This is a genomic window from Kaistella sp. PBT33-4 (assembly GCF_029194425.1).
Classification (GTDB): Bacteria; Bacteroidota; Bacteroidia; order Flavobacteriales; family Weeksellaceae; genus Marnyiella.
This window is the reverse complement of record NZ_JARFYL010000005.1, coordinates 115,344-173,014: the sequence shown is the minus strand read 5'-3', so window position 1 is coordinate 173,014 and position 57,671 is coordinate 115,344. Positions and strand designations below refer to the sequence as shown.

Below are 57,671 nucleotides of genomic sequence, written 5' to 3'. Positions count from 1 at the left end.
AGAAAGAAAACAGCTGGCCCTCCTGGTTACAGGCCGCGAAAAAGCGGAGAACTGGCTGGTGCAGAAATCTGCTACCGACTTCTATTATCTTAAAGGCTATGTAAATCTTTTGCTGAGTCATTTGGGCATTGTTCTGGAAGAAAAGCCGCTCAGCGATGATCGCTTCTCCGAAGCACTGGAGATTGTTTCCGCCGGCAGGACTGTTGCGCGTTTAGGGAAAGTAAGTCCCTGGCTGCTGAAGGACGCCGATGTGGAACAGGAATGTTACTATGCAGAAATTGAACTTGATACTGCGCAGGAGCTCCGTCACACAGGGACCTTTAAATTCGCTGACCTGCCAAGATTCAATAAGATCCGGAGGGACCTGGCACTGCTGGTTGATAAATCGGTATCTTATGGTGACCTGCATACACTTGCACTTAGAAATAAGTCAGCACTTTTGCGGAATGTCAGCCTTTTTGATGTGTATGAAGGAAAAAATCTTCCTGACGGTAAAAAATCATACGCGATGAGTTTTGAATTACTTAGTGAGGAAAAAACGCTGGAGGAAAAAGAAATTACAGCGGTAATGAATTCGCTGATTAAGAGTTTTCAGAAAGAATTTAACGCGGAGTTACGGGGATAGCCGGTAAGTGACCACAAGAAGCTGTCTGCGAACTTTCTAAGTTTAATTTAAAAAAAAAAGAGAATAAAATGAAAAAATATATAGTTACCGGTCTTATTTCTGCCGCACTGATATCCTGCGGCACAGCAAATACACTGCTGAGTACGGCCAACCAACCCTCGCTGAATGAAACACACTGGCAACTTGCCGATAATGTGAAAGGTAAAATTCCTACGCTGAATGTGCAGGAGGGCAGAATCACGGGCACGGGTGGCTGCAACAATTATTTTGGTGAGCTTGCGACTGAACCGGGCACAGGAACCTTTGCCGCTACAAAAATTGGATCTACAAAGATGGCTTGTGAAGCTATGGAAACAGAAACATCATTTTTCAACATGCTTTCGAAGGTAAATAAATACAGGGTCTCAGGAAATACCCTGGAACTCTACCAGAACGGTTTACTGCTGCTTAAATTCAACAGGATGCAATAAAAAAATGGAACTCAGCTGAGTTCCATTTTTTTATTATTCTTCGTCTTCCTCGTCATCATACTTAGCGAGTTCCTCATCGCACCATGTAAAGGCCTGCTCAACCACCTTGGTGGCCTCCTCCGCCATAGATTCCTCATCGTCGCCTTCCAGATCGTCCAACCACTCCACTTCTTCTTCCTCCACATTCAGGATAAATCTCGGATATTCTGTGTGAACTACAAAAAGGTCTTCCGGCATTTCGGAATTATCTGCTAATAAAAACTTAGGTAATTTCATTTTCTTAATGTTTTAAACTTCTCAAAGATAATAAATTTATTGATAGCCGTTCTCGTCTAATTTAATTTTTGACAGTACGCGGTGTGGTGTCAGTGTTTCCTTTTTCAGCGTATCTGCGGCGTTCTTTGTATAGCGTACTTTCGGGTTCACGCTGCTTATGAGTTCTGCGACCTGCAACTGCCGGCTGCTCATGCTGTCATTGATGTAATAATAAATATCTGTCTCAAGCTTTTGCTCACTTTTCAGGTACTCGCGTATTTCTTTACGGTTTTCCAGATAATTGGCTTCCGACAGAAAAATGAATGCAGCGCCTGTACCTATACTGAGAACCGGCACGGAATACGCAAAAAGCCCAGCAATCCTGTAGAGTTTTTTGAAATACAGCATCCATAACGGCAATGCGAACGGAGCCAGCAGCCTGTAATCAAGGGGTGTAATTCCGTAGAAATACTGGATGAAGAATGAACAGGCAATTCCTGTGATGCCACATACAAGCAGGAATTTTTCAGTTTCAGATATTCCCATTTTTATAAGCAGCACAACAAGCAGTAAAAGGTTTGCGGTGCCAATGCCATAGATCAAATAATTAAGCAGTCCTCCACCCGGGCTGGCAATATGAATAAACGGATTGAAGGTGGTGGCAAGCCCCTGATAAAGTTCCACCAAAAGTTTCGGAGTAGGGTGCAGACCGATTTCAAGAAAGGTATCTACATATTTTTCATTAAAATAGTCAATGAAAGTAAACTTGTAAACTACCACAAAAATTATTGCAGCAATTGCAGAGGCGATAAACAACTTACCATATGTCTTCCGGATACTGGCCAGTCCGAAAAGAAAAAACGCCCCCATAAAGAAAAGAGCCGGATACCGGACATTGAAAACCAGGATAAGCATCACACTTAACCAAAAGAAAGCTTTCCAACCCTGCAGTTGCCCGATTATTACCTGCCGTCCTGTATAAAACAGCATAAAAACCACTGGCAGCATCATGGCCTCGCTCATTGTAAAAGAGAAAATGGAAACCAAACTGAAGAGGGCGCCTATACTTAACGCCTCCCGGAAGTAGTACCGCTTTATCCAGGCAAACCAGATCATCATACCAAATGCCAGTACCCCCAGCAATTTACTGGCCCAGAATTCATCTAAACCGAAATATGTGAAAAACCTGATGCCCAGAGGATAGCCCATTGGAGTGGTTGTGTTATCAATTTCGGGGAACAGATGTGCTGTGCGAAGAAAGCGGACCGAATCATAATTCATCCTACCTTTTTCGTTCAGCAGGAAACGCAGAAAGATCATCACCAGGCTGGTGATGATCAAAAATATCTGTATTCTGTATTCCAGAATCCGCTTTCGCATGAGATTTCAAGTTATTTCATAAACGCCCGTGCTACTTTTTCTGCTTTTTTCGATTCTGAATAATCGTAGAAGCCTTCACCGGACTTTATTCCCATCTTCCCGGCAGTCACCATGTTTACAAGCAATGGACACGGGGCATATTTTGGATTTTTAAAACCGTCGTGCATTACATTCAGGATAGCCAGGCATACGTCCAACCCGATGAAATCTGCGAGCTGCAGCGGGCCCATAGGATGCGCCATACCCAGTTTCATCACCGTGTCTATTTCCTTTACACCGGCCACACCATTATATAAGGTTTCAATGGCTTCGTTAATCATAGGCATCAAAATCCTGTTCGCCACAAAACCGGGATAGTCATTAACCTCTACAGGCACCTTTCCCAAAGCTTTGCTGAGTTCATATACTTCGTCAAACGTCTCTTTTGAGGTGGAGTAGCCTTTTATGATTTCCACCAGTTTCATAATCGGTACGGGATTCATGAAATGCATTCCGATTACCTTTTGAGGTCTTGAAGTTACTGAGGCAATTTTTGTTATAGAGATGGACGAGGTATTGGTAGCAAGGATACAGTTTTCGGGTGAAAGTTCATCCATCTGCTTGAAGATCTTCAGTTTGAGGTCAATATTCTCGGTTGCTGCCTCGACAATGAGGTCGGCCTCTTTTGCTGCATCTTCCAGCTGCGTGAAGGTGCTTATCCTGTTCAGTGTCGCTGATTTCTGTTCTTCGGTAAGGTTTCCTTTGGCAATGATCCTGTCCAGGTTTGAAGTGATTGTTTTCAGTCCGCGGTCCAGTGCTTCCTGGGAAACATCAACCAGACTTACCTGGTATCCGGTCTGTGCAAATGTATGTGCAATACCGTTTCCCATAGTTCCGGCGCCAATGATTACGATTTTCTTGTTCATAGGTTTTTTTATCTTGAATTAATAATTTTTGTGGTAACTCTTTTTTTCCTCCAGTATTTCAGCTTCCTGTCCGGTAGTGCGGAACCGTGTTTTGATATACTTCCTTTTTCCGTCTATCATGTTATGGAAAACTGAAAAATGAAGATGCGGTCCATTGGAAAAACCAGTGTTGCCGCTGTATCCGATATGTTGCCCGCGTGTCACTTTTTGGCCAGGCTTTACAACACTTCCGTATTGCTTCAGGTGAGAATAATCTGCAAAACTGCCGTCGCTGTGCAGAATGAGTATGTTATTATTGAAGCGGGCGCAGCTGATGTCGGGGCAATTGCGGTTATTACTTTGTTCTACAGCCACCACCATACCGTCTCTTGCTGCAGATACCTTATCGCCCATCTCCAGCGAGAAATCCAGTGCTGCCGCACCCTGGTGTGAGAATTTGCCGTTGTACCCCTGAAAGATGAGCTTGGTCTTGCCGGTTTCAAAGGGCAGCCAGTAAATATAGCTGTCGTCATGTGCAGATGCTGTTACATCACCAAAGTTATAGGTATTTGTATAACTGAAACTGTTTCCGGAGTTGGGTTTGTTCACTGTAACTCTGGAGACAAGGAATTTCTTCGTAAGCGGAGGGATAACCACCGTATGTCCGTTTGCCAATGAGGAAGTCATATTGCTAAGGGTAAATTCAAACACCGCAGACATGGGCATAAATTCATTATTGTCTGCATATATTTCAACCTCGCGACCGTTAATTTCGTTATAGAATTTAATATCCCATTTCTGCTGCGCAAATCCCTGGAAGGCAGCAAGAATGAAAATTAAACTCAATAACCTCTTACTAAAGTTGAGGCAGAGCAGAGTAGATCGCTTGTTTAGAGTGATATTCATAAGGTTAATTGCCGCTAAAATGCTGCCACACTTTTTTTGACAGGTCCGAGATCAGTCTGCAGTTCACAGTATCGCTTTCCATGGAATCGGAAACAAATACGCTTAGGGTATACTGTTCTCCGCTGGGTAAAGTGATAATTCCGGCGTCGTTTTCAGCGCCGGTAAGTCCTGCGGCGTTTTTGCCGGATGAGCCCGTCTTGTGGGCTACCGGAGTACCAGGCGGGAGTTGTTCCTTAATTTTATTTAGTCCGGTTTGGGTGTTCAGCATCACATTCATCAGGAAATGTGTGGATTCGGGGGAGATCATCTTACCCAGAGCGAATTTCTTCAGCACCTGGTTCATGGAGCGGGCAGTGGTGTAGTTGGAATATTGCACATTCCAGTCCCTATGCATTTCCTCTTCATTGGCTTTTATGGAAAAATCCGTAATTCCTTTATCGTCCATAAATCGCTGCACAACGTCCGTTCCGCCAATGAGACGTAACAATAGATCGCACCCATTGTTGTCACTTTCGGCCACGGTGTAGCGAATAATCTCCATAAGTGGAAGTGAAATGTTCCCATGCGGATATTTATTGCGTATAGGACTCCAGGTGTTCTTTAATAAATCTTTTTCAGCAATGATAATTTCCTGATCCAGTTCTAAATTTCCTTTGTCCACCGCATCCAGAACCGCCAGTGCGATATGAAATTTAAAGACACTCTGCATGGGTTGCCTCGTTTTTCCGTTAATCTCCATATTGAAGGAGCCGTCCAGTTTATGCACAGCAACACCTACGGTAGCCTTCTTGCCCCTGATGATATTTTCAAGCTCAGTCCTCAGACTTTGAGCCTGGCTGAAAATGCCGGTCAGCAATAAACTGAGGAATATAGTAGCTTTAATCATTTCCTGTACTGATGAGTCTTACAATTTCCAAAGCCACCCGGAGTGCTTCTGTCCCGTCTTCAAGCGACACCTCCACGGGTCGGTCGGCTGTAACAGCATTTGCAAAACTTTCCAGTTCGTCCAGGATGGCATTATTGGTCTGGATATTCGGATACTCAAAAATAATCTGGTTTCGTTCGCCTTCCGCATTTTCAATGATCATGTCAAAATCATTCGGAACAGCCGGTGCGGGTTTCATACGAATTACCTCCGCTTTCTTTTCAAGGAAATCCACTGAGATGTAGGCATCTTTCTGGAAGAAACGGGATTTTCTCATAGACTTCATTGAAATCCGGGAAGTGGTGAGGTTGGCCACACAGCCATTTTCAAATTCAATACGTGCATTGGTGATATCGGGCGACTTAGAAACCACGCACACACCTGACGCATAAATATTCTTAACCGGAGATTTTACGATGCTCAGAAGGATGTCCAGGTCATGGATCATAAGGTCCAGAACTACAGAGACATCAGTGCCGCGTGGGTTAAATTCAGCCAACCGGTGAATTTCTATAAACATGGGGTCCACAATATAATTTCGGGCACCTGTAAATGCGGGATTATATCTTTCCACGTGGCCCACCTGTGCCTTTATGTTTTTTTCACGGCAGAGCTGCACTATCTCTTCGGCCTGCTCAAGTGTTTGGGTCACAGGTTTCTCAATGAAGAAATGAAGGCCGTTTTCAATGGCTTTCTTTGCATAACTGTAATGAAAAAGGGTAGGGGTAACAATATCAAGCATCTGAACCTGCCCAAGCAATTCATCCAGGTTGCTGAAATAGCGGTAACCGAATTCCTTCTCCAGTTTCAGGCCGTTTTCCGGGTCGGCGTCGTAAAAACCTATCAAATCGTATTTTGGTGACTGTTGAAGTAGTCTGAGATGAATTTTCCCAAGATGTCCGGCGCCCACTAAACCCGCTTTCAGCATAGAAATAAATTTCGGTAAAGATAAGGAATGTGTCCGGACTGCTAAAACGGCAAATGATGTTCTGTAAAGTGATGAGAGAGTGGTAAACATTAGCAAAATTCGCTATTTTTGTCTCATGCAGGACTCATTTGTACACAAGGGTAAAAGGAAAATATTGGTAAGTTATCTGAAGGAAAAAATCGGCATCAGTGACCAAAACGTCCTTACAGCGATGAATTCCGTACCGAGGCACCTTTTTCTGGAAAGTATTTTTGAGGATTTCGCTTATGAAGACCGTGCATTCCCAATCTTAGCCAAGCAAACTATTTCGCATCCTTCCACCGTAGCAGAGCAGACTGAACTGCTTGAGCTTTCCGAACGCGAGAAAGTTCTTGAGATAGGCACAGGTTGTGGTTATCAGACTGCCGTGCTGGTATCTATGGGAGCTTTGGTTTACTCCATTGAAAGACAAAAAGACCTGTATGAATTTTCTACGCGCAAACTGCGGGAGCTGCACTTACGTCCAAGTTTCCAGACTTTTGGCGACGGATTTGCCGGGTTGCCCTCTTTCGCGCCTTTTGATAAAATCCTGGTGACCTGCGGTGCTGAACTCCTTCCCACACAACTTCTGCATCAGCTTAAAGTAGGTGGAAAAATGGTCATCCCGTTAGGTAAAACCGAAGAGCAGATCCTGACACGCTTTACAAAAAGATCCGAGAAGGAGTTCGAAAAAGAAGAATTCGGCGCCTATAAGTTCGTACCGATGCTGAGCAATACCAATCAGTGATTTTTATTCTGTAATTTTTTTTGGGTAGGCTGTAATACGTCCGATAACTGATGCATTAACTTTGAGCTATAATATAGAATTATGGCAAAAGAAAGTAAATCGGAACAGGAGCAAAATCTGGAACAGCTGAATTATCCGCCTAAGGAAGATATTTTCGAAAACGAAGAACATATTCCTATCGATGGAGACGGAAATCCTGTGGAAGAAAGCGAGCTTATAGCCGGACTTGCAGCAGATGATCCGGCTTCTGACCTGGATGTTCCCGGTTCAGAGCTGGACGATGATCAGCAGGAACTTGGCTCCGAAGATGAAGAAAATAATTACTGGAGTCTGGGCGGCGACAATCATGACCAAACGTAATACATTAACACTAATCACAAAATATATTGTATGGATTCTAATAATTTTAAGAAATCACAGGATGTGAACAATGCCGACCGTAACATAGACAAAAGGCCGGAAAATCTGGACAACTACGACGACTATGTACGCGAATACAAACGCGAAATGAGAGATACCAAACAGAATGCTACACAGGAAGGATTTATGGCAAGAGCAAAAAATGACTGTCCACCGGACGCGTGGGATGACAAAAAGAAAGCCTACAATGATGCGTGGGAAAACAATATGCACAGTTCCCAGGCCGAAGATGATATTTAAGACTTCTTTATTAAAAACCCTGACCTGAAGTTGGGGTTTTTGTTTTCTTTGATTATATTGATGAAAATCTATCTTTATGACGAAGTTCACCTATAAAAGCCGAAAAATTGACAAAGTTTTTATGATGGTTTATGCAGGCATAGGCCTCCTGTTTTTGGGTTTTGGCATTTATGGCTGGACCGAAGGTGATCTGATGGTATTAATGGTTATGGGATTTATGCTGATGCTTTTGGCAATGCTGCTAACTGCTGCCATTTTCAAGCTTAGGATTATATTACAAGGATCTCTGCTGAAAGTGTACTGCTTCGTAAAACTCTACGAGACTGATGTAAGCAATATCACTAAAATAAGAAAGGGCGAAACGATGTGGAGCGGGCTTCATAAATACGGCACTACCCGGCATGGCCTGATTATTTTCGCATCTTACAGAAACGACCTGTACATAACTCCCGAAGATGAAGGGCATTTCATTCAGAAAATAGCAGAAATGAATCCCAAAGTGGTGTTTGAAGAGGTGCAGAAATCATGAGTTCATTTTTTGCTTTCTCCCCGATTTAACAATTTCCGCTTTTAGCGGACTTTTTTATTTTGTATTTTTGAAAAAATCAAAAATTAATGACTTTTCAGGAACAGATCCAGCAGGGAATACCTTCGCAACTACCTCAACCTAAACCTTATGAAAGCGGTATTAACCACGCACCTAAACGCAAAGAGATTCTCAGTGAGGAAGAGAAAAAACTTGCTTTAAGAAATGCGCTGCGGTACTTTGAACCGAAGTTTCATGCCGAACTCCTGACTGAATTCAAAGCCGAACTTGAAACGTACGGACGTATCTATATGTACCGTTTCCGGCCGGATTACGAGATGAAAGCGCGCCCGATAACCGATTATCCCGGAAAATCTGAGCAGGCCAAAGCCATTATGCTGATGATCCAGAACAATCTGGACTATGCGGTTGCGCAGCATCCACATGAACTTATAACTTATGGTGGCAACGGTGCCGTTTTTCAAAACTGGGCGCAGTATCTGCTCACCATGAAGTATCTTTCGGAGATGTCTGATGAGCAGACGCTGGTGATGTACTCGGGACATCCTATGGGGCTTTTCCCGTCGCATAAAGACGCACCTCGCGTGGTAGTTACCAACGGTATGATGATCCCCAACTATTCCAAGCCCGATGATTGGGAAAAATTCAATGCACTGGGCGTTTCGCAGTACGGACAGATGACAGCAGGAAGTTATATGTACATAGGCCCGCAGGGTATAGTGCACGGAACAACAATTACAGTGCTGAACGCATTCAGAAAAATCAACAAACCCACAGCCGGTGGACTCTTTGTAACATCGGGGCTGGGTGGAATGAGCGGTGCACAGCCTAAAGCCGGAAATATTGCCGGATGCATCACCGTTTGCGCTGAGGTTAATCCTAAGATCACCAAAATCAGACATGAGCAGAAATGGATTGATGAAATCCACGAAGATCTTGAAGCACTTGTCTCAAGAGTTAGATCAGCAAAAGCTGCCAATGAAACCGTTTCCCTGGCTTATCTGGGTAACGTAGTGGACGTTTGGGAAAAATTTGACCGGGAAGATATAACAGTTGATATCGGTTCCGACCAGACATCACTTCATAATCCCTGGGCGGGTGGTTATTATCCGGTAGGCATTTCCTTTGAGGAAGCCAATGTGATGATGGCTGAAAATCCGGAACTCTTTAAAGCGAAGGTTCAGGAAAGTTTAAGAAGACATGCCGCAGCTATTAACCGCCACACTGAGAAAAGTACCTATTTCTTTGATTACGGTAATGCTTTCTTACTGGAGGCCAGCCGTGCTGGTGCTGATATTATGGCCGAAAACGGTATTGACTTCCGATATCCAAGTTATGTTCAGGACATTATGGGGCCTATGTGCTTTGATTATGGATTCGGCCCTTTCCGGTGGGTGTGTACAAGTGGCGACCCGGCCGACCTGCAGAAAACCGATGATATCGCTGCCGAAATCCTGGATGAACTGATGAAAAATTCACCTGCAGAGATACAGCAGCAGATGGCAGATAATATAAAATGGATAAAAGGTGCACAGGAAAATAAACTTGTTGTAGGATCTCAGGCCCGGATCCTTTATGCCGATGCGGAAGGCCGGATGAAAATTGCCGAAGCCTTCAACAAGGCCATTAAAGATGGACAGATTGGACCGGTAGTTTTGGGAAGGGACCATCACGATGTTTCGGGAACCGATTCGCCCTACCGCGAAACATCAAACATATACGACGGATCAAGGTTTACTGCCGATATGGCCATTCAGAATGTTATTGGCGACAGTTTCCGCGGTGCAACCTGGGTTTCCATACACAACGGTGGAGGTGTAGGTTGGGGTGAAGTTATAAACGGTGGCTTTGGTATGTTGCTCGACGGGAGCGATGATGCCGACAGAAGACTCAAATCAATGCTGTTCTGGGATGTGAATAACGGTATTTCACGCCGCAGCTGGGCCAGGAATGAAGGTGCAGTTTTCGCAATTAAGCGAGCCATGGAAATGGAGCCCAACCTGAAAGTTACCTTGCCTAATTTTGTGGATGACCGTTTATTATAGCTGAAAATTCCCCTCCTCTGGAGGGGTGGCGGACGGGCCGCAGGCCGGTCCGACGGGGTGGTTTATATTGCAGCGATGCAAATGAACCATCCCTTTTTTGTATTGATTATGGTCCATAATGTTCAATGATAAAATTCTCCAGATCTTTCATAACCTTTCTCAGCTGGTGCTTCATATCCCAATCACTGGTTAAAAAAACGTTTAGACCTAAGACTTCTAAGAAAGCAATTCTGGCTGAACCATACTCCTTTTCAGGATCATGTGTACTGCCGTCAATCTCAACTACAAGCCCAAGGGCTTTCACATAAAAATCAACTATATAACTGCCTATAATCCGTTGCCTGTCGAAATCAATTCCATGAAAACCCCGGTTCCGGACCTGCTGCCAGAAAAGTACCTCAGATAAGATTCTTTGTTTTCTTTTTATCCTGGTTAGAGGTATCAGGTTAGGATTATAAGGAAGATTTTTCACAAAGTTTCTATAGATGGGAATACCCTCAATACAGGTTAGAATTCGTTTTTCGGACATCACAATGTTTTTTTAAATTTACGGAATTGCGATGATCAGAGACCACCCCGTCAATCGCGCCTTCGGCGGATTACCACCCCTCCGGAGGAGGGGAATTCACGCCGGTTACACTTAACAATTCCTCACCATCTATAATTTGGTAACAGTTCTTCATCCTATCAATGATGATAATAGTAAAATACTATACTAAAAAAATAAAAATAGTATGATTATTGCCTTTCATCAATTAACTAAAAAAATATTTTATTATGAAAAATCTATTCAAAATTTTTGCTTTTGTACTGTTCGTGGGAATGATTACCACTGCCTGTGAGGACAGTAACAATGAAATGGAAATGCCCTCAAGTATTTACCAGCTTGCTGCTTCAGATCCTGATCTTTCCAATCTGAAGGCCGCAATTGATAAAGCGGGACTAGCTTCAACACTGAATGAGTCAGGGAATTTCACCGTATTCGCTCCATCTAACGCAGCTTTCTCTCAGTTTCTTTCGGCAAATGGCTTTGCGAGTTTAAACGATGTTCCTACCGCTGCACTGAAAGAAATTCTTCTGAACCACGTACTGAGTTCGAAAGTAATGGCTTCACAGGTATCTACGGGCTACGTTTCCACAATGGCTAAAGGTAGTGCTTCGGCAACAAGAAACCTGAGTATGTTCATTGACACCGCTTCAGGGGTAAAACTAAACGGAGTTTCCACAGTGACTCAAGCGGACATCATGGCTAACAATGGCGTAATACATAAGGTAGATAATGTAATCGGACTGCCAACTGTTGTTACGCATGCTCTTGCAAATCCTAATTTCAGCACCTTGGTTTCTGCACTTACAAGAAGTGACATGCCTGACTTTGTGGGAATCCTGGGCGGAAATGCAGGCGCGCCTTTTACCGTCTTTGCTCCCAATAATGCAGCCTTTGGTTCACTGTTAACCGAATTGAATCTGCCGGGTCTGGCTACTGTGCCTACTGCAACTTTGGAAAATGCACTGAAATATCATGTGGTCGCCGGAGCTAATGTTGCCTCAACTGATATCATGAATAATATGAATGTAACCACTTTTCAGGGGGGTACTTTCAATATAACTACATCGGGTGGTGTCAAGATCACTGATGCAAATAACCGCATGGCCAATGTGATTGCTACCGACGTACAGTGTGCCAACGGAATTATTCACGTTCTGGATAAAGTGATATTGCCATAGTTTTATAGTTTAAATGTTAATGTTGATAGGCGTCCCTTTCTGTAGGGACGTTTATTTGTAAATTGCATAAATTTTTTCAGATGAGATTCAGGTATTCCTTTCTGTTATTGCTGTTATCAGCTTTTACTTTTGCCCAGGTGGGCAGCATCAATATCAATGTATTTGACGATTTCACGAAAAAACCACTGGCCGCTTCGGTACGGATGCTTGGTTCGGAAGGTGCCGTTTTTACCGGTGAGGGAAATGTACTTATTGCAGACATTCCGTCCGGTACTTACACTTTTGAGGTTACTGCGGAAGGTTATACGCCCACTTCATTAAATGACATCGATGTGGTACCTAACCAAAACCTTACCTTTTCCGTAGGACTTATACGATCGGTAAATCAGATTGAAGAAGTTACAATTACAAGAAAAAGTTATAAAACTACCGCTGAGAGCCCACTGTCCCTGCGGAATATCACCAGTGAAGAAGTTCAGAAAAATGCCGGTTCCAACCGTGATGTCTCAAAAGCGATCCTGAGTTTTCCGGGGGTAGGAAGTACAGCGACCTTCCGGAACGACCTTTTCATACGTGGCGGAAGCTCGGCTGAAAATAAATTCTATATTGACGGTATTGAGGTTCCAGTGATCAACCATTTCCAAACGCAGGGAGCCAGTGGCGGACCACGCGGCATCATTACCGTTGATTTTATCAAAGATGTCGACTTCTACAGTGGTGCGTTTCCGGCCAGGCGAAATGGAGTGCTCTCGTCGCTTTTTGAATTTAACCTTAAATCCGCCAGGAAAGACAAACTGGGCTATAAGGTGATCCTGGGTCTGGATGACCTGCAACTGATGGCCGACGGTCCTCTTTCCCGGGACCAGACCTGGTCCGGTCTTTTCAGTGTGCGTAAATCCAACCTTCAACTGCTGTTCAAAGCCATTGGTCTGCCGTTTCTTCCAAGCTATTATGACGCGACCTTTAAGGTGTCAAAGAAATTTGAAAGCGGTGACGAGTTATATTTTCTGGGTATGGGTGCCAAAGACAGTTTTAAATTCAATGAAGATGCTGAACCCACACTCGCGAACCTGACGTTAATTGACCGGCTTCCTGTGTCGCCGCAATGGAACTACACTGTAGGCGCGGGTTACAGGCATCTGGCCGAAAACGGTAACTGGCTGTTTACCCTTAGCAGAAATATGTTGGACAACCAGGCTCTTAAATACTACCGCAATATTGAAGTTCCACAAAATCTTCTGTATGATTACAATTCACAGGAAAGCGAAAATAAATTCCGCGTTGACCGCAATTTCAATATTGCAGATTATCAGCTCAGCAGTGGAGCAAATATCAATTATGCCCGGTATTATAATGCTTCTGTAAGCAGAAATGTAACTCAGAGCACTGTTAATTTTGATCAGTTATCATCTGATTTTAACCTGCTTCAATACGGTTTATATCTCCAGTCCGCCAGAAAACTGTTTGATGACCGCTTACAGATCTCCGGCGGTTTACGGATGGATGCCAGCAACTATTCGGATAATACCAATAATCCTTTGGAGCAGTTCTCGCCACGGCTTTCGCTCAGTTATAAGTTCACCGACAAGCTGGCGCTTAATTTCAATACGGGAATCTACTACCAGCTACCGGTTTACACGGCTCTCGGCTTTACGCAAAACGGTGTCCTGACAAATAAAAATACCCTTAAATACATACAAAATACACATCTTGTTGGTGGCATGGAATATAATGGGCCAAACAGTCTTCGTTTTACAGTAGAAGGATACTATAAAAAGTATAAAAACTATCCTTTCTCTCTTCGAAACCAAATATCACTTGCTAATGTAGGCGGTGACTTTGGTGTAGTGGGCAGCGAACCTTTGGATTCCCGCGGATTTGGTGAGACCTACGGTCTGGAAGTCCTCGCTCAAAAACGGACACTGAACAATTTCTACGGAATTGCAGCCTATACCTTCGGATATTCCCGGTTTTCCAACGCCAGCGGAATCTTACTGCCGTCAAGCTGGGACTCCAGACATATCTTAACCATGACAGCAGGAAAATACTTCAGCAGAAACTGGAATGTTGGAGCCAGATTCCGGATGCAGTCGGGACTGCCGGAAACTCCATACGACCTGCAGCGCAGCGCCCTTGTCAACATCTGGAACGTAGCCAACAGTCCGGTGCAGAATTTTTCATTGTTGAACACTTCCCGCGGAAACCTGTCGCACCAGCTGGACATCCGTGGCGAGAAGAAATGGATTTTCAACAAATGGCAACTCACCGCATATGTAGATTTGGTTAATGCTTATGGTTCCGCAAGCCCCAGTGCATTGCCCGTGGTTAATCTGCAGCGTGATGCACAGGGCAACGGTATAATTGCCAACCCTACGGCTCCGCAGGATCAGCAGTATTACGAACTGCAAACAGGTGAAAACGACCGTTCCACGCCGCTGCCTTATTTCGGGTTTATTTTTGAATTTTAAAGCAAATTTTTCAATTGACGTCCGGCTGGCCGGGTTGTGCAGAATGTTTTTTGATATCCTGCAGAATCCAGTCCAGCTGGATGTCTTTTTTTTGCAGGACCTCCTTCAGATCCGGAACAATAAAATGGTGAGGAATGACACCTCTGCCTTTTCCGGAAAATTCAATATCGGGTTGTATAAGCATCAAACCCACTGGCAGTTTTAATTTTGAGTTCGGCAGTTTTCGGGTGGAGTACCTGCCTGCCACTGTACCGTCATTTGCGCCGCCGGTTTCCTCACCTACAAGAAACGCCCGTCCTGAATCTTTTAGTTTGGATGGCAGTATGGAAGCCGCCGAAAAGCTGCTTCCGTTTATCAGAACATAAATTTTACCTTTGAAATTGTCTTTCTTTGGCTTTCTTACTGAGAAAATACCGTTGTTCCGCAGAAAAGTTCCTTCCCTTGTCCTCTTTAGTGAAAGCGCGGTTCCCACTAGATAAAAGGGATAGGCAGCGGCAGCAATTGGTTTGGTAATATCTGGAACCATCCGGAAATAATCTGCCTTAAACATAGAGCTGGGCTTCGTAACCTCAATATCTTTAATGAACTTGAATTTTTCCGGTGTCAGGTAGGAATAGAGGTTATTTATTTCGGCCAATGACCCTCCCAAATTGTCACGCATATCAATGATAAGATATTTCGCAGGAGAATTTTTTAATGTTCGGAAGCTCTGCCGGTAGAAACGTCTTGAGAAAGTTCCGGAAAAGGTTTTGATCTTCATGTATGCTGTGATGCTGTCTGGAGTTGGAAACTGCAGGTCACGGTTGAAACTTCGTGTTACGATGTTGTAGTCTTTTGTTTTTCCCTGTTCGCTCTTAGTCAGTTTCCGGTTTTTCTGCTCCTCCTTTCTCTTCTGAATCAGCGTCTGTCTTTCACGTTTAAGCCAGAAGGTTTCTATTTCAGTGTCCCGCCTGGTCTCCAATTTCACCGAATCAAGTATTCCGTTTTCGGCTGTGAAGAAATGGGGCCAGCGTCTTGCCATTGAATATCTTAAAAAAGTAGTGTTATAACCGTCACTGTTATTTAAAGGCTTGTAACGTGCAAGCATTTCACTTAACGGAACCTCATTGATCTTCAGTATTTCTGTCCCCACTTCCATACCCGGTACTTTATCAGAATTCTCCTTTACAAACACGCGGTCATTTTCCACCAGAAATTCATACCGGCTGAACAGGCCTTTCTGAAGTTTCAGCGCTTTTCTCTCTTTAGCATTCAGCCGTATTTCGGGAAGTACCAGCCGAAGGTGTCCCTGCCGCACATCTGCCACTGCCGGTGCCAGCAGACGGTAGAATTCCGTTGGAGTCATAGGTGTCTTAATATTGTTCTTTATTTCCGTGAAACGTCTGTCCAGACTATCTTTGGAGATATACCAGTACAGTTTGGGGTGAAGTTCCTGTAAGCTGGCATAGGTATAATCTACATCGGCACGGAGTTTTTCGGGCGCAACAGGAGTTCTCAGTCTTTCGTTGTATCTTTTTACCGAAACACAGGAAGTAAACAGCGTAAACACTATAAATAGGTAAAATGGCTTCATAAATTAACTAAATATTTTCGGCAATGCGTTGTTGTGAACCCCCATTGTATGCAACAGGCCACCGCTTCGTAAAACCCACCCGCTTCAGTCTAAACGGGATAATTTATTAGATTCAGAAAGATTTTGCGTCTAAAAGTAATCCATTTCCGCTTTACATACAACCTGGAAAATTTTGATTTGACGTAAGGAGGAGCTTAATTGTTGCGCAGCATCTTTTCCTTACCCAGAATCCATTTTGAACAGTCTGAGGCAATACTTTGCACCTTACAAAAATACAGCTTGCAGTATAAACAAAACTTCCCGGAGCGGACCGGGAAGCTTGAATGACACACGGAATGGCATCCGCGCTATTTGTATGCAGAGTATATTTGCTTATATGGCGTCAATAATCTGATTCAAGATGGCTGAAGGACGCATAGCAGCATAGGTCTTTTCAGTATCTGTATGGTAATAGCCTCCAATCTCCTGAGGTTTACCCTGAGAACCCAGCAGTTCATCATTGATCTTGGTTTCATTTTCCTGAAGGGCCTTCGCAACAGGTGCAAATTTTTCGGCAATCGCACTGTCAGCAGTTTGCTTGGCCAAAGCCTCAGCCCAGTACATCGCCAGGTAAAAGTGCGAACCGCGGTTATCAATCCCGCCCAGTTTCCTTGCCGGTGATTTGTCCGTAGCCAGGAATTTTGCGTTTGCGGTGTCAAGCGCATCAGAGAGAACCTGCGCTTTTTTATTGTCCTGTGTTTGGGCCAGGTGTTCCAGAGAAGCCTGCAGTGCCAAAAATTCACCAAGAGAATCCCACCTCAGGTAACCTTCTTCAATGAACTGCTCAATATGCTTAGGTGCAGATCCGCCGGCACCGGTTTCGAAAAGCCCACCGCCATTCATTAGCGGCACTATTGACAGCATTTTGGCAGATGTTCCAAGTTCCAGGATTGGGAACATATCTGTAAGATAGTCGCGAAGGACATTTCCGGATACAGAGATAGTGTCCTTGCCTTCACGGGCTCTTTTCAAGGTCTCCAGCATGGCATCTTTCACATCCATAATGCGTATGTCCAGGTCTTCCGTGTTATGGTCTTTCAAATATTTTTCCACCTTGGCAATGATCTGGGCATCATGAGCCCTTCCTTTGTCCAGCCAGAAAATAGCAGGGGTGCCGGAAAGCCTTGCGCGGTTTACAGCCAGTTTTACCCAGTCCTGTATAGGTGCATCCTTGGTTTGGCACATTCTGAAAATATCATCCTTCTCAACTTTCTGTTCCAGAAGAATATTTCCGTTCTCATCTTCCACACGAACCGTTCCTTCTGCAGTGGCCTGGAAAGTTTTGTCATGTGATCCGTATTCTTCAGCCTTCTGAGCCATAAGGCCAACGTTTGGTACAGATCCGAAAGTTGTTGGGTCAATGGCTCCATTGGCTTTCATATCGTCAATGATAGCCGCGTAGAATCCTGCATAAGTACGGTCCGGGATAATACAAACGGTATCCTCTTCTTTGCCTTCGCTGTTCCACATTTTTCCGCCACCGCGTACGAGTGCAGCCATTGAAGCATCAACAATAACATCCGACGAGACGTGGAAGTTGGTAATTCCCTGGTCAGAGTTTACCATTGCAATGCGTGCATTGTTGGCAATGGCTGACTCTATATCTTCTTTAATGTCTGCTTCCTGTGGTGTGCCGGCGATTTTTTCGAAAAGTGTAGCCAGACCAAAGTTCGGATTGATGTCCAGTTCACTGAAAACCGACTTATATTTTGCAAAAACATCTTTAAAATATGTTTCTACAATAGCACCAAAAATGATGGGGTCAGAAATCTTCATCATCGTGGCCTTCAGATGGGCTGAAAGGAGTACATTTTTATCTTTGGCTTCGGCAATTGCCTTTTCTACAAATGATTTAAGTGCACTGATGCTCATTACGGAGCTGTCAATTACTTCTCCGGCTTTCAGCGGCGCAAAGTCCTTGAGTACCTTAGATGATCCATCGTTTCCGGCAAATACAATTCTGAATTTCCCGTCATTTTCTATTGTTGTTGAATTTTCAGAACCGTAGAAGTCGCCTGATTCCATATGTGCGACCGTTGTTTTTGAATCTGCCGACCACGCTCCCATGCGGTGAGGATTGGCCTTTGCGTAATCCTTTACAGATTTTGGCGCTCTTCGGTCCGAGTTACCTTCTCTTAGCACAGGATTTACCGCGCTGCCAAGGACTTTAGCATATTTTTTAGCAATGTTTTCCTCATCAGCATTTTTTGGCTCCACAGGAAAATCAGGCAAAGCATAGCCCTGCTTTTGAAGTTCAGTAATCGCCTCCTGCAGCTGTGGTACGGAAGCGGAGATATTGGGAAGTTTAATGATGTTTGCATCCGGTTGCGTGGCCAGTTCGCCTAGTTCCGCCAGATAATCAGGAATTCGCTGGCTCTCAGTAAGTACTTCCGGGAAATTTGCCAGAATCCTGCCTGCAAGGGAAATATCCGGTACCATAATTTCTACCTCGGCCGGTTTTGTAAAGGCTTTTACAATGGGCAGGAAAGAATGCGTTGCCAGCATTGGAGCTTCATCCGTAAGAGTGTAGTAGATTTTTGCTTTAGACATTATTTATTTTTTTATGTTTTTTAATATTTACAAATTTAAGGTTTTTTGTTAAGCTTTTCCTCCCGGGCCGTAATCAAATAGGAACGACTTTTGCAGTTTGCAGTTTAACTATTAATAAATAAACGTATGGCAACTCAAAAAAATAATCCGCCAACCGGTGTTTTAGTCGCAGTGGGCACAATTGCCCTTATGATCATCTTGTATTTCATCATTCTTGCGATATTTCCGGAACTGTTTGAATCTTTGCCAAAGGCCGAAGGTCAGCCTGTGAAGGAATAAGAAAAAAGGCCTTCCTTCAGCGTGGCCCACTTGTACTGCTTTAAATATCAGATGAGCGGTCACGCTGAAGGAAGGCTAAATATTACGAAGAAGGTCCCGCTTAACGGCGCGACCTTCTTTCAGTATCAGTCATTATCATATAGCTGGTGATCCGAAAGGTAATCTATAAGACTGGCATCCACCATCTCTTTGTTTCTGATGTAGAAACTTTCCGGGTCATCGTAATCATCACCGGTACCGTTAGGCTCCAGTAAAATTTCCCTATTGAACTGTACACCGTTAATCTCAAAGGTGACTTCCCGTTTTACCACTCTGTTCTCTTCTGTGGAGGGTCCTAATTTTACAAGGTAAATTTCATTTTCCTGAATCTCAATTTTCATAATTTATTTTTTTAATGTTTTAATTTTTCATTTTCCAGCATTTTCATCACTATCATTTCCTCTTTTGTAAGTCCTGACTTTCCGTCGTTGATTTCAATCGCATCCAATTCATCCAGATATTTTTTTATGGAATTGTTTTCATAAAGATTGATGACCAGCGGATGAACATAATATTTCCTGCAAACAGCAGGCGTATTGCCAAGAGTGGCGGCCACCATCTCCAGGGCCTCCTTTACTTTTGATTTGTAGGCCGAATTGTTTTCGGCTTCACCAATTTCCCTGAAGGCAATCAGTGCGTTTACAGTTCCGGACCAGGTACGGAAATCCTTTGCTGTGAAATCATCGCCACTGATTTCCTTTATATACTCATTAACCATTCCTGAATCTACCGGATGTGGCTGTCCATCTTCATCATAGTATTGGAACAGTTCTTTTCCCGGGATGTCGCGGCAGTTCTGAACAGCCTTCGCCAGACGTGAATTTTTAAGGTCGATATCATGATATACGCCTTTCTTCCCTTTGAATGAAAAGCTGATTTTCTGACCTTTAACATTTACATGCTTGTCTTTTAGGGTGGTTAGACCAAAGGAGCCGTAAAGTTTTTCATAAACATTATTACCAATTCTGATATTAGTTCGCTCCATTAAGCTCACCACAACAGCCAGGACTTTTCTTTTCTCCAGCTTGCGTACTGCCAAATCTTTTTCCAGCTGAAGCCTGATTTTGGGCAACGCATAGCCAAACTGCAGCATCCTGTAAAACTTAGTATGGTTCCGAAGCGCTGTCCAGACGGGGTGGTAACGGTACTGTTTGCGTTGTTTCGCATCTACACCTGTTGCCTGTAAGTGTCCGTTTTCCAGGGCGCAAATCCATACATTCTCCCAGGCTGGCGGTATGGCTAATTTGTTAATCCGCTGGATTTGTTCCGGGTCCATTATCTTTTCATCTCCTTTAAAATAACGAAATTTTTTGCCCCAGCGCCGGCGTTCTATCCCTTCCGATTCCCGGTCGGTGGTATAAACCAATTGGACCGCTTTTGCAGATTTCACGGGATCCTTCATGATCTTTACGATTTTGGAGGGACTGATCCTGCTTACTGCCTCAAGTTCGGAAATTTCTGTCTTCATGATATTCCAGTTAGCCGTTTACAATTTCACCTCCGTTAGGATGCAAAACCTGACCGGTCATATAAGAGGCATCTTCCGATGCCAGAAAAAGAAAGCAGGTGGCCACTTCATTTGGTTGTCCGGCACGCTTCATAGGAACATCGCTGCCAAACTCTGAGACTTGTTTTTTCGAGAAGGTAGAGGCAATCAGCGGTGTCCAGATAGGTCCGGGGGCTACGGCGTTGACCCGGATTCCCTTTTCAGCAAGATTAGCAGAGAGGCTGCGGGTGAACGATAGCACTGCTCCTTTGGTGGCGGCATAGTCAAGCAGATGGTCACTGCCGCGATATGCGGTAACAGAAGTCGTATTGATGATGCTGCTGCCTTTTTTCAGGTGCTTCAGCGCAAATTTGGTAAGCCAGAACAGTGAGAAGAAATTGGAATGAAACGTTGTCATGAGTTGGTCTGTTGTAATGTCCTCCAAAGAGGTGGCTTCCCAGTGATTGGCTGCATTGTTAACGAGGATATCAATCTGTCCGAATGTATCGATAGTTTTGTCAACCACTTTACGACAGTGATTTTCCTTTCCTAAATCGCCCTTTATAATGAGGCATTCTCGTCCGAGGCGTTCAATTTCTTTTTTTGTCTCGTTTGCATCGGCGGTTTCGCTCAGATAAGGAATCACTATATTTGCCCCTTCCGAAGCGAAGAGTAGTGCGGTTGCTTTACCAATACCGCTGTCACCCCCGGAGATTATTGCCACTTTACCTTCAAGCTTAAGTGATTTCGAAGCAGGTTCGCTTTCAGGCTTGGGTACCATTTTCTTTTCCAGTCCGGGTTTCCGCTGCTTCTGGGGCGGCCTGACTTTTTTCTTAGTATCTTTCTGCATAAGCTATGATTCTTCTCAACTATTTTTTACCCCGAGTAAGCATCCACAGAACTAGGCCGATAACTCCTACTACCAGGATGATTCCCCACCACATTCCGGCTTCGAAGATGGTTCCTATAGCTTCACACCCCGTAAGTGTGAAAAGCGCGAAAACAACTAAACTTAATAATGCAAATCTTTTCATAACAGTGATTTTTAATGGTTTATTTATTTTAAAACTTAAACCCTCCTATAATCAGGTTTCCAGTTTTTAATTGCTTTCTTTATTTCTTTAGGCGAAGTATTATCAGCTAACGCCATCTCCAGTAGCTCACGGAACTCTCCATCATGTGCGAAACGAAGCGCAGCGATCTGTCCAAAACTTAGTTGATTTTCCACGTCATCCGATCTTTTACCAAAGAGTTCAAAATACCTTTGCTTAAATTCCAGACGGAGCAGTCTGTCCTGCAGTGTGAGTGCATAATGCTGCCTGACCATTACAGCCAGATAAATAAGCAGGAAAATAACTGCAGAGAACAATATCCAGATAATTTGTTGATCCGTAGAAGCAAAACTCATCCACAGACCTGTCCCCAGAAGAATAATCAACAGAGGCAGATAAATAAAATGATGCGGTGCGTAGAAACGGATATGATTGGAATAGTCTTGCTTCTTCATAGATTTTACTCAGCAAAAATTCAACCAATTATAATGCAGAATGTGATTCATTAAAGAACTTGGGTTCCTTAGTGGTTTTCAAATGCAAATAACGCTTCCAGCATATCGAAACCCGTACCGAGAGTTGGCTTAAACAGATCACCTTTTTCCTTAATTCGGTGTAGGGCATTTTCAATATTAAAATCCGTGGGTTTCAAACCGGGTTTCAATTCCTGCCAATCTATAGGCATGGAGACGGGTGCACCGTTCCTGGGGCGCAGACTGTAAACACTGGCAAGTGTCTGACCGCGGCGGTTTTGAAGATAATCCAGATAAATTTTTGCCTTATCCCGCTTTTGCAGGGCACGCTCCAGAGTGGTAAGGTGGGGCAGCTCTTTCTGCACCATCTGCATCATGATATGAGCAAAATTCTTCACCTGGTCAAAGCTGTACTGTGCGCCTGCGGGGATATAGATGTGAATCCCGGAACTGCCTGATGTTTTACAGAACCCTTCTATCTTCCCCAAATCCATGATTTTCTTAACCGTCTGGGCGGTCAGGATAACCTCTTCAAAGGTGTTGTTCTCAGAAGGGTCAAGGTCCAGAACCAGATAGTCCGGCTTTTCCGTGGTTTGTGCCCGGCTGGTCCACACATTAAATTCAATACATCCCAGGTTGTTCAGATACGCCATTGTTGCTCTGTCATTACACAGGATATAGTTAATGAACTTATCTGTAGATTCCGAATGGACTTTTTGAGTTTCGATCCAGTCCGGTACATCGTCTGAAGCGTCTTTCTGGTAAAAACTCATGCCGCTGATCCCGTTTGGAAAGCGGTTCATGGACTGTGGGCGGTCCTGCAGATGGGGCAGGATATATTGGGCTATACTTTGGTAGTAGGCCACTACATCACCTTTGGTTACCTGATCTTTTGGGAAATATATTTTATTCTGATTGGTCAGTTTCACCTCCTGATTTCCAAATTCCGTCCGCAGTTCATTTTCCCGGTGAGAAATGGACTTTTTCAAAGGAACAGGCCGCGCTGATTTTTCCGGCTGTTTAATTTCATTATTTGCAGAATTCACTTCCTGCGCATCTTTATCCTCACGTAAATGCAGAAATACAGGATGTCTGAAGATATGATCACCGGTAAGCTCAGTGAATTTGATTTCAGCTACAAGTTCAGGCTTTAACCATGTAGGTTTCTCATTGGTCTTTGGAACTGTGGTGAAAGGGCATTCCTCTGTAATCAGAGGTTTCATCTTTTTGTAGAGATCAGTCAATGCCTTCTCGCTGAATCCCGTCCCGGTATGCCCACAGAAAATCAGACCGTGATCATGGTATCTGCCGAGAATCAGTGAACCGAAATTCTTGCGGCTACCTCTCGGTGCAGTAAAGCCACAAATAATAACTTCTTCGGTTTTCTGACTTTTTATCTTCAGCCAGTCCCCATTCCGCACACCCGGCACATAAGTGCTGTCAGCTTTTTTCGCTATCATTCCCTCCAGGCCCATATTTTGAACCACCGCAAAAAATTCTTTACCCTTTTCCGCCACATGGTCATGGTATTTTACGAATTCTGTTTCAGTGAGTGCCTCCTTCAGCAGTTCCTTACGCTGCAGAAGACTGAGTGCCTCGGTGGAATGCCCGTTCAGATACAGTAGGTCAAACACCTGGTACACTACAGTAATATTGGGGTTTTCGCCAATGCGCTGCAACCACTGAAAGTTAGGTTGTCCTTTGTTGTCATAGGCCACCAGTTCACCGTCCAGCACCATTTCATGTTCCTGGAACCTTAGGGAATTGGCAATTTTTCTGAATTTTTCCAGGTAGGAGAGGCCATTCCGCGAATAAAGCTGAACATCCTTACGAAGGTCTGCAATGGCACGGTATCCGTCCCATTTTATCTCAAACACCCATTCGTCACTGTTAAACGGTTCACTAGCCGAGTCAGCCAGCATCGGTGTGATGAATTTTGAAAGTTTTCTTCCGCCGCCAAGCGCGGTTGAGTAATTTCTGGAGGGTGGGGTTTTGGCAGGCTCAGGAGTTACTTTTCTGCTTTTTTTTTTGAAGCCAAATAAGCGCTTACTTTGGAATCAGGTTCGGTGTTTTGCTCAGCGTCATAACTGTCAGTTGCAAACTCATCACGGTGCTTAATGAGCAGCCATGGGTCACCACTTTCACTGTTTTTAATCCTCACTAAGGCAAATTCACCTTTCAGCTTTTTACCATGCAGTATAAATTTGAGCGAACCCTCACTGAGCTGAGCCTGCATAAGTGTATCGTCCTTTTTTCCTTTTACTTTTTCAAGAGCTTCATAGGTGCCTTCGTCCCAAATTTCCACTTCACCGGCGCCATAGTTTCCCGACGGAATAGTTCCTTCGAATGTGCGGTAGTCATAAGGATGGTCTTCAACCATCATTGCCAGCCGTTTATCCTGAGGATTTAGTGAAGGCCCTTTCGGAACTGCCCAGGACTTCAGCACACCATCCATCTCCAAACGGAAATCATAATGAAGCCTGCTGGCCGCATGCCTTTGAACGACAAATCTCAATTTACCCTTCCCTCTGCTGGTTTTACCTTTGGGTTCGGCCGTCTGATTAAAATCTCTCTTTTTGTTATATTCCTCTAATGGCATTTTCACCTACTGTTTATTGAGTTAGCTATCCCGCTTTTGCTTTTCCGGCTTCCAGACTGGCCTTTAGCTGCGCCATAAGGTCTGTAGCTTTAGCCGATACATTTTCTTTGGCAGCGGGTTTCTTCACTTTTCCTTTGGCTTTGGCCTCGATGATTTTCATGAGATCATCGTTATAAGTGTTTTTATATTTTGAAGGATCAAATTTTGTTGCGCGCTGTTTGATCAGCGATTCTGCCATTTCCAATTCCTCAGCCTGAGGATTCTTGCCGCCCGGAATTTTAAGGTCTTCATAACTTCGGAGTTCTTCCGGATACCGCATACGGTTCACCATCAAAATTTTGTCTTCGTAAGGCCTCACGAGGCATAAAATCTCTTTTTCACGAAGAATAAAAGTACCTATGCCGGCCATTTTGGTTTTTAGTAAGGCCTTTAAAAGCAGTTTGTAAGCCTCCTCGCCATTCTTTTGGGGTTCCAGAAAATAGGAAGATTCAAAATAGGCACTGTCTATTTCATGAACATCAACAAACTGCTTAATGTTTAATAATTTTGATTTTTCAGGATTGACTTCCTCAAAATCTTCTTTAGTGAGCACTACGTAATTGTCCTCCAGTTTATAGCCTTTAACAATATTTTCCCACTTCACTTCTTTTCCGGTATTGGCATTCACCCTTTTGAAGTTAATATTTGAAAGGTCTTCCTTGTCCAGCATATCCAGGTCGAGGTTGCTTTCTCCGGTAGCCGAATAAAGTTTAATGGGAATATTAACCAGTCCAAATCCGATTGCGCCATTCCAAATTGCTCTCATAATTGCTGATTTGCGGTCGTTACATCAAATATGTGTCCAATTAAAACGTAACTTTTACCTTTGAATAAATAACTATCCATGAGAATAGCCACCTACAATGTGAATGGAGTGAACGGGCGCCTGCCTGTCATTCTCAGGTGGCTGGAAGAAACCCAGCCACATATTGCCTGTCTGCAGGAGCTGAAAGCGCCTCAGGAAAAGTTTCCTGAAGCGGAATTCCAGTCAGCAGGTTACGAATCCGTTTGGCTGGGCCAGAAAAGCTGGAACGGTGTAGCGGTACTCTCACGTGTCGGGATGCCGGAAGTCAGCAGACTCAGTCTTCCGGGAGATACTGAAGATGATGCCAGCCGGTATCTGGAAGTAAAAATTATAGATTTAGTTATTGCCTGTATTTATCTGCCTAACGGAAATCCGGTGCCGGGACCGAAATTTGACTATAAGATGAAATGGTTTGAACGTTTGGATGCACATGCAGAAATGCTGGTAACCTCCGGTAAGAAGGTACTTATCATTGGGGATTTTAATGTGATGCCAACTGAAAATGATGTGTATAAGCCAGAAAAATTCCTAAAGGATGCGCTTTTCCTGCCTGAGGTACGGGCGGCATTCCAAAATCTTTTGAACCAGGGGTGGACAGATGCAGTACGCCATCTCTATCCGGACGAAACTATCTATACGTTTTGGGATTATTTCCGGAAAGCCTACGAGCGTAACGCGGGGCTGCGTATTGACCATTTTCTGCTTTCCGCGGAAGTTTTGCCGCAACTTATTAATGCCGGAGTCGATAAAACCGTAAGAGGCTGGGAGAAAACAAGCGACCATGCGCCTGTGTGGATTGAGCTGCGGGACTGAGTATCCCGCAGGGCAAAATGATTTAGCTTTTGATCTTCATTTCTGAAAAGACCACCCCGTCAATTACGCCTGCGGCGAATTGCCAGCCCTCCGGAGGAGGGGAATTTCCGAAGAAAAGTTCTGTAGCTTTCAGTCACTGCACTAAAGTGTGTTCAGTGGGGAAGATTCCTGCGTTTTTGTTTATGATTGTTGTTTAAACCTTCAAATTAAACCTTTGTGATAAGTTTCATATTACGCGTTACATTTTTTTAGGTAACTTTAGGATGAAGCAATTTTTTCTGCTATGGATATGCAACTCCCAAAAAATCTGACCGGACTGACCGCAGAACAGGTAGCTATGTCGCGTGAATCCCATGGCTATAACAGCATGACCGCAGCTCCGAAAAATACCTGGTTCACGATTCTCACGGATATCCTGAAAGAGCCAATGCTTATTCTGCTTATGCTGATTGCTGTAATTTATCTTGTAGTGGGAAATTACGGAGAGGCATTATTTATGCTTGCTGCCATAGTTTTGGTTTCAGGAATATCTTTTTACCAGGACAACCGCAGTAAAAAGGCGCTGGAAGCTTTGCAGCGGCTTAATGAACCCTTAAGCAAAGTAATCCGCAATTCGACTGTAATCCAGATACCTACACACGAAATTGTAGTCGGAGATCTCTGCATTGCCGCCGAAGGTCAGATGATCAATGCCGACGGACGAATTGTTTACAGCCATGACTTTACGGTTAATGAGGCATCACTGACCGGAGAAAGTTTTACCGTATCAAAGGATAATAGTGAAGCAGATTCGCAAGTGTACAGTGGCACTGTTGCTGTTTCCGGGCTGGCTGTTTTTGAAGTGGAGGCGGTAGGAGCAGATACAAAAATAGGAAAGATCGGAGATTCATTATCATCCATTACAGAACAGAAATCCCCACTGCAGCAACAGATTGAGAAATTTGTAAAAGGTATGGCCGTTCTGGGCGCCATTGTTTTTCTATTGGTTTGTGCTGTTAACTGGTATCACACCCGCAGTTTTACTGACTCACTGCTGAACGGTCTGACGCTCGCCATGTCCATTTTGCCCGAAGAGATCCCTGTCGCTTTCACCACATTCATGGCTTTGGGAGCCTGGAAGCTGATGCAGCAGGGCATCATCATCAAGAAAAGCAGCGTAGTGGAGACGCTGGGCAGTACTACAGTTATCTGTACCGACAAAACCGGTACGATAACCGAAAATTCGATGCATTTGAAATTAATCTATAACTTTAATGAAAACCGCACGTATACGGAGGATGAATTTGATGCATTGGGACTTCGGGAAATTGTAAGTTATGCCATGTGGAGCAGCGAGCCCATTCCCTTTGACCCCATGGAAAAGACTTTGCACAAGGTTTACAGCAAGACGGCGGTTATAGATTTGAGGAGCGCTTATCAGATGTATCATGAATATCCTCTTGAAGGAAAACCTCCAATGATGACCCATGTTTTCCGGAACACATTCGGACAGAGAATCATTGCCGCAAAAGGAGCTCCCGAGGCCCTTCTGCAGGTTTCAGGTTTGTCTTCTGCCGACCTTTCATCACTCAGAAAACTGATTGATGATTTCGGTAAGGAGGGGTATCGGGTTCTTGGTGTCGCAAAATCCATGTTCGCGGCTGAAGAGTTTCCCCAAAAGCAGCAGGAATTGCCCTTTGAATTTCTGGGTTTTGTGGTTTTCCAGGATCCACCCAAACAAGGCATTCAGGAGGTATTTAAAAAGATTAATGACGCCGGTATTAAGGTGAAGGTCATCACCGGCGATAACGCTGTAACTACCCGTGCCATTGCCGCACAGTCCGGTATTGTAAATGCTGGCCATTATATAACAGGAGAAGAACTTACAGGGCTGAGCGAGAATGAACTCCGTCGGACAGCAAATGATAAGGTATTATTTGCCAGAATGTTTCCGGAAGCCAAATTGGCGGTTGTAAATGCGCTGAAAAAAAATGGGGAAGTTGTGGCGATGCTGGGTGATGGTGTTAATGATGGTCCGGCACTTAAAGCGGCCCATATCGGTGTTGCCATGGGGGTGAAAGGAACCGAAATAGCCAGGGCGGCCGCGTCGCTGGTACTCACTAATGACGACCTGTCCAAACTGCTTATTGCCATTGCAGCCGGAAGGCGGATTTACAGCAATATTAAGAAAGCGGTACAGTATATTATTTCCATTCATATTCCGATCATCCTGACTGTCTCGATGCCTTTGTTTCTGGGATGGGCTTTTCCGCAAATCTTTACGCCTGTGCACGTGATCTTCCTCGAACTCGTGATGGGGCCTACGTGTTCCATTGTTTATGAAAATGAGCCTATGGAGAAAAATACCATGCTGCGGAAACCGCGGCCCCTTAGGGAAACCTTTCTGACCTGGCGGGAGCTTAGTATCAGTGTCATTCAGGGTTTGGTTATCAGTGCAGGTGTTCTGTCCGTTTATCAGTTTACCTACAGCAGGGGTGGTGACGAAGAAACCGTACGTTCCATGGTTTTTACAACCTTAATATTTGCCAATATACTGTTAAGTCTGTCTAACCGTTCATTTTACTATTCAGTATTTGAGAGCTTCCGGAACCGCAATCGATTACTTGTATACGTCACTGCTGCTACTTTAACTGTTTTAGCAGCGATGCTGTATGTGGATGAGGTGAGGACCTTTTTCAGGATGGCAAGTCTCAATTATGAGCAGGTCCTCACAGGTTTGGCCGTTGCGGCTGTTTCCGTTCTATGGTTCGAACTGTATAAGCTGACCAAAAGATTAGTGTTTACCCAGGATAAGTTTAGCGCTGGAAAATAACCAAGCGGATGACAGCTTAATGAAAAAACGCTTACCCGGCAGGTAAACGCTTGAAAATATTCTGTTGACAAGAGGCTAGTCAAGGCCACCTTTCCGCGTGGGTTCACGAAGTTCGGGCCATTTCATCGGTTGTCCCGTTCTTTCGTCTAAAGGCAGTTTAATCCTTTCGCCACTGGCTTTTTCAGGATCTTCGCTGGCCATATAGGTAAGGATGGCGATGAGTGCCACATTACTTTTCACATCATCAAAAACAATTTTATCATAAGTGTCGCGGTTGGTATGCCAGGTATAATTTCCGTAACTCCAGTTCAGTGATCCCAGCATAAAGGCTGGCACGCCTGCGGCCACAAAAGAAGCATGGTCCGAACCGCCACCGCCCGGTGTGCCGGGAAATGTAGTTTTGATATCTTTTGTAAGTTCCTTCGGAACAGCATTCAGCCAGCGGTTCAGATAGTCATAGGAGTGAAGGAACCCTTGTCCGCTGATGTTTGCAACGCGTCCGGTTCCGTTGTCCTGATTAAATACTGCCTGGATCTTTGGCATCTGGTCTTTATGTGCCGAAACATAGGCGCGCGAACCATTCAGGCCCTGTTCTTCACTGCCCCAAAGGCCTACAATTATTGATCTTTTAGGATTAGGATAAACCTTTTTCAAAATCCTCGCAACCTCCATCATGGTAATGGTCCCGGTACCGTTATCTGTAGCTCCGGTTCCGCCATCCCACGAGTCCAGGTGCGCCGAAAGGATGATGTATTCGTCCGGCTTTTCGGTGCCTTTTATTTCGGCAACAGTGTTGAAGGTAGGCGCCATGCCTCTGTCTTTGGAGCTTGCCTGAATCTTAATCCTAGGCACTGTGCCATGCTGTGTCATACGGTACAGCTGACCGTAATCTTCCAGGGAAATATCCACAACAGGAATTTTTTTAGTGCCTGCCGAAAATATCTTGTTCACTCCAAATCCACGGGACCAGTTAGACGAAATTATTCCTGCGGCACCTGCCTCTTCCAGCTTTTGGTTCATTGTTCTCGATGTTTCACCTGTAACCTTAATTGAGTTCTGCCAACGTCGGGAGGCCTCTTCCGAGTCCTTTTTCATTCGGTTATAAGATTCCGGCGTAGCAAATTCCTTCCAGTTGTAGTCCGGACGCCCGGAACTCTGATAGGGTGAAACCATTACCAGTTTTCCTTTAACTTTGGGTAGCCAGGCCGTGAATTCTTCTTTAGTGCCGAAAATAGGCAGCATCAGCACATCTGCGGTAATTCCTCGTGATGGAGTGGCAGGGCTAAAGGCCAGTTGCATCCCCTCTAAAGATTTCGCATAGGGATGCACCATTTCAATATATGAAGGACCTCTTTCCCAGGATTTCCATTCGCCCCACTGTTCATTCCGTGCTTCAATGCCCCACCTTTTGAACTGGTTAACTGCCCAGTCGTGGGACTGCTGCATTTTGGGACTTCCTACCAGACGAGGGCCAATTCCATCCAATAACTCATAAGCCAATCTTTCCAGCTCTGAATTGTTATAGGTTTCGGTCATAATGGAACCGACTGTGGTTTCCCGCGAGGTCTGACCCCATGTAAACGTGCAGCTTAAAGCCGCTGAAATCATTACTATTTTACTGTAATTCTTCATGAAATAAATTTTGAAATGCTGAAGATAGTCATTTTGCCATGCAAGTCAAAAATGATTTCGCTTTGGGGGTCTGAATCGAAATTTTTAACCATAAAAAAAACTCCCGAAGGAGCTTTTGTTTATTTTTTTATCAGTTTTGAAGTTTTTATGCCTTCATCAGTGTGAATTTTCACGAGATAGGTTCCCGGGGCCAGCATCCTGGCATCGTATCGGTCTGCAGCCAGATATTCTTTAACCAACCTTCCGGACATATCGGTTAGAGTAACGGTCACCTTTTGCCTGTTGGACGTTTCCGGTAGGCTTACAGTGAAGAAATCTGAGGTGGGGTTGGGATAGACCTTAACACGGTTGTCGTACTGCAGGACTTCATTGGTTCCAAGAACTGAGTAAGTAATAATAAACGGTAGGTCCTGTGGGTAATCTGGTGCTGATGCAGGTGTTCCGGCATCTACCATTGCAGCCCAGGTTCCTGTATTCTGCAGTGCGTTATCTGTGGGCAGTCCTCGAAGTCCAACCGTTGTTACAGGAGGAGTCCACACGGTAGCTACAGAAGCGATGTCTTCCATTTGGAACTGCATCCAATACGTACCTGCGGACAGAGTTACGGGTGTGGTTGTATTCACTTTCCAAATTTTCCTTGTAGTACCCACCGCACTTCCCGGCGCAGGATAAAGTGAATTAAAAATTCGGTACATCAAAGCATCCTCGGCACTGGAAAACCGGTCGGTTGTATCATCTCCAAAAACTACAGTTGGTGTACCCACATTTGGAGCACCGTTCATGATTTTAACCCGGGCTCTCATTCCGGGAGGAGTAGACCCCACATATCCGGTGATATAGCCATATAAGGCAATGGAAGTAATATTCCAGCTTTGGCCTGCCGGAATTACGAAATCGTCTGCACAGAAATTATTGGTCGTGGTGCCTACTTTCTGACATCCGAAGCCGGAATTAGTGTTAGACTCAGTAGTATTGCCTGTATTGTTCTGAGCCTCAGACCACGTGTAACCTGCAGGTGCTGCTACACCCGATTTTGTGGTGGCTCCGGTGCTCAGGGGACCGTTGCTGTACTGACTTAGAAACAGCCCGGGAATCAAAGCGAGAATAGAAAATAACTGTTTTTTCATAAGATGATGTTTTTAGGAGTTCTACATTCAAAGTTATAATAAAATAATTATCAAAATGCAAGTCTTTTGGGAAAATTTATAAAAATGTTGATAATTTGTTATTTGAACAACGTGTAACCTTAAGCAGAGGACTGTATGATTTAATCAGCCGAAATGTAAAAATGTGCTTTTTTGCGTACTTTTATAGCATTAAATGAAATATATGACAACGGACAACAAACTTAGCCTGCTTCGTCAGGCAATGGCAAAGGAAAATATAGACTGTTTCATCGTTTTTTCGGCAGATCCTCATATGAGTGAGTACCTTCCTGCGGAGTGGCAGGAGCGTGCTTGGCTGTCCGGGTTCACTGGCTCAGCAGGATTTGTAGTGGTAACGGAAGATGAGGCAGCACTTTGGACTGACGGCAGGTATTTCGTACAGGCGCCGGCCGAACTGGAGGGTTCGGGTATAAAACTTATGAAGGATGGGGTAGAAGGAACACCTCATTATATGGACTGGATCATATCTGCACTTCCGGAAGGAGGCACTGTTGCGGTGAACGCACTCGCTACAAGCAATACCAGCTGGACAGCATTAGAGCAGAAATTGGCACCTAAGAACATCAAGGTAATAGACAGGCCTTTGCTGAAGGAGATCTGGACAGCCAGAGTTACTGACCAAACAAAAAATCCTGTTTTTGTTCACCCTGTAGAACGTGCCGGTAGATCTGTTTCGCAAAAACTGCAGGACATTCGTCAAAAAATGAGGGAGATGGATGCATCGGTACACATTATTTCAAGTCTTGACGATGTAGCCTGGACACTCAATTTACGGGGAAGCGATGTAGAAGCCAACCCTGTTTTCCTGGGATATATTGTCTTAACGAAAAACGACGCGGTACTCTTTGTAGATACTGAAAAACTCCAGCCAGAAGCCGTAAAACAACTGGAAGAAGCTGGTGTGGAGATTAAAGCTTACGATTCTTTTTTCGCTTATCTGAAAGAAATCAACGATCATAAAATTCTCATTTCAGCAAACAGCAACCAATCAATTTTTGAAGCTCTGCAGGCTCAGAACAATATCATTAAAGCTCCCGTTCCCGGAAACCTGATGAAAGCTCAGAAAAATGAAACCGAGCTTGAAGGTTTCCGTACAGTGATGCAGCGTGATGGGGTAACCATGGTGAAATTCCTTTACTGGCTCACACAGAATGCAGGTAAAGAACCCATGACGGAATATTCCATAGGCAGAAAGCTGTTGGAATTACGCAAGGAAGGCAAAAATTTTGTGGGCGAAAGTTTCGGCAGTATTGTAGGTTATGGTGGCAATGGTGCTATTGTGCATTATTCAGCGAAGGAGCAGGGAAGTAAGGAAGTTACAGATAACGGAAGCATTCTGGTGGATTCCGGTGGACAATACCTGGAAGGCACTACAGATATCACCCGAACGCTGGCATTGGGGGCTGTGACGGATGAATTCCGCCGCGACTGCACGCTGGTGTTGAAAGGCATGATACAGCTATCAATGGTTAAATTTCCGCGGGGGACACGGGGTGTACAGCTGGATGCATTCGCAAGGATGGCGCTTTGGAAAGAAGGTAAGGATTATGCTCACGGAACAGGCCACGGAGTCGGCAGTTTTATGAATGTGCACGAGGGTCCGCAAAATATCCGCAAAGACATGAACGACCAGGAACTGCTGCCCGGCATGGTAGTTTCAAATGAACCCGGATTTTATCTGGAAAATGAATATGGAATCCGCCACGAAAACCTGGTAGCCGTAAGGGAGTGGAAGAAGACTGACTCAGGTGTTTTCTATGAATTTGAAACTTTAACAGTTTGTCCCTTCGACAGAAAGGTACTGGATTTGGACCTGCTGACACCTCAGGAAAAAGAATGGCTCAACAACTATCATTCCTGGTGCCGCGAAAAACTGGAAAAAGATCTTGAGGGCGGGGTAAGAGAGTGGTTCCTGGAGCAGGTAAAACCGCTATAGTCTTTAGCAAAGATCATATAACTTCAATGGAGCTTACCATTGAGGAAAGCTTTAAGTATAAAAACAGTTCAATTATCACGATGCGGGGCCTTTCAGTAAGGCCCTGTTTTTTTTTTATTTAAATTCTCAGTGCTGTCCGGTGACTGATCTATGACATTTTGCCTTTTTCCTGTGTAGCCAGGGACTCAATTTCCAGACCCTCATGAGTGATAACCAAAGTCTCGGCTGCTATACTACTGCTGCTGCTAATCAGGGTGGGTCCCGCATACTTTACCGGAAAACAGTTGCGTAATTTCCAGATGATTATGGGCTCATGCCTTTCGTTCAAAAGCGAAATGCGTACATCCCGGCGCTCCACGGTTCCGAAGGACCGGGTATTTATCCAGTTGAAGAAATCATTGTCACCTTTTTGAATGGTACGCGTTAAGGAAACATCTGAAAATTTCAACATACCGGGAATTTTATTCTCGGACTCAACTTTAGAACTGCCCTCACGTACTGCGATGACTTCAATTGCCATTTCAAGTCCGGAAACTTCCAGGAACTCGCTTCTGTTACCGCCCCAGTCTACCAGAAAATGGTAGCGGTTGATTAATCTGGTTGCCATGGTTTAATGTGTTTGTTTTAGTAAAGTTACCTATTTGTTTTGCAGGTTCGGATACCTGTTTTTGCTGATATTTTTATCATTTAGAAAAAAAAGGTCCGCGTTGCTTTAAACCAGCTATAAACTCTAAATAACATTAAATTTATTTTTCCAACGTCAAACGTCTGTATAAAGGGTTTGCTTTCCTGATAAGCTACAAAATCCATTCGCGCTTTTCCTATCCTGCAGTTCGGCATCGTAATCCGTATTTCGTAATTTTGCTGAATGAATAAAGACACGATTTGCGCACTTGCCACGGCCAATGGCGTTGGCGCACTCGGAATCATCCGTGTTTCCGGTCCTGAGGCGCTTGCTGTTACTGACCGCTGTTTCAAGGGAAAAAAGCTGCAGACCGCAGCATCACATACGGTCCATTACGGTTTTATAACCGATGGCGACGAGACCATCGATGAGGTTATGGTTTCAGTATTCCGCGCGCCCAGGACCTTTACCACTGAGGATTCAGCTGAAATCTCGTTTCACGGGTCACCTCATATTGCAGGCAGGATTTTGGAAGTCCTTACCCGTAACGGTGCACGGATGGCAAAAGCCGGTGAATTTACAATGCGTGCCTTTCTGAACGGACGGATTGACCTGTCGCAGGCAGAGGCCATCGCCGATATCATAGCCAGCGAAAATGAAGCCTCACGCAAAATTGCTATGAACCAGCTAAAAGGCGGGATAACGGATGAGATATCAATCCTGCGTGGTGATTTGTTAAATTTCACCTCCCTGGTGGAACTTGAGCTTGATTTTGCTGAAGAAGATGTAGAATTTGCCGACCGTACTGCCCTAAATATGCTTCTGGACCGCATTGAAGAGAAGTTACGCTCCCTTGTTGAGAGTTTCCGTTATGGCAACGCCGTGAAGAATGGGGTGGAGGTAGCAATCATTGGTAAACCTAATGCCGGAAAATCAACTTTACTAAATGCCCTGCTGAAAGAAGAGCGGGCTATCGTAAGCGACATCGCAGGAACTACGCGTGATACGATTGAAGAAGTACTTCACATCAGGGGTACTGCGTTCCGCTTTATCGATACGGCAGGAATTCGCGATACCACCGATGTCATAGAAGCCATTGGTGTGCAGAAAGCGCACGAGAAGATCGCCGCTGCCAAAATCCTCCTTTACCTTTATGATGAATTTGACAGTACGCCGCAGGAGGTGGCTGCATTTATAAAAGAAGTTTACCGTGAAGACCTGAAAGTCGTATTATTGCACAATAAATCCGATCTTTCTTCGGAAAAAGGCCAAAGTTTTGACCGCGATTTGCTTTCGGCTTTCAATGCGGACTATAAAGTCACGCAGTTGTCCATATCTGCCCGCGAAAAAGTAGGCATTGAGGAACTTAAGAATGAACTCATCAGTTATGTGGAAGGTCTGAAACAGTCTGAAAACAATGTCATCATCACCAACCAGCGTCATCATGAGGCTCTTCTTCGCTCGCTGGATTCCGTACGGCGTGTAAAAGATGCCGTTTCCCAGAGTTTCCATACCGAACTGCTGGCCTACGAACTCCGCTACGCGCTGGAATACCTGGGCGAAATCTCCGGCGAATTCACTAACGATGAGGTACTGGGGAATATTTTTTCTAAGTTCTGTATCGGGAAATAGTCATTTTTTATATTTCTTAAACTGAACTGCCATTTTATAAGACTCTTTCGCCGAGCACTCTTTAACATCTAAACGAAAACAAAATTCTGTTAAAAATCGACAGTTTCGAGATTTAAAACCTTGCCATAATTGAACGTTTTATCCATGAAGGTTTCATTTATTTGATGAACATGAAAAATAACTGGACATCTAATTCAGAATCTTTTTTAATTGTATACAAGGGTGTTCGAAATTTAATACCTAGGAAATTATCTGCATTATGGACAGCTACTGAATAGAGTCTTTTCATAGAGCTTTTCACCTCCTACTTCCTTAAAATTAATATCAATAAAATCCCGAAACATTATGTATCGGGATTTAATGATTTAAGCATGGTCATTACGTCTTTTACAACCTGAAGATGTAATAATTCTGTGCAGATCTGTGTGATCAGTGCGCAAAATCTCTCGCAGATTTCACAGATTTTTTAAACCCGCAGAGTTCTGGATTACGCTGGGCTTATTATTTTGCGTAGATTCGTCATCTGACGGTCTCTAAGAATCCCTCAATGCTTTTACCAAAGCTTCGTTCACTTAAAATATTTTTATTTAACTATAAAAATAGTTGTACATAAAGAATATTCGTATACATTTGTATCACTATATAAATCGTTATATGAAATACCAACTTACTAAAGCCGAAGAGCAAACAATGCATTACCTCTGGAAAATTGGTGAGGGCTTTCTCAAGGATATTCTTGATCAGTATCCCAAACCCAAGCCACATTCCAATACCGTATCAACTATTTTAAAGGTTCTGAAAGACAAGTCCTTTGTAGACTATAAAGTCTTAGGCAGGCAGCATAAATACTTTCCGCTGGTGTCCAAGGAGCAGTACAGCGGGAAATCTATAAAAAGTTTCGTAAAGAACTATTTTCAGGGATCTTACACAAATGCAGTTTCTTTTTTGGTGGAAAAAAACGAGATCACTGTTGAAGATTTGGAAATGCTCCTGAATGAACTGAAACAAAACGACTGATGGAAACTGTATTGATTTACATTGGCAAGATGATCCTGTGCTCGGCAGTACTGTTCGGCTACTATCATCTGGCCCTTAAAGACCGTACTTTTCACCATTACAACCGCTTCTATCTGCTGGCTGCTGTACTGGTAAGTCTCCTGCTTCCACTTCTTAAAATCTCCTATTTCACTCTGGAGGTGAATAGCAATATCTACTTATTGCTGAGCAGCTTGCATTATTCCGAAAGCTCAGTGTCCAAAGGGAATGACACGATTTATTTCAGCATCAGTTTGCTCGCAGCCGGCGCAGTTGGCGTTTTTCTACTGAGTAAATTAGCAGTTGGAATTTTTAAAATCAGGAGTTTCAGGCGCAGATTTCCTAAGGAGGAACTTCGGGGAATTTCATTTTATTATACCGATCTGGAAGACGCCCCATTTTCATTTTTTAAATCACTTTTCTGGAAGAACAGCATCATGCTGAATTCAGATCTGGGAAAGCAAATCCTTAAGCATGAAATGGTGCATATAGAGCAGAAACACAGCAGTGACAAACTTTTTATGGAACTACTCTGTTCCGTTCTGTGGTTTAATCCGGTCTTCTGGCTGATTAAAAAGGAACTCTATCTTATTCACGAATACCTGGCAGATAATAAGGCGGTAAAAAATCTGGATACAAAAGCCTTTGTAAAGATGCTGTTGGCGAGCCATTTTTCGGGCTATGCCATTCCAGCAACCAATCCCTTCCTAAATTCTAACCTTAAAAAACGATTAAAAATGTTACAGAAACCCAAAACTAAGTTCGGATATCTACACAGAATTTTAGCATTGCCGCTGGTATTTACAATGGCTTTTGCCTATGCTGTCAATACAAAAAACATCGAGATTTCCGAACTCAATGCAGACATCCAGAAGATTATTAATGAGCGGGAAACTGCAATAAAAATTGAAACATCTGATGAGTCGGAAGAAAATTCATCAGCACAATTCGTAACTTCTGTTCCCGGGATTAAGACAGATACCGTTAAAAAAAATGAAAAACACAGCGATGCAGTAACTTCATATGATCCAATGGCTTTAAACCTGTTTCGCGCGACGGACGAGAATCTGTTCGTAGTTAATGGAAAAGAAGTTCTTCGCGAAGATTTTATAAAATTTTATCTCACTAACCGAAATGATAAAAAGTATTCTTTTGGATCTACCAACCAGACCTTTTCTAAAATATTTGAATCTGGAAAGACTGCAGCGTTTACGGTTTTTAAGGAAGGTGCAGAGGAAGAAAGGAAAAATACTTTGGCTATCATTGGGAGGTACTTTAACATGCCAAAGGAAGATATTAAACTCAATGCTGTGCCGAAGTCAACTCCTTCTGGTATAAAACGGAATAACGGTGAATTAAAGAATTTTTTCGAGAAAGCTGAAAAAGAAAGAAACCAACAGGCGCAAAATACAGCAAGAAAAAAGGCAGAGATGGACGCCAGGATTATGGAGATCGTGCAGAATTCAAAGTACAAAGACAACTACTTTCCCGGTAGAAATTATAATCTTCAGCCGTTGACAGCGGAAGAAACAGCAGATCTTAAAGAAGAGGCTTCTAAAATTGAAAAGATTGTGAGTGAATCTGCCGGTTCTTCCAGTTTTTTTATGAACTTTTTCCGCACCAATGCGCTGAGCAACTACACATTTAACCTGAATGGTGAACTCTTAAATGAAGATAAAATTAACAGGAGAGATATTGTATTACCGCTTAATTCGGACCATACCACATTTTATATGGACGGCAAAAAGGTACCACGTGACAAAGTGATGAAGAGAACCGACAGTGCTGCAGATGCAGAGACCTTTCTGAACGACACAAATATCAAGGAAATTAAACAGGAATACGTAACTGACGGTATACGAAAATATCTTTACCGCTTTGAACTTATTACAAAATAACAATATATCCCGGGACACTTCCGGGATTTTATGATTTAAATACGGTCATTACGTTCTTTTTTTTCAGCCTGCAGATGTAATTATTCTGTGCAGATCTGTGTAATCTGTGCGCGGAAATTTCACACTAATTTAAAAGATTTTCACAGAATTTTTTAAAGCCCGCAGATTTGGGGGAGTACGCAGATTTAATTTTATCTGTGCAAATCTGTGTAATCTGTGCGCGGAAATATCTCACTGATCTCACAGATTTTATCTTCGATGATTTTTGAAATCTGCGCGCTGATATATAAAAATCCCGAAACGTTACGTTCCGGGATTTCTGGTTTCTTAGTCAGGCTTTACGCCATTTTCTTACTGTCTTCCACAAACTGCGCCAGACCTTTGTCCGTAAGCGGGTGACTCAGCAAACTCAGGATGGGTGCCAGAGGCGATGTAATCACATCGGCGCCAATCTTCGCGCAGTTTATAATGTGCATGGAGTGTCGTATAGAGGCGGCCAGAATCTGGGTTTCGTAGCCGTAATTGTCGTAGATGGTGCGTATTTCGTCTATCAGCGCCAAGCCATCGGTCGAAATATCGTCCAGTCTTCCCAGGAAAGGCGAAACGTACGTCGCACCGGCCTTAGCAGCCAGCAGCGCCTGTCCGGAAGAGAATATCAGCGTGCAGTTGGTCTTGATACCTTTGTCGGAGAAATATTTCAGCGCACGCACACCGTCCTTAATCATTGGGATCTTCACCACGATGTTGGGGTGTATGGCCGCCAGCTCGTCGCCCTCCTTTATCATTTCTTCATACGTCGTGCTCAGGACCTCGGCAGAAATGTCGCCGTCTACAATATCGCAAATCGTGCGGTAGTGCTGCATAATGGCATTGGTTCCGGCAATACCTTCCTTGGCCATCAGGGTAGGATTGGTGGTTACCCCGTCCAGGATTCCAAGGTTTTGGGCTTCGCGAATCTGGTCCAGGTTGGCTGTGTCAATAAAAAATTTCATTACTTTAAATTTGATTTCGGCAAAGATAATCCAATTTATCAGGAGCAACAAGATTGGGATTTCTGTGGACTGACCGTCCGGCTTTCCGCTGCAATCTTTTCCCGTCTCCAGGGCCTGGCATAAAAGGATTTCCGCTGTAATCCGGGCTGGGAGTGGGTGCCGTAATTCTTTCCACGCTGCGGGGTGCACCAGCCAAAATAATTTCGGTAAATTTGCGGGAGTAGCTGTCGGCAGTAAGCTATAAACTATAAGCTATATGCTGTAAGCAGTAAGCCATAAGCCTGGCTCCATAAGAATAAGACATCAACCTAGATTGAAAACCAAGATCCCAAACCTACAAACCCTCAAATACTCAACCTCCAGTCACCAGTCACCAACCACCAGTCACCAGTCACCAACCACCAGTCATCAACCACCAGTCACCAATCACCAATCACCAGCAAACCACTCACCAAATGAACATCCTCCTTGCCTCAACCTCTACGCTTTACGGCGGCAATTACCTGGAATACATCAAAACCGAAATAGAACAGCTCTTTCAGGGAATCGATGAGATTCTCTTCATTCCTTTTGCGCGCCCGGGCGGGATCTCGCACGAAGACTATACCGCCAAAGCTGCTGAATTCTTCGCCAAACTGAACATAAAAGTCCGCGGACTCCACGAGTTTGAAAATAAAGCTGAAGCCATCAACCGGGCCAAGGGCTATTTTACCGGCGGCGGCAACACCTTTCTTTTGGTTAAGACTCTGCATGAAGAAAACCTGATGCATTTCCTGAAGGAGAATGTAAAAGGCGGCAAACCTTATCTGGGTTCCAGCGCCGGCAGTAATATCGGCGGCATCAACATGAAAACCACCAATGATATGCCCATTGTTTACCCGCCCAGCTTCAGCTGTATGGGACTGGTACCGTTCAATATAAATCCGCACTTTCTGGATCCAAGCCCGGACCTTAAGCACAATGGCGAAACCCGTGAAACCCGCATCCTGGAGTTCCTGACCCAAAATGACCTGAAAGTCGTAGGGCTGCGCGAGGGCAACTGGATTCGGCGCATTGGCGACCGCATCACCACCGAGGGCAGCGAACAGACCCGCATTTTCGAACAGGGCCGGGAGCCATACGAAGTGGAGCCGGGCAGTTTGCTTTAAGATGGTTCGCATTTCGCTTAATCATCTGTACTGCAATAATAAACCGCACTGTCCGCTGATAAAGGCAATTGAAAGAACTTTACCCGTGCTTTCTCTGCCATTAACTTCAGGAAAGCTATAGCAGAATGAGTTTTAAATGTCAATTCTTCTAATGAGAAATTGTACGTATATTTGTACAAATTTAAATATATGCTCATTGCCAGTGTTTCAGATTTCCGGAAAGACATAAAGTCTTATTTGGACAGAGTTGCGAAAAATTTCGAGACCCTAATTATTAACCGCGGTAAAGATTCTGCAATAGTTGTCATGTCACTGGATGAATATAATTCCCTGATGGCAACTAATTATGAACTGTCTTCGCGGAGAAATGAATTGAGGTTAGATGCTGCCATTGAAAAGCTAAAAAGTGGAAACTCCTTTTCCAAAGATTTGACCGAAGAATAGTATGAAATATATATTTGTCGATGAATCCTGGGAGGATTATTTATATTGGCAGAAGACGGACATAAAGAAATTAAAGCGCATCAATGATTTACTGAAGGACATTTCCCGAAATCCTTTTGAAGGTATCGGTAAACCCGAATCTCTAAAACATAAGTATTCCGGATTTTGGTCTCGCAGAATTGATGAGGAGCACAGACTGATATATAAGTATCAGGAAGATGAGATTTTAATTGCTAAATGTAGATTTCATTACGACTGAATAATTGCAAACTGCCTGCGATTCCTGCGGAATGACAGACGGAGTGCTTCTCTTTCCGGTATGGCATATATGTAATAACCCTGTGTGCCCTTTGTGTAAGGCTTTGTGCTCTTTGTGGTTAAGATGCATGAAGAAAGAACAAAGATGTCACTCTTCATACATAGACGCCCAACTCTATTTGTCCTTGGTGTAAAAATTTTTGTGCTCTTTGTGGTTAAGAGATACTTGAAGAAAGAACAAAGAGCAAAGAAAAAAGATAATTTAGGCTGCCAGTCTAGGATTCCCGAACTTTCAAAATCAAACTGCCAGAGATTCCTGCGGAATGACACAACCCACTGTAAAATTCGGCCTCCTGAAAACGCAAAAATCCCTACTACTATCTTACTCCGAAACTTTGGGTAACGCCTTTGCCGGCGCACGGCCCGCTTCCAAAATAGGTAGGTTAGTTTCGGTGGGGATGTAGATCACCGTTTTATCGTTCAGATTGTTCTGCTGCCTTACCCACAGGTACTGTATGTATTTTTCAGACAGTGCACCGTTCTCAATTTTGATTGCCGCAGCTGCTCCTTTGGCACGTTCCACCTCCGCCATAGCATTAAGTTTTTCAGCTTCAAGGTTAGCTTTGGCTTCTTCAATCTTGATCCGCCGGTTCTGCTCAGCTTTAGCAAATTCGGCTTTACCCTCCATTTCCTGCGACCAAACCCGATAGGTGGGGTACCCGTACAGCATGACTCCCAGAAAGATCAGTCCGAGGACAGCAATAACTATTATTCCGGTAAATGTTAGATTTTTCATATTTAATGATTAAATGTTTACTTAATTAGGTAAATTAATGGGTTCTCTTAGCGCTTCTGTTCCTTGCCTTCAGCCTGGATACGGTTATAGATACTGTGTATCAATCCGTCGGCCACCGAAATCTTAGGCACAAAAATCTTTGAGATTTCCGACCACTGCATAATATGGTTAAAGATTTCCAGAGCCGGAACAATCACGTCGGCACGGTCTTCACGCATCCCGAACTTCGTCATCCGTTCTGCAACTGTGAGTTCACTCAGCTCTTTATAATATTTCCTGAGGTAGGAGGTGCTCATGGGCTTCCCATCCTTAGTCTTACTCATGGAAAATATCTTGTTAATGTTGCCGCCTGAACCGATAGCCACTACCGGATCTTTTGAGTTGATGTTTCTGCGGATTTCCTCTTTCATTTCCTTCCAGTGGTCATCAGTAACCAGCCCATTCAGCAAACGTATGGTACCTATATTGAAGGAATTTTTATACCTCATCTTGCCTTTTTCGTAAAAGGTAAGTTCAGTAGAGCCTCCACCCACATCAATATACAGATAGGCCGAATCTTCCGCAAGACCTTCTGCTACATGGTTTTCGTATACCAGGGCGGCTTCTTCATCCCCACTGATAATTTCGATGTCAATCCCGGAATCCTCCCGCACCGCAGCTATGATCTGCCGGCCGTTTTTGGCATCGCGCATGGCACTGGTGGCGCAGGCGCGGTAATGTTCTACCTTATAAATCTTCATCAGGTCGCCGAAGACCCTCATGCTGTCCACCACCATCTTTTCGCGCTCCGGACCTATTACGCCTTTGGCAAATACGTCCATTCCCAAACGGAGTGGGATGCGCAGCAGGTTCAGTTTGGTAAATTCTGCATGGCCGGCAGAATTTTCGTGCACTTCGTTTATCAGCAGGCGTGCGGCGTTACTGCCAATATCTATTGCGGCTATTCTCATCGTTTTTTTTCTTAAATTTTATTTCCTTTCTGCTTCAGGTAGCGGTATATTTCAAGCTGAGAACGGATTTCGGCTCCTTCTTTCTTTACATATTCATTCCGCAGGTTCTTGTCCAGAATACGGGCTTTCACATTATCGCTAAGCTGAATATCCAAAAGGTCTTTAATTTCTTTTTTCAGGTTTTTTTGGGTAATCTTTACGGCGGCTTCAATTCGGTAATCCAGATTCCGCGTCATCCAGTCGGCAGAGGATATATAGGTGTCCTCGGCGCCTTTGTTGTAAAAATACATGACCCGGGCATGTTCCAGATACTCATCCACAATACTTATCGCCTGGATTTTCTTTTTAAAGTCTTTCTGATTTACGGCGCAGTAAATTCCGCGTATAATGAGCCTCACAGTGACACCTGCTCTGGCTGCATCATAAAGTTTCTGTATCAGTCCCCGGTCACTGAGCGAATTGGATTTAATGACCATTTCGGCTTTGCGCCCTGCTTTGGCTTCCTCAATTTCCCGGTCTATATGCTCCTCAATTTTTTCACGCATAAATACTGGGCACAGCAGGAGTTTTTTGCAGGTTTGGAGCGCCGGCAGGTAATCTTCTTTTGGTTTACGCAATACATTAAATACTTTGTTCATGTCGGCCATAACCGCACGGTCTGAAGTCATCAGCAAATGATCACCATAAATCCTGGCTGTTTTTTCGTTAAAGTTACCCGTACTTATAAATCCGTACTGCAATGTTTTGCCCTGATACCTTTTCTTGATGATGCACAGTTTCGCATGCACTTTCCTGTCAGGGATGCCTAACAGCACGTTTACCCCTTCCTGTTCCAGCAGTTCCTTCCACTTCAGGTTGGATTCTTCATCAAACCTGGCCCGCAACTCAAGCATTACGGTTACCTCCTTTCCGTTTCGGACCGCGTTAATTAGAGCATTAATGATCTTTGAGCTGCTGGCCAGCCGGTAGGCCGTAATCTGTATGGATTTTACATGCGGATCCATTGCGGACTCACGCAGAAGGTCGATTACCGGCGTATAACTGTGATAGGGAAAGGTGAGCAGCACGTCGGTATTTAGGATAACATCCGTAACACGGCTGTCCTTCAGCTCAGGGTGATCAAAGGAGGTTCTTTCTTCGGGCTTCCTATAGGCAGCAAACACATCCGGGAAATCCATGAAATGCTTGAAATTATGAATTTTGCCTCCGGGAATGATGCTGTCCTTTTTGGTGAGATTCAGTTTTCTGATCAAAAATTCAAGGAGCGCCTTATCCATATTCCGGTCGAAACTGAAGCGCGTAGGTTTTCCTTTCCGCCGTGCCTTTATTCCCTTCTCAATCTTTTCTGCCAGGGTCGTGCGGATATCATTGTCCAGGTCAAATTCTGCATCCTTGGTTACCTTAAAACAATGCGCCTCAAAATCATCATAGCCGAAATAGGAGAAAATATGCGGCAGGTTGAAGGTAATAACATCCTCCAGCAGCATTACGTTTTTCTCCTCATCACCCGGCAAAAGAACAAACCGGCCCAACACGCGGGAAGGAACCTCAATCATCGCGAATTTACATTCATACTGCCATTCCTTCCGCCTCATGGCGATGCCCAGATAAAGCGATTTGTCGCGCATATAGGGCATAGGCGTGTTTTCGTGAAGCAACAGTGGGATTACATTACTCTCCACAACCTCATCAAAATATTCCCGGACAAACTTTTCCTGTACGGGCGTCAGTTTATTGGGTGTCCGTATAAATACCTTCTGTTCCTCCATTTCAGCCTGGATTTTCTTCCAGGTTTTGTCGAAAGCCAGCTGCTGCTGGATGACAATTTCATTTATTTTCTGAAGAATTTTGCTGGGAGGCTGGTAGAAGGATTCGGTGATGAATTTTTGCTTAAAATCCATTGCCCGTTTAAGTCCGGCTACGCGAACCCGGAAAAACTCATCAAGATTGTTTGAAAATATGCCGATAAACCGGATACGCAGATGCAGGGGCACCTGTGGATCCATCGCTTCCTGAAGGACCCGCTCATTAAAGGCAAGCCACGTGATGTCTCTCGGATTAAACTGGTTGGCCATTCTTTAATATTCTGTTTTTCCAAAAATAACAAAATCTGCTCATTGACCCCTATTAAATTGCCGCCAATACTCAGTGGTTTTTCATTTTTGCAGCAATACAGTTCTCTGTGATACAGACTAAATTTTAAATTCGGGATTTAATTAATAAATTTACCCTTTTTCAAACCAGAAATATGAAACTGAAACATACCGTGCTGGCTTTAGCCGCCCCTTTTCTTATGAATGCGCAGCAAGTAATGACTCCGGAGATTTTGTGGACGCTTAACAAAATAGGTGTAACTGCCGTCTCTCCAGACCATTCGTCGCTGATTTACAGTGTTGGAAAAACCGATCTGAAGACCGAAAAAAACAATAAAACCAATTATTTCCTCAACATCAGTAACCGTGCGGCTACCGCGGTGGATTTAGGTAAGAAAAGCCTTATACAGTGGGATAAGAACGGTCTTTACGCGCAGAAGGGTGATAAGATTTACCTGTCCAGAGACGCCGGCAAAACTTGGGCTGATTTTTATACGCTTGCCAATGCCGACAATGTTGTGATTTCACCGGACGGAAAGAAAATAGCTTTCAGCCGTGAAGTTTTGGTGGAAAAAGTACTTGGAAAAGACAAATATTCTGATGTTCCTAAAACTACAGCTCATATCTACACTGACCTTAATCACCGTCACTGGGATTACTTCAGCGAGGGCAGGTACAATCATGTATTTGTGGCAGATGTTTCCCAAAGTCAGGATCAGGCGAAGGATTTGCTGGAAGGCAAGCCCTGGGATTCTCCGCAGCGCCCGTTTGGGGGTGCTGAAGATTTTATATGGAGCCCGGACTCATCTCAGCTGCTTTATGTAACCAAACCTTTAAGCGGTGCTGAATATGCTCAGTCTACAAATACAGATATTTTTGCGTACGATCTGGCTACGGGAGTAACAAGAAACCTGACTGATGGCAATAAAGGATATGATGTGGCTCCTAAGTTTTCGCCCGACGGCAAATCACTTTCCTGGCTTTCCATGGCAAGGGACGGCTACGAGGCAGACAAGAATAACATTAAGGTAATGGACTGGAAGAGTGGAAAGACATCCAATCTTACCCAGGCCTGGGATGAGAGTGTAGTGGGCGAGGTCTTCTGGTCTAAAGATTCCAGGACCATCTATTTTACCACTGCTTACCGCGGTACACGGCAATTATTTTCGCTGAATCCGAAGACCTCCCAAATTCAGCAAATTACCAAAGGTAACCACGATGTAAACAGTATCTACGCACAGAGTAAAAATTCCCTATTGGTTTCCAAAGTGGACATTAATCACAATGCTGATCTTTTTTCTGTTGACCTGAAATCGGGTGCTATGGAACAGGTAACTGATGTCAATAAGGAAAATTATGCTGAGATTACGCCGGGCAAGTCGGAGCTACATATGGTTAAAACAACCGATGGCAAAGACATGGGAGTATGGATACACTACCCGCCGAATTTTGACGCTAATAAAAAATACCCTACACTGCTGTACTGTCAGGGTGGACCGCAGTCTGCACTTACTCAGTATTTCAGCACACGCTGGAATTTCGCCCTCATGGCGGCTAACGGCTATATAGTGGTGGCTCCTAACCGCCGCGGGATGCCCGGATGGGGAACGCAGTGGAACGAACAGATTTCCAAAGACTGGGGTGGGCAGGTAATGCAGGACTATCTGGCGGCTACCGACTATGCCAACAGTTTGCCTTATGTTGATGAAAACCGTGTGGGCGCAGTTGGTGCCAGTTACGGAGGTTACAGTGTATTTATGCTGGCCGGAATGCATCAGGACCGTTTCAAGACTTTCATTGCACACGACGGTCTGTTTGATATGAAATCCTGGTACGGCACAACCGAGGAACTTTTCTTTGCCAACTGGGATCTGGGAAAACCTACCGACAAACCTTTGCCGAAGGCTTATACCGACTTCAATCCCTCTAACTTCGTGGACAGGTGGAACAGGCCAATTATGATCATTCAGGGAGGTTTGGATTACCGTGTAGGATATGAACAGGGACAGCAGGCATTCCAAGCTGCAAAGCTCCACGGCCTGAAAAGCAAATTCGTATACTTCCCCAATGAAAACCACTGGGTGCTGAACCCTCATAATGCATTGGTGTGGCAGCGGGAATTCTTTGAATGGCTGAAGGAAACACTTTAATGGGCAATAGCGCCTTCATTTATAGTTGATCAGCAAACTACAAATATAATAATGACAGGAATTATCAAAAGATCACTAATTGCAGCGGGAGTTTTTGGTTCGGTCGCCATTTTCGCACAGCAATACACATTTGATTATCTGATTACCACCGAACAAAATCATCTGAACAGCGAAACCTATCAGGTGTACCGGGATTCAAATTTCACGCTTAAATTTCGGGAAAGACCGGTAAACTCTAAAAATCCGGACATACAATTTATGTTCGACAGAATTCAGGGTAACCAACTGACAGCCATAATTCAGGATGGACCGCGCAAACTAAGACACTATTTCAAGGTTATAATGGAGCCGCTTTATTTGCATACTGGATTTCGCCTGGAGTATATGCGCACGGAACGCTACAAAGAGAAATACCGTCCCCAAGCAGGGTTCACCATCGAGGCAGAAAAGCCAATGGTTTATGATGTAAAGATGGATCTGACTTCAACCAAAAGATATCACTTAACCCTTAAACTGACGGAAAGTGAAGATGACTTGCTGAATCTTTTCATTATCGACGGAGCCCCGCATGTGGAACCGCATATCGTTACCCAATTGCGTGCAAAGCTTGATCCTGCAAAGAAATATATGGTGAGTGAGTATGTCATACGTTATATGCCAGGATCTACCTTTCACAAATTTAACAAGGCAAAGAGAATCAACTTCACGGTGACTTTACCCAAAACTAAAAGAGTAAAAAAACTCATGGGAATGTAATTTCTGTTGTGTCAAAACAAAAATAGGTCGCTGCCGCAACTTCAGAAACGGCCTTTGTTAATATACCCTACCTGTTCAATTCTTCAATACTACAGCTGAACCTTAGCTTTAAAACTGGAGTTCATGGTAAGGGTAATAAAATCCATAGTGGGTGCACTGGCCATCATCTCAACGATCAGAGAGTTTTGGGTTGTCTGAAAGTAGGGTAGCAGTTCCTGATCCACTACTGTAAATGTGATAACATCCGGGTTCGTATTGTTATAAGCAGTAGCAATCAGTACATCCGGCTGGTTGGGTGCTCTGAGATAGATTCTTGCATTTTTGATGGCATCCAGCTTTGCACCCGCCTGTGAACTTACATAGAGCATCTCCAGCGTGTTCATCTTTACCGATTTAATATTGTTGATGGACTGGCTTGGTGAAATTTCCTTTATTTTCTGGTCCAGATCAATATTCATGTCAATGGGTGGGGTAGTGGTGTAGTTGGTACTGCTTACCGCGGCAAAAGGAACAGTAACTGTTGCCGAAAAGGGCGCATCAAACGGAGGGATGGCATCCAGAACGGAATTGATAATGTCCCGGCAGCTGGACAAAAGGAACATACTCAATACTGTAAGGACCAGGGTTAACTTTTTCATATTTCTTATTTTTCTTATTTTTCTTATTTTTATTTATACATTTTTTATTCCAACCAATTTCCTGAAATTCAAATTTCTTACATAGCGCTAATGACCATCCGAATATCTTCATTTCCACCCGTTGTTTCACCAACTTCAGAGATACTGATCCTGGGTTCTGTACCCGGAGTCCGTTCGCTGACTGCGCAGGAATATTATGCGCATCCTCAAAACCATTTCTGGAAAATTGTCTTTCATTTATTCGGCGGCGAATTTACGTTAAATTATGCGCAAAAGATTGATTTTTTGACAGATAATAAAATTGCGCTGTGGGACGTGATCGAAACCTGCGAACGGAAAGGCAGCCTTGATACACAGATCCGAAATGAGGAAAGTAATAATATCCCCGCATTGTTAAATGAGTTTCCTAATATTAAAGCGGTGTTCTGCAATGGTCAGAAAGCGCACAAAAACCTTTTAAAGATGGTGGGCAAAGATTATGATCTTCCTATCTTTGTACTTCCCTCCACAAGTCCATTGCATACCATTGGCTTCGAAAAAAAGTTGGAAGCCTGGGCCCTTATCAAGAAATATGTTTAATTTTTCATTTAAAACTTTACTATCCTGCTCGTGAGAAAATTAGTCATTAGCTCCCTTGTTTGGCTGTCCGCATTTTTTCAGGCACAGCAAATTTCCTTTGATCTTCTTCAGGAAGTGAGCACGGAACACAGCATAGGCCGCAACCTGGAGTCTTCACAATCCCTTTGGCTGGTAAATTCCCAATCAGGTAATTTTGTTAAGCTGCAAAGAAACGGTTACAAATATTTAGCTTCAATACATGATCCTGCAACAGGTTTGCTCCACTACTTCAATGTGTACAGCAAAGAAAATTCTCTTGTACCGGTATACGCCAACTCTTACCGGTATGAATCCTCTGCACGTACGCACGCAGAGGCCAAAAACAATGTTCTAAAGACAGCAGTTGTTTCGGAAACAGCACCGCTGGAATATGAAATAAAGGTTTTCCGTAAAGAAAGAGACAGGAAGCCTGAGTATATTTTCAGGATAAAACTTGATAAAGCATTGTATACCAATTTGGCCACATCTGTAGACAATCCCAAGGTAACAGCTGCCGTAGAGCAGTCACTAATTGATAAACTGGCGGGTTTGCCCTGCTGCTACCGAATCATAAGTTATGAAGGCACCCAACCCAAAGGTGACTATTCTACAAAATCCCGGATCGTTAAGGAGACTCCAGTCAGTATATTTTTCATAATACCCCAAGTTCCAAAAATAGACAATTTGTAAGCTCAAGCAGCTGGCTTACAGTCCTTTGCTCTTTTATTTGACTTTCGGTATTTTACGCCGTATCTTTGCGGATTAAATTTTTAAATAAAATCCGTAAATTTTATGAAGACATCAGACTTTAATTTCCACCTGCCGGAAGAACTTCTGGCTGAACATCCTGCAGAACACCGTGACGAAGCCAAACTTATGGTTCTTAACCGTAAGGACCAGACTATTGAGCACAAACTGTTTAAGGATGTGGTGGATTATTTTGATGAAAAAGATCTGTTCATCTTTAACAATACTAAAGTTTTCCCGGCCCGGCTGTATGGTAATAAGGAAAAAACAGGAGCAAAGATTGAGGTTTTCCTGCTTAGGGAACTTGATAAGGAAACACGTGTTTGGGACGTTCTTGTGGATCCGGCGAGAAAGATAAGAATAGGTAACAAACTTTTCTTTACTGAAGATGAAGCTTTGGTGGCTGAAGTTATTGACAATACAACCTCCAGAGGCAGAACCCTTAGGTTTTTATATGACGGTTCTTACGAAGAATTCCGCGCTAAACTGAAAGAACTTGGTGAAACTCCCCTTCCAAAATACATTAAAAGGGAAGTGCAGCCCGAAGACGCTGAGCGTTACCAAACAATTTATGCAAAGCATGAAGGTGCTGTAGCTGCGCCGACAGCAGGTCTGCACTTTTCTAAACATCTGATGAAAAGACTGGAAATCAAGGGTATTGATTTTGCCGAAGTAACTCTGCATGTGGGACTCGGAACTTTTAACCCGATTGAGGTGGAGGATTTAAGCAAGCACAAAATGGAATCTGAGGAGGCCATCATTGACCAGCTTAATGCAGATATCATCAACAAAGCAGTAGAAGAGGGCAGAAGGGTTTGCGCCGTAGGTACCACCACAATGCGTGCACTGGAAACTTCTGTTTCCTCAAACAAAAGGATCGGGCCTTATCAGGGGTGGACCAATAAATTCATCTTTCCACCGCACGAGTTTGGAGTTGCTAATGCCATGATTACCAATTTCCACACACCGAAATCTACATTACTGATGATGATTGCAGCCTTTGCAGGTAAGGATTTCCTGATGCATGCTTATGAGGAAGCCATTAAGAATGAATATAAATTCTACTCCTACGGAGATGCAATGCTCATATTATAAGAGCATTTAAGATACCTATTAAATTTTGGATTAAATGCAGAGCACCGTTTTTAATCCAAAATTTATAATTTAAAATCTAAAATCAATTGAAGGACATCCGCACCCTATCCCTGGAAGAACTGCAAAACTATTTCGTCAGCCTTGGCGAAAAACCTTTCCGTGCAAAACAGGTTTATGACTGGCTGTGGAGCAAGAACCTCCATTCCATTGATGAGATGACCAATCTGTCCCGGGATCTCCGCGACAGGATTGCACAGGAATATACAATTAACCCTGTTTCTGTAGATCTTCTTCAGAAATCTAAAGACGGAACCATTAAGAATGGCGTGAAACTTCACGACGGTCTGTTGGTGGAATCGGTACTGATTCCTACCGAAAGCCGGACTACGGCCTGTGTATCTTCACAGGTTGGTTGTTCACTGAACTGTGAGTTCTGTGCCACAGCACGTCTGAAACGGATGCGTAATCTTGACGTGGCTGAGATAGTGGACCAAGTTGCGCTTATAGACCAGCAAAGTAAGACCTACTTCGGAAGACCTCTTTCCAATATCGTTTTTATGGGCATGGGCGAACCCATGATGAACTATAAAAACGTAGTGGAAGCCATCAGGAAGATCACCGAGCCTGAGGGAATGGGAATGTCGCCGCGGCGTATTACTGTTTCAACTTCCGGAATTCCTAAAATGATCAGGATGCTGGCCGATGAAGACCTCAGGGTAAAACTGGCCCTGTCACTTCATTCCGCCATTGAAGAAAAGCGGAACGAAATCATGCCCTTTTCTGATAAGTTCCCCCTGACTGACATTATGGAAGCGCTTCAGTACTGGTACAGTAAGACAGGCAATACAGTTACATATGAATATTGCGTCTGGAAAGGAATCAACGATAAGGACGAGGATATTAAGGCGCTCATCCGCTACTGTAAGCAAGTACCCTCCAAAGTGAATCTAATTCAATACAATCCAATAGGCGACGGGAAATACGACCAGTGTAACAAGGATGCCGAAGACAATTATGTACGTCAGCTGGAGAAAGCAGGAATTACCGTGCTCATCCGCAGAAGCCGTGGTGGAGATATTGATGCCGCCTGTGGGCAATTGGCCAATAAATCCAGTGAGTAATGTTTATTCACCGCGGTAGAGCCAGAACCGAAAGTCATAATCTTGGTATTGCCTCGCTGCTTGGTTTTGTAGCCGGACTGGTGAATGTTACTGGTTTTTTAGCGGTAAAAAAACTCACCACCAATGTAACAGGTCACTTTGCTTTTTTTGTTGATGAAGCTTTTCAACAGAATCTGTTGCAGGCCTTCCATACCGGACTTTATATTTTCTTTTTTTTTGCCGGTGCTTTTTTCTCCAGTATGCTGGTAGAGTTCTACACCCGCCGGCGCGAAAATGTTATTTATGTTGTGCCTGCGCTCACTGAGGCTGTAATTCTGGGAATTATTGCTCTCACCGGCACTCAGCTGATGAAGGAAAACCCGGATTTTATTGCCTATGCTTTACTTTTCGCTATGGGACTGCAGAATGCACTGGTTACGCGCATTTCCAACGCGGTGGTGAGAACCACGCATCTTACAGGGCTTTTCACCGATATGGGAATTGAGTTTGCGCAGCTGTTTTTCTACAAAGGAAAGTTAAGGCGTTGGAAATTGTGGAAGTCCATCCGTTTGCGGCTCACCATTATATGGATGTTCTTTGCCGGTGGTGTGTGCGGTGGATTACTGTACGGTTCCCTGGGCATTAAGACGCTGCTGCTGGGAAGTTTTTTACTTTTGGCAGGTCTTCTTTTTGACTTTATCAAAATAAGGTTGCTCTTAAATACATTACGATGATCAGAGGACTTATACTCGTTTTACTGCTCGTTTTACAACCGTTGTATGCCCAAAAGCTGAATTTTCTTGGTTTGAATAAATACCGGATTTCAAAACTTCCGCATCAGCTGAACGAAAATTCAGGGCTCACAATTTTAAATGGGAAACTGTATACAGTTAATGACGGCGGCAATTCAGCTGAACTGTTCGCGCTGAATTCGGATTCAGGAGCGATTGAGAATAGAGTTCTCACTACGCTGAAGAACACTGACTGGGAAGCTGTTGGAGGCGACTCCACGTCTTTTTATATAGGTGATTTTGGCAATAATGCAGGATCCAGAGAAGATTTATCAATATATAACCTGCCATTTGACAGAACGTCACCGTCAGACTCGGTGAAAACGATTCACTTTTTTTATCCTGAACAAACCGATTTCCGTTCCCGGCTTCACCGCCATAACTATGATGCGGAAGCCATGATCTTCCATAACAGTCAGCTGCATATTTTTACCAAGGAGTGGATTTCACAATCAACTACCCATTACACAGTGGATCCTGCGATTTCGGGAAGTCAGACGGCAAAAAAAGTGGCCCGTTATGATATTGGATTTCTGGTGACCGATGCCGCTTATTTTGATAAAAAGCTCTATCTGGTCGGGTACACAAAAAAGGGTGAAGTGTTCATGAGTACTTTCACTGAATCCGGACCCGGATATTTTTTTGCTGAAGAACCTCAGAAATATTATCTGGGAACAGCGTTTTCATTAGGTCAGGTGGAAGGAATTGAGGTTAATGAAAGCGGAGTATATTTCTCCGCAGAAGCATTCCGGACTCCCTTCGGAACTGTAAAGCCAAGTCTTTTCTTTGTGCCTCATGAAAAGATAAAGGCCGGAAAATAGATCCGGCCTTCGTGGGTTTTAATAATTAAGAATCTTAAAGCTTTGCTCATAAATGTCTGAGGTCATTCTAGCAATATAGTTTCCTGTCGGGGCATGAAAAGGGAGTTTATTTATACCTTTTCTTAAATGTACCTTTCCGGATGTAACCAGCTTGCCCTCCATTGAGTATATTTCCAAAGTGAATTCCTGGTTGGATTTTCCATTATATTCAATCAGCAGTTCCTGATCCCTCACGGGACTAACAATTTTTATTTGAGAACCCTCTGGTACCTCTTCTGCGGTATTCAGAACGCCATAGCTGAAGGTATGTAATTGCGTGGATCCGCCTGCGGTAATCTGCGCCTTCCAGTTTCCCGTCTGGTTAAATGTGGCCGGAATAAAATTCCAGTACCAGTAGGACGCAGTATAAAACTGCGGCATATTAAAGGATTGGTTATAGGCAACTGAGTTATCAGGCCTGAGCAGCTGGATGTTTACAGGCGAACCAGCTGTAATATCTGAAAGAAATGTGTATATATAGACTCCTTCTCCCGCGTTAAACTGGTTTTTGAAAAAAGTGCTTTCCTGAACTCCACATCCGTTATTTAAAACAACTTCACCGCTGTGACTGGACACAGCGTTAATTTTTGGGTTGTTGTAATTTTTCTGTAACTGCCACCAGGATTGTGTAGCCGAGGGCCAGGTATTACAGGTACCCTGATAGGGATCAACTAATTGGTTGCTGCTGTTATATACTTCAAAATGAAGATGCGGACCTGTAGAATTGCCGGAACTTCCCACAATTCCAAGATATTCGCCGGCATTAACACTCTGTCCCACACTTTTGGATGTAAGTGAATTGTTCTTAAGGTGTCCGTACCAGGCCACGCTGCCATCACTGTGCTGAACATAAACTGCATTCCAGTTGCTGCTGTTGAAGGCGCAGTTCCTGTCGTAGAAACCGTTGCTTTTTGCGATGATGGTTCCTGCTGCAGCCGCAATAACCTCTGCCTGATTATTGTCCATCTGATACCAGCCGAAAGGCCAGGTGAAAATATCGATACCGGCATGGTTATACCCGCCGGAAGTGTCATACGTACGAGTTCCGCAATTATAATCCTGAAGCTGGTTCGGGTATCCCGCATTGTGATCCACATAATTGGATATGCTCCATACTTCATTATAGCTGGCGGAAGCACTTTTCTTTACTGGCCAGGTGAAAAGGGGTGTAACAAGAGTGTTCTTAGATGTTAACTTGCCTTCCATTCTCAGTTTTTGCTGATTGGCCTTGATCATTTTTTGAATTGAGGCTCGCGCTTCTTCAGACAGGCATTCCGTGTTTTGGAACTTGAATTCGCCGCCACCGGTTTGGGCAGCTGCGAACTGCAGAACTGTAATCATTCCTAAGGTTAAAATTTTTGTTTTCATATCTGTGTTTTCAGTAGATCAAATGTACAAATTTGCCGCATGTATATTAATTGTTTAATAATTGAATTATATTTGCTGTAAAGCAAAATCTGTAATCCACAAACCGGAAGAAATTGGCCAATATTGTAGAAGAAATTAAGAGACCCATTGCAGATGAAATGAAACTTTTTGAGAAAAAGTTCTATGAATCCATGCAAAGCAATGTTCCCCTGCTCGATAAAGTGACCCGTTTTATCGTTACTACCAAAGGCAAGCAAATGAGGCCCATGTTTGTTTTCCTGTGTGCACGTCTCGTAGGCTCTGTGAATGAGAAAACCTTCCGTGGGGCCTCTATGATTGAACTGATACACACGGCTACTCTGGTTCATGATGATGTTGTAGATGAGAGTTTCAAACGCCGTAACTTCTTTTCAATCAATGCACTGTGGAAGAATAAGATCGCCGTTCTTGTTGGCGACTATCTGCTTTCCAAATCCGTATTACTTTCAACCGACCATAAAGATTTTGACCTTTTGTCAGTAATTGCCAGAACCATCCGCGAAATGAGTGAGGGCGAACTGCTGCAGTTGGAAAAAGCCCGTAAACTGGATATTACCGAAGAGGTGTATTATGAAATCATTAGGCAGAAAACCGCGACTCTAATTGCAGCCTGTTGCGAAATTGGTGTCCTTTCCAATGATGCAGATGAGCAACTTGCCCGCAAGATGATGGAATTTGGCACCTATACAGGTATGGCCTTTCAAATTAAGGACGATCTTTTCGACTATCTATCTTCCAACTTCATCGGTAAACCGGTTGGAATTGATATTAAAGAGCAGAAAATGACACTTCCCTTAATTCATACGCTGAAAACGGCTTCAGATGCGGACCGGAAATATTTCTTCAACACTATAAAGCGTTATAACAACGACAAAAAAAGAGTTAAGGAACTTATTGAGTTTGTAAAAAACTCCGGAGGTCTGGATTATGCAATGAAGGTGATGAAGGACTATCAGCTAAAAGCGAAACTTATTCTTGATGAATTTCCGGATTCAGAAGCGAAGCAGTCTCTGCATCTGATGCTGGACTATGTAATTGAGCGGAAATTTTAGCAGAATTAAGGCTTACCTCCCACATCGTAATTCTCACGTCCGTTGAATTTTACCTCCGCGACTGCGGTTTTAGTGTAATTTACTCAATCAAAATTAAATATTTCCCTACTGTAGTTTTGCGGTCTTCCGGTGCACCAATTGGCAGTTCAAAAAATTTGAGCTGCACTTCACCTTTTTTTACAGCAGTTATCTGATAGTATGCTGGCATCGGGTCTCCGGGTTTGGCATCTGCAGGGATCTGTTCTGCTTTAAGTTCGTGCCTTTCCACTTTCAGTATTTCTTCGGGCTCCATTTCAAAGTGCAGACGGACAGGAACGGCACCCCGACTGGGAACCAGCAAATCAGCAGATTCTCCTGTTTTTAGTTTGATAATGTTTTGACTCATTGTTCTTCTATCTGTTTGTTCCACTTCAGCAGCTTTTGAGTTTCTGTCTTTCATTTTGTTGGACTGCATACAGTTTATGCAGGTAACAAAACTCAACATAATAAAAATGAATTTCATAATTGAGGTTTTTAAGCAGGAAACCGCTGAATAACGGTCTCCTGCAAAAAGTCATTAGTCGTACCACTTGTGATGCATAGCCGAATCCATGCCGCTTACGAAGCAGTCCAAACGGTTGGCCGCCCAGGAACTAACTCCAACACCACTGGAAAGTTTTCCCCCCAGGTCTTCCTCACCGCTCCAGCTGGAACCGTTCCACCATCGGTGCATCATCCGGTATGACCT

The 57,671-nt window shown here is 43.8% G+C and carries 56 protein-coding genes (2 of these 56 cut by a window edge); 28 read left to right on the top strand and 28 right to left on the bottom strand.

Going from position 1 to position 57,671, the window contains the following annotated elements; genetic code table 11:
• A protein-coding gene (pheT, locus tag P0M11_RS11800; RefSeq protein WP_275625853.1) for a phenylalanine--tRNA ligase subunit beta crosses the window boundary here: on the top strand, positions 1 to 625 show its 3' portion. 1,775 nt of this gene lie to the left of the window's left edge; only the last 625 of its 2,400 coding nucleotides appear in the window; its start codon lies beyond the left edge, outside the window; the stop codon is at positions 623 to 625.
• Between the two features lie 68 nt (positions 626 to 693).
• Entirely contained in the window at positions 694 to 1,095 is a 402-nt protein-coding gene (locus tag P0M11_RS11795) for an META domain-containing protein (protein ID WP_158063921.1), read from the top strand.
• Between the two features lie 33 nt (positions 1,096 to 1,128).
• Here P0M11_RS11795 and P0M11_RS11790 read toward each other — a convergent pair whose 3' ends face one another.
• From P0M11_RS11790 to P0M11_RS11765, 6 genes are all read right to left on the bottom strand, one after another.
• A complete protein-coding gene (locus P0M11_RS11790) occupies positions 1,129 to 1,371 on the bottom strand; it encodes a hypothetical protein (protein ID WP_158063922.1) in 243 nt (80 codons plus the stop codon).
• A 36-nt stretch (positions 1,372 to 1,407) separates the two neighbouring features.
• Positions 1,408 to 2,730 carry a hypothetical protein gene (locus tag P0M11_RS11785; protein WP_275625852.1) on the bottom strand — a complete coding sequence of 441 codons (1,323 nt, stop codon included), beginning with the start codon at positions 2,728 to 2,730 and terminating at the stop codon, positions 1,408 to 1,410.
• A gap of 11 nt (positions 2,731 to 2,741) precedes the next feature.
• Complete coding sequence (locus tag P0M11_RS11780; protein WP_275625851.1) at positions 2,742 to 3,635, bottom strand: 3-hydroxybutyryl-CoA dehydrogenase; 894 nt, start codon at positions 3,633 to 3,635, stop codon at positions 2,742 to 2,744.
• A gap of 18 nt (positions 3,636 to 3,653) precedes the next feature.
• The gene (locus P0M11_RS11775) at positions 3,654 to 4,460 is read right to left on the bottom strand and encodes a M23 family metallopeptidase (protein ID WP_275625850.1); all 807 of its coding nucleotides are present in this window, start codon (positions 4,458 to 4,460) and stop codon (positions 3,654 to 3,656) included.
• A 64-nt stretch (positions 4,461 to 4,524) separates the two neighbouring features.
• The gene (gene bla, locus P0M11_RS11770) at positions 4,525 to 5,403 is read right to left on the bottom strand and encodes a class A beta-lactamase, subclass A2 (RefSeq protein WP_275625906.1); all 879 of its coding nucleotides are present in this window, start codon (positions 5,401 to 5,403) and stop codon (positions 4,525 to 4,527) included.
• Entirely contained in the window at positions 5,399 to 6,373 is a 975-nt protein-coding gene (locus P0M11_RS11765; protein ID WP_275625849.1) for a Gfo/Idh/MocA family oxidoreductase, read from the bottom strand. The genes bla and P0M11_RS11765 overlap by 5 nt, the downstream gene beginning before the upstream one ends.
• Positions 6,374 to 6,488: 115 nt before the next feature.
• Between P0M11_RS11765 and P0M11_RS11760 the strand changes: the two genes are divergently transcribed.
• The 5 genes from P0M11_RS11760 to P0M11_RS11740 all read left to right on the top strand — a co-directional run bounded on the left by P0M11_RS11760 (position 6,489) and on the right by P0M11_RS11740 (position 10,391).
• Positions 6,489 to 7,139: a protein-L-isoaspartate(D-aspartate) O-methyltransferase gene (locus tag P0M11_RS11760; RefSeq protein WP_158063927.1), complete on the top strand. Its 651-nt coding sequence runs from the start codon at positions 6,489 to 6,491 to the stop codon at positions 7,137 to 7,139.
• An 81-nt stretch (positions 7,140 to 7,220) separates the two neighbouring features.
• Positions 7,221 to 7,499, top strand: a complete 279-nt coding sequence (locus tag P0M11_RS11755) for a hypothetical protein (protein WP_275625848.1) — start codon at positions 7,221 to 7,223, stop codon at positions 7,497 to 7,499.
• A gap of 30 nt (positions 7,500 to 7,529) precedes the next feature.
• Positions 7,530 to 7,799, top strand: a complete 270-nt coding sequence (locus P0M11_RS11750; protein ID WP_158063929.1) for a hypothetical protein — start codon at positions 7,530 to 7,532, stop codon at positions 7,797 to 7,799.
• A gap of 76 nt (positions 7,800 to 7,875) precedes the next feature.
• Positions 7,876 to 8,328, top strand: a complete 453-nt coding sequence (locus P0M11_RS11745) for a PH domain-containing protein (protein ID WP_275625847.1) — start codon at positions 7,876 to 7,878, stop codon at positions 8,326 to 8,328.
• Positions 8,329 to 8,414: 86 nt separating this feature from the next.
• Positions 8,415 to 10,391, top strand: coding sequence for a urocanate hydratase (locus tag P0M11_RS11740; protein ID WP_275625846.1), 1,977 nt, complete (start codon positions 8,415 to 8,417; stop codon positions 10,389 to 10,391).
• Between the two features lie 106 nt (positions 10,392 to 10,497).
• Here P0M11_RS11740 and P0M11_RS11735 read toward each other — a convergent pair whose 3' ends face one another.
• On the bottom strand, positions 10,498 to 10,920 hold the full coding sequence (locus P0M11_RS11735) for a DUF559 domain-containing protein (RefSeq protein WP_275625845.1): 423 nt from the start codon (positions 10,918 to 10,920) through the stop codon (positions 10,498 to 10,500).
• A gap of 248 nt (positions 10,921 to 11,168) precedes the next feature.
• On the opposite strand from P0M11_RS11735, the gene P0M11_RS11730 reads away from it, so the two are divergent.
• Positions 11,169 to 12,119, top strand: coding sequence for a fasciclin domain-containing protein (locus P0M11_RS11730; protein ID WP_275625844.1), 951 nt, complete (start codon positions 11,169 to 11,171; stop codon positions 12,117 to 12,119).
• A gap of 80 nt (positions 12,120 to 12,199) precedes the next feature.
• Positions 12,200 to 14,587 (top strand): TonB-dependent receptor, encoded by a 2,388-nt coding sequence (locus P0M11_RS11725; RefSeq protein WP_275625843.1) that lies wholly within the window; start codon positions 12,200 to 12,202, stop codon positions 14,585 to 14,587.
• Between the two features lie 10 nt (positions 14,588 to 14,597).
• On the opposite strand, the gene P0M11_RS11720 is transcribed toward P0M11_RS11725, so the two are convergent.
• Together P0M11_RS11720 and P0M11_RS11715 are read right to left on the bottom strand one after the other, a co-directional pair.
• Entirely contained in the window at positions 14,598 to 16,160 is a 1,563-nt protein-coding gene (locus tag P0M11_RS11720; protein WP_275625842.1) for a S41 family peptidase, read from the bottom strand.
• 372 nt (positions 16,161 to 16,532) lie between these two features.
• Complete coding sequence (locus P0M11_RS11715) at positions 16,533 to 18,749, bottom strand: NADP-dependent isocitrate dehydrogenase (protein WP_275625841.1); 2,217 nt, start codon at positions 18,747 to 18,749, stop codon at positions 16,533 to 16,535.
• A 126-nt stretch (positions 18,750 to 18,875) separates the two neighbouring features.
• Here P0M11_RS11715 and P0M11_RS11710 point away from each other — a divergent pair, with 126 nt between their 5' ends.
• Positions 18,876 to 19,028, top strand: a complete 153-nt coding sequence (locus tag P0M11_RS11710; protein WP_275625840.1) for a hypothetical protein — start codon at positions 18,876 to 18,878, stop codon at positions 19,026 to 19,028.
• A 125-nt stretch (positions 19,029 to 19,153) separates the two neighbouring features.
• Here the strand turns inward: P0M11_RS11710 and P0M11_RS11705 are convergent, their stop codons facing one another.
• The 8 genes from P0M11_RS11705 to P0M11_RS11670 all read right to left on the bottom strand — a co-directional run bounded on the left by P0M11_RS11705 (position 19,154) and on the right by P0M11_RS11670 (position 25,482).
• The gene (locus P0M11_RS11705) at positions 19,154 to 19,408 is read right to left on the bottom strand and encodes a hypothetical protein (RefSeq protein ID WP_158063937.1); all 255 of its coding nucleotides are present in this window, start codon (positions 19,406 to 19,408) and stop codon (positions 19,154 to 19,156) included.
• An 11-nt stretch (positions 19,409 to 19,419) separates the two neighbouring features.
• Positions 19,420 to 20,535 (bottom strand): DNA topoisomerase IB, encoded by a 1,116-nt coding sequence (locus P0M11_RS11700; RefSeq protein ID WP_275625839.1) that lies wholly within the window; start codon positions 20,533 to 20,535, stop codon positions 19,420 to 19,422.
• Between the two features lie 10 nt (positions 20,536 to 20,545).
• Positions 20,546 to 21,403: an SDR family oxidoreductase gene (locus P0M11_RS11695; RefSeq protein ID WP_275625838.1), complete on the bottom strand. Its 858-nt coding sequence runs from the start codon at positions 21,401 to 21,403 to the stop codon at positions 20,546 to 20,548.
• Between the two features lie 19 nt (positions 21,404 to 21,422).
• The gene (locus P0M11_RS11690) at positions 21,423 to 21,587 is read right to left on the bottom strand and encodes a phosphatidate cytidylyltransferase (RefSeq protein WP_275625837.1); all 165 of its coding nucleotides are present in this window, start codon (positions 21,585 to 21,587) and stop codon (positions 21,423 to 21,425) included.
• A 35-nt stretch (positions 21,588 to 21,622) separates the two neighbouring features.
• Positions 21,623 to 22,060, bottom strand: a complete 438-nt coding sequence (locus P0M11_RS11685; RefSeq protein WP_275625836.1) for a DUF6526 family protein — start codon at positions 22,058 to 22,060, stop codon at positions 21,623 to 21,625.
• A 68-nt stretch (positions 22,061 to 22,128) separates the two neighbouring features.
• Entirely contained in the window at positions 22,129 to 24,000 is a 1,872-nt protein-coding gene (ligD, locus tag P0M11_RS11680; RefSeq protein WP_275625835.1) for a DNA ligase D, read from the bottom strand.
• Positions 24,001 to 24,086: 86 nt separating this feature from the next.
• Positions 24,087 to 24,677, bottom strand: coding sequence for a DNA polymerase ligase N-terminal domain-containing protein (locus tag P0M11_RS11675; protein WP_275625834.1), 591 nt, complete (start codon positions 24,675 to 24,677; stop codon positions 24,087 to 24,089).
• A 25-nt stretch (positions 24,678 to 24,702) separates the two neighbouring features.
• A complete protein-coding gene (locus P0M11_RS11670) occupies positions 24,703 to 25,482 on the bottom strand; it encodes a Ku protein (protein WP_158063944.1) in 780 nt (259 codons plus the stop codon).
• Between the two features lie 78 nt (positions 25,483 to 25,560).
• Between P0M11_RS11670 and xth the strand changes: the two genes are divergently transcribed.
• Positions 25,561 to 26,334, top strand: coding sequence for an exodeoxyribonuclease III (gene xth / locus P0M11_RS11665; protein ID WP_275625833.1), 774 nt, complete (start codon positions 25,561 to 25,563; stop codon positions 26,332 to 26,334).
• 283 nt (positions 26,335 to 26,617) lie between these two features.
• Positions 26,618 to 29,146 (top strand): cation-translocating P-type ATPase, encoded by a 2,529-nt coding sequence (locus P0M11_RS11660; RefSeq protein WP_275625832.1) that lies wholly within the window; start codon positions 26,618 to 26,620, stop codon positions 29,144 to 29,146.
• 75 nt (positions 29,147 to 29,221) lie between these two features.
• Here the strand turns inward: P0M11_RS11660 and P0M11_RS11655 are convergent, their stop codons facing one another.
• On the bottom strand, positions 29,222 to 30,778 hold the full coding sequence (locus P0M11_RS11655) for a M20/M25/M40 family metallo-hydrolase (RefSeq protein WP_275625831.1): 1,557 nt from the start codon (positions 30,776 to 30,778) through the stop codon (positions 29,222 to 29,224).
• A 119-nt stretch (positions 30,779 to 30,897) separates the two neighbouring features.
• The gene (locus P0M11_RS11650; protein WP_158063948.1) at positions 30,898 to 31,905 is read right to left on the bottom strand and encodes a T9SS type A sorting domain-containing protein; all 1,008 of its coding nucleotides are present in this window, start codon (positions 31,903 to 31,905) and stop codon (positions 30,898 to 30,900) included.
• Between the two features lie 202 nt (positions 31,906 to 32,107).
• Between P0M11_RS11650 and P0M11_RS11645 the strand changes: the two genes are divergently transcribed.
• Positions 32,108 to 33,880: an aminopeptidase P family protein gene (locus tag P0M11_RS11645; protein WP_275625830.1), complete on the top strand. Its 1,773-nt coding sequence runs from the start codon at positions 32,108 to 32,110 to the stop codon at positions 33,878 to 33,880.
• 148 nt (positions 33,881 to 34,028) lie between these two features.
• Here P0M11_RS11645 and P0M11_RS11640 read toward each other — a convergent pair whose 3' ends face one another.
• Complete coding sequence (locus P0M11_RS11640; RefSeq protein WP_275625829.1) at positions 34,029 to 34,487, bottom strand: phage tail protein; 459 nt, start codon at positions 34,485 to 34,487, stop codon at positions 34,029 to 34,031.
• A gap of 261 nt (positions 34,488 to 34,748) precedes the next feature.
• On the opposite strand from P0M11_RS11640, the gene mnmE reads away from it, so the two are divergent.
• The 3 genes from mnmE (at position 34,749) to P0M11_RS11625 (ending at position 39,070) form a co-directional block, all read left to right on the top strand.
• The gene (gene mnmE, locus P0M11_RS11635) at positions 34,749 to 36,137 is read left to right on the top strand and encodes a tRNA uridine-5-carboxymethylaminomethyl(34) synthesis GTPase MnmE (RefSeq protein WP_275625828.1); all 1,389 of its coding nucleotides are present in this window, start codon (positions 34,749 to 34,751) and stop codon (positions 36,135 to 36,137) included.
• A 654-nt stretch (positions 36,138 to 36,791) separates the two neighbouring features.
• Positions 36,792 to 37,154 carry a BlaI/MecI/CopY family transcriptional regulator gene (locus tag P0M11_RS11630; protein WP_275625827.1) on the top strand — a complete coding sequence of 121 codons (363 nt, stop codon included), beginning with the start codon at positions 36,792 to 36,794 and terminating at the stop codon, positions 37,152 to 37,154.
• Positions 37,154 to 39,070: a M56 family metallopeptidase gene (locus P0M11_RS11625; RefSeq protein ID WP_275625826.1), complete on the top strand. Its 1,917-nt coding sequence runs from the start codon at positions 37,154 to 37,156 to the stop codon at positions 39,068 to 39,070. The genes P0M11_RS11630 and P0M11_RS11625 overlap by 1 nt, the downstream gene beginning before the upstream one ends.
• Before the next feature lie 338 nt (positions 39,071 to 39,408).
• On the opposite strand, the gene fsa is transcribed toward P0M11_RS11625, so the two are convergent.
• A complete protein-coding gene (fsa, locus tag P0M11_RS11620) occupies positions 39,409 to 40,062 on the bottom strand; it encodes a fructose-6-phosphate aldolase (RefSeq protein WP_275625825.1) in 654 nt (217 codons plus the stop codon).
• A 455-nt stretch (positions 40,063 to 40,517) separates the two neighbouring features.
• Between fsa and pepE the strand changes: the two genes are divergently transcribed.
• The 3 genes from pepE to P0M11_RS11605 all read left to right on the top strand — a co-directional run bounded on the left by pepE (position 40,518) and on the right by P0M11_RS11605 (position 41,913).
• On the top strand, positions 40,518 to 41,210 hold the full coding sequence (gene pepE / locus P0M11_RS11615) for a dipeptidase PepE (protein WP_275625824.1): 693 nt from the start codon (positions 40,518 to 40,520) through the stop codon (positions 41,208 to 41,210).
• 189 nt (positions 41,211 to 41,399) lie between these two features.
• Positions 41,400 to 41,654, top strand: coding sequence for a type II toxin-antitoxin system prevent-host-death family antitoxin (locus P0M11_RS11610; protein ID WP_158063963.1), 255 nt, complete (start codon positions 41,400 to 41,402; stop codon positions 41,652 to 41,654).
• A gap of 1 nt (position 41,655) precedes the next feature.
• Positions 41,656 to 41,913, top strand: coding sequence for a Txe/YoeB family addiction module toxin (locus P0M11_RS11605; RefSeq protein ID WP_275625823.1), 258 nt, complete (start codon positions 41,656 to 41,658; stop codon positions 41,911 to 41,913).
• 381 nt (positions 41,914 to 42,294) lie between these two features.
• Here P0M11_RS11605 and P0M11_RS11600 read toward each other — a convergent pair whose 3' ends face one another.
• The 3 genes from P0M11_RS11600 to ppk1 are packed head-to-tail and all read right to left on the bottom strand — an operon-like array spanning position 42,295 to position 45,733.
• Positions 42,295 to 42,708, bottom strand: coding sequence for a hypothetical protein (locus P0M11_RS11600; protein WP_158063965.1), 414 nt, complete (start codon positions 42,706 to 42,708; stop codon positions 42,295 to 42,297).
• A 47-nt stretch (positions 42,709 to 42,755) separates the two neighbouring features.
• Entirely contained in the window at positions 42,756 to 43,658 is a 903-nt protein-coding gene (locus P0M11_RS11595; RefSeq protein ID WP_275625822.1) for an exopolyphosphatase, read from the bottom strand.
• A gap of 11 nt (positions 43,659 to 43,669) precedes the next feature.
• Positions 43,670 to 45,733, bottom strand: coding sequence for a polyphosphate kinase 1 (ppk1, locus tag P0M11_RS11590; RefSeq protein WP_275625821.1), 2,064 nt, complete (start codon positions 45,731 to 45,733; stop codon positions 43,670 to 43,672).
• Positions 45,734 to 45,906: 173 nt separating this feature from the next.
• Between ppk1 and P0M11_RS11585 the strand changes: the two genes are divergently transcribed.
• Both P0M11_RS11585 and P0M11_RS11580 read left to right on the top strand, forming a co-directional pair.
• Complete coding sequence (locus tag P0M11_RS11585) at positions 45,907 to 47,901, top strand: S9 family peptidase (RefSeq protein ID WP_275625820.1); 1,995 nt, start codon at positions 45,907 to 45,909, stop codon at positions 47,899 to 47,901.
• A gap of 51 nt (positions 47,902 to 47,952) precedes the next feature.
• Positions 47,953 to 48,657: a hypothetical protein gene (locus tag P0M11_RS11580; protein WP_275625819.1), complete on the top strand. Its 705-nt coding sequence runs from the start codon at positions 47,953 to 47,955 to the stop codon at positions 48,655 to 48,657.
• An 89-nt stretch (positions 48,658 to 48,746) separates the two neighbouring features.
• Here P0M11_RS11580 and P0M11_RS11575 read toward each other — a convergent pair whose 3' ends face one another.
• Positions 48,747 to 49,295 (bottom strand): hypothetical protein, encoded by a 549-nt coding sequence (locus P0M11_RS11575; RefSeq protein WP_275625818.1) that lies wholly within the window; start codon positions 49,293 to 49,295, stop codon positions 48,747 to 48,749.
• A gap of 90 nt (positions 49,296 to 49,385) precedes the next feature.
• Between P0M11_RS11575 and P0M11_RS11570 the strand changes: the two genes are divergently transcribed.
• The 6 genes from P0M11_RS11570 (at position 49,386) to P0M11_RS11545 (ending at position 54,446) form a co-directional block, all read left to right on the top strand.
• The gene (locus tag P0M11_RS11570) at positions 49,386 to 49,874 is read left to right on the top strand and encodes a DNA-deoxyinosine glycosylase (RefSeq protein WP_275625817.1); all 489 of its coding nucleotides are present in this window, start codon (positions 49,386 to 49,388) and stop codon (positions 49,872 to 49,874) included.
• Between the two features lie 30 nt (positions 49,875 to 49,904).
• Positions 49,905 to 50,582, top strand: coding sequence for a hypothetical protein (locus tag P0M11_RS11565; RefSeq protein WP_275625816.1), 678 nt, complete (start codon positions 49,905 to 49,907; stop codon positions 50,580 to 50,582).
• A gap of 102 nt (positions 50,583 to 50,684) precedes the next feature.
• The gene (gene queA, locus P0M11_RS11560) at positions 50,685 to 51,734 is read left to right on the top strand and encodes a tRNA preQ1(34) S-adenosylmethionine ribosyltransferase-isomerase QueA (protein ID WP_158063972.1); all 1,050 of its coding nucleotides are present in this window, start codon (positions 50,685 to 50,687) and stop codon (positions 51,732 to 51,734) included.
• Between the two features lie 86 nt (positions 51,735 to 51,820).
• Complete coding sequence (gene rlmN, locus P0M11_RS11555; RefSeq protein ID WP_158063973.1) at positions 51,821 to 52,855, top strand: 23S rRNA (adenine(2503)-C(2))-methyltransferase RlmN; 1,035 nt, start codon at positions 51,821 to 51,823, stop codon at positions 52,853 to 52,855.
• Positions 52,855 to 53,568: a YoaK family protein gene (locus P0M11_RS11550; protein ID WP_275625815.1), complete on the top strand. Its 714-nt coding sequence runs from the start codon at positions 52,855 to 52,857 to the stop codon at positions 53,566 to 53,568. The genes rlmN and P0M11_RS11550 overlap by 1 nt, the downstream gene beginning before the upstream one ends.
• Positions 53,565 to 54,446 (top strand): hypothetical protein, encoded by an 882-nt coding sequence (locus P0M11_RS11545; protein ID WP_275625814.1) that lies wholly within the window; start codon positions 53,565 to 53,567, stop codon positions 54,444 to 54,446. The genes P0M11_RS11550 and P0M11_RS11545 overlap by 4 nt, the downstream gene beginning before the upstream one ends.
• An 18-nt stretch (positions 54,447 to 54,464) precedes the next feature.
• On the opposite strand, the gene P0M11_RS11540 is transcribed toward P0M11_RS11545, so the two are convergent.
• The gene (locus tag P0M11_RS11540) at positions 54,465 to 55,853 is read right to left on the bottom strand and encodes a peptidoglycan DD-metalloendopeptidase family protein (RefSeq protein ID WP_275625813.1); all 1,389 of its coding nucleotides are present in this window, start codon (positions 55,851 to 55,853) and stop codon (positions 54,465 to 54,467) included.
• Positions 55,854 to 55,966: 113 nt separating this feature from the next.
• Here P0M11_RS11540 and P0M11_RS11535 point away from each other — a divergent pair, with 113 nt between their 5' ends.
• Positions 55,967 to 56,944 (top strand): polyprenyl synthetase family protein, encoded by a 978-nt coding sequence (locus P0M11_RS11535; RefSeq protein WP_158063977.1) that lies wholly within the window; start codon positions 55,967 to 55,969, stop codon positions 56,942 to 56,944.
• Positions 56,945 to 57,023: 79 nt separating this feature from the next.
• Here the strand turns inward: P0M11_RS11535 and P0M11_RS11530 are convergent, their stop codons facing one another.
• Together P0M11_RS11530 and P0M11_RS11525 are read right to left on the bottom strand one after the other, a co-directional pair.
• Entirely contained in the window at positions 57,024 to 57,446 is a 423-nt protein-coding gene (locus P0M11_RS11530) for a hypothetical protein (protein ID WP_275625812.1), read from the bottom strand.
• A 54-nt stretch (positions 57,447 to 57,500) separates the two neighbouring features.
• Positions 57,501 to 57,671 carry the 3' end of a C1 family peptidase gene (locus P0M11_RS11525; protein WP_275625811.1) on the bottom strand. The gene runs 1,500 nt beyond the window's last position, so the window shows 171 of its 1,671 coding nt (coding positions 1,501-1,671); its start codon lies beyond the right edge, outside the window; its stop codon occupies positions 57,501 to 57,503.

Coding starts and splice junctions, on each gene's coding strand:
- queA (WP_158063972.1), top strand. CDS start 50,685: ATGAAGACATCAGACTTTAATTTCCACCTGCCGGAAGAACTTCTGGCT.
- xth (WP_275625833.1), top strand. CDS start 25,561: ATGAGAATAGCCACCTACAATGTGAATGGAGTGAACGGGCGCCTGCCT.
- P0M11_RS11550 (WP_275625815.1), top strand. CDS start 52,855: ATGTTTATTCACCGCGGTAGAGCCAGAACCGAAAGTCATAATCTTGGT.
- P0M11_RS11605 (WP_275625823.1), top strand. CDS start 41,656: ATGAAATATATATTTGTCGATGAATCCTGGGAGGATTATTTATATTGG.
- P0M11_RS11730 (WP_275625844.1), top strand. CDS start 11,169: ATGAAAAATCTATTCAAAATTTTTGCTTTTGTACTGTTCGTGGGAATG.
- P0M11_RS11685 (WP_275625836.1), bottom strand. CDS start 22,060: ATGAAGAAGCAAGACTATTCCAATCATATCCGTTTCTACGCACCGCAT.
- P0M11_RS11765 (WP_275625849.1), bottom strand. CDS start 6,373: ATGCTGAAAGCGGGTTTAGTGGGCGCCGGACATCTTGGGAAAATTCAT.
- P0M11_RS11795 (WP_158063921.1), top strand. CDS start 694: ATGAAAAAATATATAGTTACCGGTCTTATTTCTGCCGCACTGATATCC.
- P0M11_RS11750 (WP_158063929.1), top strand. CDS start 7,530: ATGGATTCTAATAATTTTAAGAAATCACAGGATGTGAACAATGCCGAC.
- ligD (WP_275625835.1), bottom strand. CDS start 24,000: ATGCTGGCTGACTCGGCTAGTGAACCGTTTAACAGTGACGAATGGGTG.
- P0M11_RS11785 (WP_275625852.1), bottom strand. CDS start 2,730: ATGCGAAAGCGGATTCTGGAATACAGAATACAGATATTTTTGATCATC.
- P0M11_RS11725 (WP_275625843.1), top strand. CDS start 12,200: ATGAGATTCAGGTATTCCTTTCTGTTATTGCTGTTATCAGCTTTTACT.
- P0M11_RS11610 (WP_158063963.1), top strand. CDS start 41,400: ATGCTCATTGCCAGTGTTTCAGATTTCCGGAAAGACATAAAGTCTTAT.
- P0M11_RS11790 (WP_158063922.1), bottom strand. CDS start 1,371: ATGAAATTACCTAAGTTTTTATTAGCAGATAATTCCGAAATGCCGGAA.
- P0M11_RS11715 (WP_275625841.1), bottom strand. CDS start 18,749: ATGTCTAAAGCAAAAATCTACTACACTCTTACGGATGAAGCTCCAATG.
- P0M11_RS11530 (WP_275625812.1), bottom strand. CDS start 57,446: ATGAAATTCATTTTTATTATGTTGAGTTTTGTTACCTGCATAAACTGT.
- P0M11_RS11645 (WP_275625830.1), top strand. CDS start 32,108: ATGACAACGGACAACAAACTTAGCCTGCTTCGTCAGGCAATGGCAAAG.
- P0M11_RS11700 (WP_275625839.1), bottom strand. CDS start 20,535: ATGAAGACAGAAATTTCCGAACTTGAGGCAGTAAGCAGGATCAGTCCC.
- pepE (WP_275625824.1), top strand. CDS start 40,518: ATGAACATCCTCCTTGCCTCAACCTCTACGCTTTACGGCGGCAATTAC.
- P0M11_RS11630 (WP_275625827.1), top strand. CDS start 36,792: ATGAAATACCAACTTACTAAAGCCGAAGAGCAAACAATGCATTACCTC.
- P0M11_RS11640 (WP_275625829.1), bottom strand. CDS start 34,487: ATGGCAACCAGATTAATCAACCGCTACCATTTTCTGGTAGACTGGGGC.
- P0M11_RS11595 (WP_275625822.1), bottom strand. CDS start 43,658: ATGAGAATAGCCGCAATAGATATTGGCAGTAACGCCGCACGCCTGCTG.
- P0M11_RS11580 (WP_275625819.1), top strand. CDS start 47,953: ATGACAGGAATTATCAAAAGATCACTAATTGCAGCGGGAGTTTTTGGT.
- P0M11_RS11745 (WP_275625847.1), top strand. CDS start 7,876: ATGACGAAGTTCACCTATAAAAGCCGAAAAATTGACAAAGTTTTTATG.
- ppk1 (WP_275625821.1), bottom strand. CDS start 45,733: ATGGCCAACCAGTTTAATCCGAGAGACATCACGTGGCTTGCCTTTAAT.
- P0M11_RS11655 (WP_275625831.1), bottom strand. CDS start 30,778: ATGAAGAATTACAGTAAAATAGTAATGATTTCAGCGGCTTTAAGCTGC.
- P0M11_RS11585 (WP_275625820.1), top strand. CDS start 45,907: ATGAAACTGAAACATACCGTGCTGGCTTTAGCCGCCCCTTTTCTTATG.
- P0M11_RS11735 (WP_275625845.1), bottom strand. CDS start 10,920: ATGTCCGAAAAACGAATTCTAACCTGTATTGAGGGTATTCCCATCTAT.
- P0M11_RS11675 (WP_275625834.1), bottom strand. CDS start 24,677: ATGCCATTAGAGGAATATAACAAAAAGAGAGATTTTAATCAGACGGCC.
- P0M11_RS11760 (WP_158063927.1), top strand. CDS start 6,489: ATGCAGGACTCATTTGTACACAAGGGTAAAAGGAAAATATTGGTAAGT.
- P0M11_RS11705 (WP_158063937.1), bottom strand. CDS start 19,408: ATGAAAATTGAGATTCAGGAAAATGAAATTTACCTTGTAAAATTAGGA.
- mnmE (WP_275625828.1), top strand. CDS start 34,749: ATGAATAAAGACACGATTTGCGCACTTGCCACGGCCAATGGCGTTGGC.
- P0M11_RS11720 (WP_275625842.1), bottom strand. CDS start 16,160: ATGAAGCCATTTTACCTATTTATAGTGTTTACGCTGTTTACTTCCTGT.
- P0M11_RS11575 (WP_275625818.1), bottom strand. CDS start 49,295: ATGAAAAAGTTAACCCTGGTCCTTACAGTATTGAGTATGTTCCTTTTG.
- P0M11_RS11540 (WP_275625813.1), bottom strand. CDS start 55,853: ATGAAAACAAAAATTTTAACCTTAGGAATGATTACAGTTCTGCAGTTC.
- P0M11_RS11710 (WP_275625840.1), top strand. CDS start 18,876: ATGGCAACTCAAAAAAATAATCCGCCAACCGGTGTTTTAGTCGCAGTG.
- P0M11_RS11780 (WP_275625851.1), bottom strand. CDS start 3,635: ATGAACAAGAAAATCGTAATCATTGGCGCCGGAACTATGGGAAACGGT.
- P0M11_RS11650 (WP_158063948.1), bottom strand. CDS start 31,905: ATGAAAAAACAGTTATTTTCTATTCTCGCTTTGATTCCCGGGCTGTTT.
- P0M11_RS11625 (WP_275625826.1), top strand. CDS start 37,154: ATGGAAACTGTATTGATTTACATTGGCAAGATGATCCTGTGCTCGGCA.
- fsa (WP_275625825.1), bottom strand. CDS start 40,062: ATGAAATTTTTTATTGACACAGCCAACCTGGACCAGATTCGCGAAGCC.
- P0M11_RS11740 (WP_275625846.1), top strand. CDS start 8,415: ATGACTTTTCAGGAACAGATCCAGCAGGGAATACCTTCGCAACTACCT.
- P0M11_RS11570 (WP_275625817.1), top strand. CDS start 49,386: ATGACCATCCGAATATCTTCATTTCCACCCGTTGTTTCACCAACTTCA.
- P0M11_RS11660 (WP_275625832.1), top strand. CDS start 26,618: ATGGATATGCAACTCCCAAAAAATCTGACCGGACTGACCGCAGAACAG.
- P0M11_RS11695 (WP_275625838.1), bottom strand. CDS start 21,403: ATGCAGAAAGATACTAAGAAAAAAGTCAGGCCGCCCCAGAAGCAGCGG.
- P0M11_RS11690 (WP_275625837.1), bottom strand. CDS start 21,587: ATGAAAAGATTTGCATTATTAAGTTTAGTTGTTTTCGCGCTTTTCACA.
- P0M11_RS11545 (WP_275625814.1), top strand. CDS start 53,565: ATGATCAGAGGACTTATACTCGTTTTACTGCTCGTTTTACAACCGTTG.
- P0M11_RS11600 (WP_158063965.1), bottom strand. CDS start 42,708: ATGAAAAATCTAACATTTACCGGAATAATAGTTATTGCTGTCCTCGGA.
- P0M11_RS11755 (WP_275625848.1), top strand. CDS start 7,221: ATGGCAAAAGAAAGTAAATCGGAACAGGAGCAAAATCTGGAACAGCTG.
- P0M11_RS11670 (WP_158063944.1), bottom strand. CDS start 25,482: ATGAGAGCAATTTGGAATGGCGCAATCGGATTTGGACTGGTTAATATT.